Below are 57,671 nucleotides of genomic sequence, written 5' to 3'. Positions count from 1 at the left end.
TTTACAATTGCTGTAGTTTGCGTTGTTTCGTTTTCGTTTTCGGTTTGGCTCATGATGTATGCCTTATTGCGCTGTTTTGATGCTGGGCTTGTTGTTTTGCTCATCCCAGATTAAGCGTGGATCGAAACTAAGTGCCGAGACCATGGTCAGGATTACTACGCCGCAGAAATATATGGTAGCTGAACCCGGCGCTACGTGGGCAAGTGGTGTAGAGAATGCGGACATCAGTATGATTACTACAAAGATATCTATCATAGACCAGCGTCCAATTGATTCAGTAATGCGATATAGAATGGTTAAACGGCGAGGGGACATCAGCGGGTGATAGGCTGCAGAATAGAGCAGTATCAGCATAGAAATGATTTTAAGCACAGGAATGGCCATACTGGCACTGAATATCACGACGGCGATAAATACATCTCCATCACTCCACATGTATTCGATACCATCAAGAATGGTGCTGGCAAGATTGGTACCTGGAGAACGAGTGATCATCATTGGTAATAAATTGGCCGGAATATAAAAAATAATGGCAGCCAATAAAAAGGACATGCTGATACTGAGGCTGAGAGGTTTGCGCCGGCTCAGATAAGAGCCACACACACCGCAGACATTTTGGGTATCTGGTTGTTCAAACAAGCAGTAATTGCAATTAATGGTGTGGTCGCTGTAGATTTGTCTGGTAGGATCGTTTCCGGTAAGTCTCTGTATCTGATAAAAAATCCAATGTTCAGGTACGCCTTGAGAAGTGCGAATCAGTAGAATAGCTAAAACCATCATAAACCAGAATGCCAACCCAAAATGCATTTGTGCCATGGCACTGATTTTAATGTATGACACCAGTGTGGCTATATAAAACACGTCTATCATAATCCAATGACGCAGGCGTACTAGTGTTCTTGTGGCGTACAGCATACCAGGTAGAACTTGCTGATAACGCAGTCCGGTATATACGTATAGGCACAGCAGTAGAAACAGAACTGGTGAACCAAAAGTGAGAAAAAACATTACTTCTGCCAGTATTGAATAGTCCTGCTGGGCTAAAGTACCCATTATATAGGGAATGGTAAGGTCAACATGAATGCCAAGCATGTCGATAGTCATGTACAGTTGTGTATATACAATTGTCATGATGATTAGTGAGGCGATGGCAAATGCTATTGGAGTATCAAGAGGGTGGGTTTCTATGCGAACCAGTCGCTGCTGGCAGCGCGGACATTCGGCAGATTCACCAGGTATTAGAGCAGGAATGGTTAATGACAAGCCGCAGCAAGGACAGCCAACATGATGTGCGGGCAAGCTGCCGACAGGCAGGTCTGTAGTTTGATGTTGCGCTGGTTGTATTAAACGATAGCTCAAGATATTCGATTTCAGTAAAGAAAACAGCTGTACAAAAAATAACTTAACAGAGGGTTGGGATGCTCTGTTAAGTTAAATATACGTAATTTGAAGCGCTTGTGCAATTGACTTATAGTGCAGCCAGTACAGCATCACCCATTTGGCTACATGAAACACGCTGGCAACCTTCTTCATAGATGTCACCAGTACGTAGCCCTTGTGCCAATACTTTGCCTACTGCTTGTTCGATTCTAAATGCGGCTTGCTCATTATTTAGGCTGTAACGCATCAGCATGGCTAGTGAAAGTATGGTGGCAAGTGGATTGGCCAAATTTTTGCCAGCAATATCGGGTGCAGAACCATGTGACGGTTCATACATGCCTTTACCTGTTTCGTTGAGCGATGCTGAAGGGAGCATACCTATGGAACCAGACAGCATAGAAGCTTGATCGGAAAGAATGTCACCAAATATGTTACCCGTTACAATAACGTCAAATTGCTTAGGTGCTTTTACAAGTTGCATGGCTGCATTGTCGACATACATGTGGCTAAGGCTGACATCAGGGTAATCTTTATTCATATCGGTCATGATTTCACGCCACAACTCGGTAGTTTCCAATACATTGGCCTTATCTACTGAACAAAGTTTTTTATTGCGTTTTTGTGCTGCCTCAAAGGCAATCTTACCGATACGGCGAATTTCACTTTCGCTGTAACGCATGGTGTTAATACCTTCGCGTTCGCCATTTGGCAAGGTATGAATGCCGCGTGGTTCGCCAAAATAGATATCGCCGGTTAGTTCACGCACAATCAAAATATTTAGACCAGATACTACTTCTGGTTTTAGGGTAGAAGCATTGGCCAGCTCAGGATAGAGTATGGCTGGACGTAGATTGCCAAATAAGTTGAGATCTTTTCGGATGGCAAGTAGTCCGCGTTCGGGACGCAGTGGGCGTTCAAGGCTGTCGTACTGTGGACCACCGACTGCACCAAGCAACACTGCGTCTGCAGCGCGGCAGATTTTTTGAGTAAATTCTGGATAAGGATGGCCGTATTCATCATAGGCAGCTCCCCCTAATGGAGCATATTGATAATCTACATCTAGTCCTTCTGCAATCAGTTTGTCTAAAACACGGACGGCCTGAGCAATAATTTCCGGACCGATTCCATCCCCCGGAAGAATAGCAAGGTGTTTACTCATTTTATTCTTTCTGAATGTTGTCTGACTGCCACTGATTGGCACTCAGTAATAATTTATTTTTAGTGTAAGAAAACGAAACAGGTTTCAATGGGGTCAGGACTGATACAGCCATGGTTGCTGTTGTTTGTGGCTGCTTTCATAGGCTTTTATAGCATCCGCATGTTGCAAGGTCAGACCGATTTCATCCAGACCATTGAGAAGACAATGTTTGCGGTGTTCGGTGATCTCGAAATAGTAATGATGACCGCTGGGTGTGGTAACGGTTTGTTCGGGCAGATTGATGCTGAGCTGATAGCCTTCATGAGAAGTAACTTCATGAAAAAGTTGATCCACTACTTCTTCGGGCAAAATTATAGGTAATAGACCGTTTTTATAGCAGTTGTTGAAAAAAATATCTGCAAAAGATGGTGCAATGATGGCACGAAAACCGTAATCATCTAGAGCCCATGGTGCGTGTTCGCGGCTTGAACCACAACCAAAATTCTTACGGGTCAGCAGAATGTGTGCACCCTGATAACGTGGCTGATTGAGTACAAAATCCGGATTCAAGGGACGTTTGCTGTTGTCCATACCCGGTTCACCGTGATCAAGATAACGCCACTCATCAAAAGCATTTGGGCCGAAACCACTGCGTTTGATTGATTTTAAAAATTGTTTAGGAATAATGGCATCTGTGTCTACATTAGCGCGGTCAAGCGGTGCTACCAGAGCCGTAAGAGTTGTAAAAGATTTCATGCGGGTGATTCAGTATGTGTGTAGTTAATGATTGAATTTAGTGCAAGCCCTGTCGGGCTTGCATGCAGTTACATTTCTGAGCGTACGTTGTCTGAAGCATTACTTACTGCCTGACCACCGGCAGAAATATCACGACCAACGCCGGAAACTGTATGACAACCAGCCAGAAAACCAACAATGGCAACGCTTAAGAGCATCAGTTTTTTCATGGTTTTATCCTTGTAATATTATCGACTAGCTGCGTTGGACAGATGCTGACCCCCAGCACGGACGTCTTGTCCTACGCCATGAATTGTGTGACAACCAGAGAGTACAGCCATAACCATTGCAGCAATTAACAACATTTTTTTCATGCTTTACTCCTTCAACAAAGATAATAATTAACACATTCAATCAGAACTACATGCTTATCATGCACTTGCTGGCTTAAAACTGCAAGTTATTCACTTTATATGTGTCGCACATCAGTAAAATGGCCAGTGACTGCTGCAGCTGCTGCCATGGCAGGGCTGACCAGATGAGTGCGACCGCCGTTCCCTTGACGGCCCTCAAAGTTACGATTGGAAGTTGAAGCACAACGTTCATGTGGCTGTAATCGATCTGCATTCATAGCCAAGCACATTGAGCAGCCTGGTTCACGCCACTCAAAACCTGCGGCTGTAAAAATTTTATCCAGCCCTTCTGCTTCAGCTTGTTGTTTGACTCTTCCTGAGCCGGGTACTATTAATACCCGATTAACATTATCTGCCTTATGTCGTCCTTTCGCTACTTGGGCAGCAATGCGTAAATCTTCAATTCTTCCGTTGGTGCATGAACCAATAAATACAACATCAACTGGAATTTCATTGACTGGTGTACCGGCAGTTAAGCCCATATATTGCAGTGCCCGCTGCATACCCTCCCGTTTTACTGGATCCGTTTCTGCGTCAGGGTCGGGCACTTGTTGATTTACTGCAATTACCATTTCTGGTGAGGTTCCCCATGTAACCTGTGGTTCGATGTCCTCCGCATTAAAATGATATGTTTTATCAAAGCTGGCTCCAGCATCTGAGACCAGTGTTTTCCAGTAACTAACAGCCTGCTCCCATAATTCACGTTTAGGTGCGAAATGGCGATCTTTGATGTAATCGATTGTGGTTTGGTCAACTGCTACAAGGCCTGAACGGGCTCCTGCTTCGATGGCCATGTTGCAAAGGGTCATTCGACCTTCCATTGATAAATTGCGGATTGCTTCACCGCCGAATTCAATTGCATAACCAGTGCCTCCGGCAGTACCTATCTGGCCAATAATATATAAAGCAATATCTTTGGCGGTTATACAAGGTTTTAGCGTGCCGGTAATTTCAATCAGCATGGTTTTTGATTTTTTGGCAGTAATACACTGTGTGGCCATGACGTGTTCTACTTCTGATGTACCGATGCCATGAGCCAGCGCACCAAAAGCACCATGGGTGGACGTGTGTGAATCTCCGCAGACTACTGTCATACCTGGTAAAGTGGCGCCTTGTTCGGGGCCTACTACGTGCACGATACCCTGATTGATATTTTTGAATGGATAATATTTTTCTACACCAAAGTCGTGTATGTTTTTATCCAGTGTATTGACCTGAAGCTTGGAAATAGGATCGGTGATGCCTTTGTCCCAGTGGTCTGTAGGGGTGTTGTGATCAGCAGTAGCAACTATACTTTGTTCGCGCCACAATGGACGATGAGCCAGCTTCAGTCCTTCAAAAGCTTGCGGGCTGGTGACTTCATGTACTAGATGGCGGTCGATATAGAGTAAAACTGTGCCATCAGCCTGTTGTTGGACAATATGGCTATTCCACAGTTTTTCATACAGGGTTTGTGCTTTCATTGTACTAGCTTTGTTTTGTTATGTTTTATGTGTGAAGCATCTTAATACTGTTAAGAAGGATTTACAAGCATTTTGTCTAAAAATATAAAATATTCAGATTTGAATGTAATTAAATGAATATTTTTGGACTTATTGTCTATTTTTTGCGAGTGTAGATGGCCTGAATGTCTGTGTGAAAACGATTATAGTTGCTGTTTTCTGTTAATCTGGCGTTTGTTGTTATAATAATGACCACTATATGCACTAAGTAATGCAGCATATATATGTAGAAAGGACTGAAATATGAGTTTACCTGATGTGGCCGCAGCGCATCGCTTGGAATTGCAGAATTTTGAACGGGCAATTTTAGCCAAACAGACGCAGATTGAATCATGGTTTCGTACCCAATGGCGACATCACCACGCTCCTTTTTACGGTTCGGTGGATATTCGTAACAGCGGATATAAACTTGCCAGTATTGATATGAATCTGTTTCCGGGTGGTTTTAATAACCTGAATCCTGTTTTTTTGCCTTTGGCTTCTGTAGCGGCACAGGATGCAGTGGAACGTGCCTGTGCAGAAGCACAGTCTGTATTGCTGATACCTGAAAACCATACGCGCAATACTTTTTATCTGCAAAATGTTTATGCACTCTATTCTATATTGCGTCATGTGGGATTAAATGTGCGAATTGGTACAATTAATCCCGAAATTACTCAGATTACCACACTAGAAACGGCGCTTGGTGACCACATTACACTCGAGCCTGTATTGCGGCAGGGTAATCGATTACAGCTAGCAGATGGTTTCACTCCTTGTATGATTTTGCTAAACAATGATTTGTCAGGAGGCGTACCAGATATTCTTCAGGGGCTGGAACAGAAACTATTGCCACCATTAAAAGCGGGCTGGACCACGAGGCGAAAAAGTACTCATTTTCATGCATATAATCAGGTGGCAGCAGAGTTTGCCAAACTGGCAGGCATAGATGAGTGGACGATTAATCCATATTATGAAGTATGTAGTGGTTTAGATTTTGCCAGCCACGAAGGTGAAAACCGTCTGGCAGATACTGTGGAACGTCTCTTACAACGTATTCAGAATAAATATGATGAACTGGGCATTCAGGACAAACCTTTTGTGATTGTTAAAGCCGACGCCGGTACTTATGGTATGGGGGTGATGAGTGTTCATTCGGCAGATGAGGTGCGTGGCCTCAATCGTAAAAAACGCAATAAAATGGCTAAAATCAAAGAAGGTCTGGAAGTCAGTGAAGTGATTGTGCAGGAAGGTATTTATACTTACGAAACACTGCATGGTGCTACCGCAGAACCTGTGGTTTATATGATGGATCGGTTTGTAATCGGTGGCTTTTACCGTGTGCATGAGGGACGCGGACCAGACGAAAATCTGAATGCTATGGGGATGCATTTTGTGCCATTGCACTGCAATATTGTCTCACCTGAAACTGAGATTACGGAAGAAGATGCTGCTAGCAAACGCGAATTTCAGCCATGGGAACAATTGGGTATCGTGCAGACAGAGAATGTTAGTCAGGCCAGTGATTGTGAAAGTGTCCGTCTTTATGTGTATGGTGTGCTGGCCAGATTATCGTTGCTGGCTGCAGCTATAGAGCTGGAAAATATGCCTGAGCTAGCGGTTTGATTTACTTCTATCATTCAGACTTTCTCACTGCAACGTTATTTAGAGTAAGCAGAAAATTTTGTTTCAAAATAATATTAATTTCATAAAGTACGATTCATAATGAAAAAAACGCGCGTTTTAACTGGTGTTACACCCAGCGGCATACCGCATCTGGGTAATTATGTGGGTGCTATTCGTCCGGCTATTCAGGCGAGCCAGAATCCAGATGTGGAATCTTTCCTTTTTTTATCTGATTATCATGCTTTAATTAAATGTCATGATCCGGAAAAAGTTCACGAATCAACCAAAGCTGTGGCTGCAACATGGCTGGCCTGTGGTCTTGATCCTGAGCGTACAACTTTTTACCGTCAGACTGATATTCCCGAAGTAATGGAACTGAACTGGATTCTGACCTGCAATACAGCTAAGGGACTAATGAACCGTGCCCATGCGTATAAAGCAGCCGTACAGGAAAATGCTGAAAAAGGGCAGGAGGACCTAGATCACGGCATTGAAATGGGGCTTTTCTGTTATCCGATGCTCATGAGTGCAGATATTCTGATATTTAATGCCGATAAGGTACCGGTAGGGCGTGATCAGATTCAGCATCTGGAAATGGCGCGTGATATAGCAGGCCGTTTCAATCATCGTTTCAAGCCTTTGTTTACTTTGCCCGAAGCTCAAATAGATGACAATGTGGAAACATTGGTTGGTCTGGATGGCCGAAAAATGAGCAAAAGTTACGGTAATACCATTCCATTATTTGAACCGGAAAAGAAATTGCAGAAAGCGGTAAATAAGATTGTTACCAATCTGAAAGAACCGGGCGAACCGAAACAGCCAGATGAAAGCCCCCTGTTTGATATTTATAAAGCTTTCTCTACACCGACAGAAACGAGCAGCTTTACTCAGATGCTTGCTGAAGGTCTGGCTTGGGGCGAAGCTAAAAAAATGCTAGCAACAAAAATCAATGAAGAGCTGGCTGAAAAGCGTGAGCGATTTACTCAGCTGATGGCAGAGCCCTCATTGATTGAGGATATTTTGCAGGCAGGTGCGGTAAAAGCGCGTGCACAGGCAAAACCGCTGCTAGAGGAAGTACGTGAAGCAGTAGGCATTCGTTCATTAAAATAAAGTACTGGTTTAACCGGCTGGAAGTAGATTTTGAGCCGGTTAAATTATCTGTAGGTAAATATAATGAAAATCCTGTTTATAGCCGACCCAATGGCTGGCTTCAAAACTTATAAAGACACCACTTATGCCATGATGCGGGAAATGGCTGCACGAGGCTGGACATTGTTTCACACATTAGCCAGTCAGTTAAGTGTGCAGCAAGGATATGTTGTGGCAGAGGCTAGCGAATTTGGCTTTACCGAAGCCAGAGATGATCATGACCACTGCTGGTTTAGTCCTTTGTCTCAACAGCAATATCGGCTAAACATTTTTGATGCAGTGATCATGCGTACTGACCCGCCGTTTGATATGCAGTATTTATATGCGACTCAACTGCTGACTTTAGCCGCCAAACAAGGTGCCCGTGTTTATAACAGCGGGCAGGCTATGCGCGATTTCAATGAAAAACTAGCTATTTTAGATTTTACAGAGTTTACTGCTCCGACTTTGGTCACTACCCGTGCAGCAGATGTGCGTGCTTTTTTGCATGAGTACCACGATATCATTATTAAGCCGCTGGATGGTATGGGGGGGATGGGGATTTTCCGCTTGCAGCAGAATGACCCTAATATCAGCAGTATTCTGGAAATGCTGATGCGTTTAGACAGCCGTACAATCATGGTACAGCGTTATATTCCTGAAATTGTTCATGGCGATAAACGCATATTAATTATTGGTGGGCGAGTTGTTCCCTATGCATTGGCACGTATTCCACAGCAGGGCGAGACACGAGGCAATCTGGCTGCAGGTGGCCATGGCGTGGCGCAGCCATTGAGTGAACGAGATAGGCAAATTGCTGAAACGTTGGCTCCGGAACTGGTACGCAGAGGTATTCTGCTGGCTGGACTGGATGTGATTGGTGATTATCTGACGGAAATCAATGTTACCAGTCCGACTGGTTTTCAAGAAATTAGCAAGCAAACTGACTGTGATGTGGCTGCTATATTTGCCGATGCCGTTGAAGAAGCTGCACGTTTATATGGTTCCCCGCTTTAATAAATCTTGTGCAGCCATATCCGATTTTAAAAGGACAATAATATTATCATGCCGGAAAATAATAAGCAGTATGCCAATACTATTAAAGGTAAAACCGGTATACGCCGCATATTCAACGCCTATGGTTACTCTCTGGCTGGTTTGAAAGCGGCTTGCAGCGAATCGGCTTTTCGTCAGCTGTTGTGGTTAAATGGAATTTTGATTGTGCTGGTTTTTGTATTGGATTTTGGCATCCTGACGCGTATGGTTTTAATTATGGCTTCGTTTTTAAGCTGGATTGTAGAGCTCTTTAATACGGCTATTGAAGCAGCTGTGGACCATACTTCGTTGGCAAAACATCCGCTGGCCAAACGGGCTAAAGATACAGCATCGGCTGCTCAATTATTAACCATGTTACTACTGGCAATTTTATGGGTGCTGGCGCTGTGGCGAGATTATCTGGTTAACTGGTTTTAAACCATAGTCACATTGCTGCCATTATATACGAGCGCTGCCAGATTAAGAATTTCTAAAAATTCTTCAGACATATTGACAATCCGATATCTGTTTATCGGTAAGGATATATTATGCATTTTCTGATGATTTTATTACCGGTTTTCGGAATTTTTGTTACTGGATTCATCGGTCAGAAAATCCTTAAATTCGATATAGCCGGATTATCGAAAATGTCTTTGTATATTCTTTCTCCCTTTCTGGCCTTCAAAACGTTTTACAGCCATCAGCTTACTTCTGCTTATGCTTATTATGCTTTCTATGTATTGATTTTGTGTATCGGACTGATTGCGCTGGTGTATTTGTGGTCGAAAATTTGTCATTACCGCAATCAGGATAATTGCGCCCTGATTTTGGCATCATGTTTTATGAATAATGGAAACTACGGTACACCGGTGATTCTGGTATTTTTCGGGAGTGCCGGTTTTGATATCGCTGTGATTCTGATGGTACTGCAACAGTTTGTTATGAGTACATTAGGCACTTATTTTGCAGCAAAAGGCAGCAATGATATTGAAGGCATCAGCCAGCGCACGGTTTTGAAAAAAGTCTTACGCATGCCGATTGTACATGGTGCTTTGTTGGGTTTGATATTTCAGATACTACATATTCCACTCAGTAAAGAAATACTGCTGGCTGTAGGAATGATAGGAGATTCTTCCATTCCAGTTATTATGCTTATTTTGGGTATGCAGCTGGCTACATTACATATTAAGCAGATTGAACTGCCCAAAATAAGCTTTGCGTTGATACTCCGATTGATAGTATCGCCTTTGTGGGCTGTGCTGCTGGTGTACTTTATGCCGCTAGACCTGATGGCGAAAAAAATATTAATTGTTCTTGCTGCCATGCCGACAGCAGCCAATACCACATTGATGTCTGTACAGTTCAACACCAAACCACAACTAGTTTCTTCTGCTACTTTTTTCAGTACGGTATTAAGCTTGATTACCTTGCCGATAGTGCTGATGCTGGTGCAGCCGCCGGTTATGAATCTGTAAGCAATTGAGTAGCGAGAGATGCAATTAAATGTATATTCGATATACGCTTATCTGAATCAATTACAAACCTATTGTTGGTTTTCTGGATCTTAATGTTTTCTGATGTTACTTTATGTAACAAGAGTTATTACTCGCTTTATAATGTTCTTCTATTTGAAATGAATTATAACAATATGCAATACAATTCATTTCAGGATAAAAGACATGGGTATTAACAGACAATTTAGTTGCAAAAGTATTGTATATCTATTGATTACGGTAGTTGGCTGGGGAATTATGTATCCCGCATCCAAACATGCCGTATCTTCAGGTATTGATGGCTATTATCTTACTTTCATTCGTTATGTTTTGGGGGCAGTGCTTGTCAGTGTGATTTTAATCATTCTAGAAGGTAAAAAAAGTTATCAAACTGAAGGTAAAACCTTGTTACTCTGGTTTTTTGGAAGTATCGGCTTTGCAGGACTAAATTTTCTCACGTTTATTGGAATAGGTTATTCTTCAGCAGAACATGCAACGATTATATTAGCTCTGATGCCTTTATTATCGCTTGCGCTAACATGCATTATTCATCGTAGCTTCCCCGATTCTAAAACTAGTTTCTGCATGCTATTAGCTTTTACTGGTATTGTTTTGGTAATTACTAATGGTAATTTTAGTCATTTGAGGGCTTCATCTAGCTTTATCGGCGATTTGCTACTATTGGCGGCCACTATCTGCTGGGTAATATATACCTATTTTGCCAATATTATGATTTCAGTATATGGCTGGAGTGCTTTACGTGTTACTGCGTTAAGCTCTTCCTTAGGAACATTGAGTATAATATTCATTACTATAGCGGCAACATTATTAGGTTATGCCAGTTATCCAAATTTTCAGGCAATGGCAGCCAGTAAATTTGATATTTTTATTTTGGTTATAACTACTTTAGTGATTATCAGCTGGAATGCAGGCATTAAAGCGCTAGGCACAATCAATGGAGTTTTATTTGTTAATTTGGTACCCGTTATATCGTACATTATTGGCCTTTTGCAAGGGCATCATGTTTCGTATATTGAAGTTTTGGGAATGGTAATTACGCTTATAGCATTAATAATGAATAATCTCTATATGCGTAAAAATCAAGCAGATATTTAGTTGTTGAAATGAAAAAACATTTTCAGGGTATGAATTTAGCTAGTCTTGAACTGTTTCTCGTAGCAGCTGAAAATGAAAATTTCTCAGCTGCTGCTGAGTATTTGAGTATTACACCTGCTGCTGTAAGCCGCTCTATTAAAAGGCTTGAAGAAAGAATTGGTATTGAATTATTCAATAGAAATACACGTAAAATCAAATTAACACCAGAGGGGAAAATTTATTATAAAAAATGCTCTGAAATTTTAGAATCATTAATCAGTATTGAACGAGAGCTTAAAGAACAAAAAGAGTCTGTAGCTGGAAGACTGAAAATCAGTGTTCCAGAAAGTTTTTTTAACTATAAAATGGCGCCATATTTAAATAAATTTTGTGAACAATATCCAAATCTGAAGCTAGATTTTCATGTAACTAATCGAAATATTGATTTTGTGGCTGAAACTTATGATTTATCAGTGAGGTTGATTCAGCCTGAGACCAAACTTGAGCCCTTTTTAATTAAAAAAAAATTGCATGATGCTACATCGGGTCTGTTTGCTAGTCCTGAATATTTGTCTAACAACAGCATGATACAATCGCCTTCAGATATTAAAAATCATCAGTGTATCAATTTCAGCATAAGCGAAAATAACAAAAAATTCTTATGGAATTTTGTAAATAATCATTCAAAAAGGGATTTTCATTATTCGAACCAGATACAAGTGTTTGACAGCATTCTTGCGACAAAGGTTCTTGCGTTGAATGGTTGTGGAATTGTACATTTATTTAAATTTGCGGTGCAGAATGAGTTGCAGAGTAATAAATTGGTAGAAATCTTACCTGAATATTCTATTAATCATACATGGCAATTTTGTTTTCTTTACCCAGAGTCAAATAGGAATTTAGCAAAACTTAGAGTTTTTATCGATTACTTCATTGAAAAAATTAAATAATCAAGCAAAAATATTTAGTATATATGCTGATATTTATAAAAAATAATAGGCTGATAGTATTCAGTATTTCAATAATCAGATGATTTTCATTTTTTTAATACTATTTCTTATATCAGAATATATATTATTAGCGGTTTATACTGAATCTGATTCAAAAGATGTAGTATAAAAAATCACCATTTAAGTTATTTTTAAATCATAGAAATGTAAAGATTTTTGATTTTATTGATGTTCAGAACTTATCGTTATCAAGATAAATCGGTATCATAGTCGCCTATCTGCTGGAATAATAAACTGGGCGGCTTATGACAAAGTTAAAATTTACCAAAATGCATGGCTTAGGTAATGATTTCATGGTTATTGATGGTATCAACCAGAAATTTAACCCGAGTACAGCACCAATTGCCGCATGGGCACAACGGCATACCGGAGTTGGATTTGACCAGCTTCTTCTGATTGAGGCACCACGACAAGCAGAAGCTGATTTTCGCTATCGGATTTTCAATGCAGATGGTTCTGAAGTGGAACAGTGTGGAAATGGCGCACGGTGTTTTGCCCGCTTTGTTTACGATAAAGGGCTAACCAGCAAAAAGCAGATTGTGGTAGAAACATCTGGCGGCGTGATTATGCCCCGTTTAAACGATGATGGTTTGGTAACAGTAGACATGGGTGTGCCGTTGTTGGCTCCGGAGCAAATTCCGTTTACCGCTATTGATGAGGATGATGCTCGTAGTATCAGCCATCAGCTTGTAATCGGCAATGAGACTGTTAGTGTTACCTGTATCAATATGGGCAATCCGCATGCGGTGATAGTGGTGAAAGATATTGAGCAAGCACCTGTACACCGGCTGGGAGCAGCTATTGAAAACCACAAACAGTTTCCTCAACGCGTTAATGTCGGCTTTATGCAGATTGTGGCACCACGCAGGATTCGTCTGCGTGTTTTTGAGCGAGGTGTTGGAGAAACTCAGGCCTGTGGTACGGGTGCCTGTGCTGCAGTTGTAGCCGGAATTAGTTTGGGATTACTGGGCGATGATGAACCGGTAGAAGTTAATTTGACTGGGGGGCAGTTATTAATCAGTTGGCAGCAGCAACCTGATGCTCATGTATGGATGACAGGGCCTACCCAGAGTGTTTTTGATGGAGAGATTGATTATTTATGAGTATCAAAGAAGCAGATGTACGTGCGTTTTTACATGCTCAGCCAGAGTGGCTGTACGAACATGCAGCAGAGTTTAACCTGCGACCTATTGAAAGCAAGATAATGTCTTTCCAGCAGGGCCGGATGCAGTTTATGCAGCGTAAAACGGAAAAAATGGCTTCACAATTGGTACAGATGTTGGGAGAAGCGGATGCTAATCATACTTTGATGGCTAAGTTCATGGCTTTCGACCGACGCCTGCTCTTGGTAAATACAGTCGCTCAATGGCAAAGGGCAATTCACGATGGCTTGAAAAACGAATTTGTATTACCTGATTTTGCCTTGAAAATTGTTACCGAAGCACCTAAAAGTGTGCGTATACCTGCTTCTTTAATAGCAGATGATAAGGTTAAAGCTGTAGCAAAAAAACTGAATAAGCCCATATGTGGTAACTTACCTATGGTTGTTTTACGGGAATTATTACCTGTACAGCCCCGTCTGGAAAGCTTTTTACAACTGCCATTGCGCTGGCAGGAACAGACGCTAGCAATTTTGATAGTCGGCCATGAGGATGAAGCTCATTTCACATCGGATATGGCTACTGAATGGGTAAACTATATGGCAGAAAATATGGCCGTGGTACTGGCACGTCTGCTAAAACTGGTACGCTGATGACTACATTAATCATTTATGCGGTTGTAATGATTTATGCAGTCCTGTTTGTGTGGCAATGTTGTAAATATCAATTTTATGGCTGGCTGGCTGCTGCGTTAACCATTTGGGTGATTTTGGCAGCTATGAGTAGTGTGGTATTGCCGGGTATTGCTGGTTTGTTTAAACCGTTAAATTTATTTCTGATGCCAGTTTATGTGCTGTTGGGTTCGGTGTTTATGCTTCATCAGCGCAATAGACTCAAAAGCAACGGTTATTTATCTAATCTGCTTTATAGTAGTTGGTTACAGTTTGGAGCGCTGGCTATCTGTTTGACGCTTATTTTATGTCTAATCAGAAATACAATTTTATTAGTTCCTTTAATGGTTAGTGTTTTACAGATGCTTACTTGGCAACCTTTATACTGGATAGGAACTCAATGGTTATTGATGTTGATGCTATTTTCACGTACAGAAAATAAACAAAAAACGGTATGGCGCATGCAGACATTGTTGCTCTTTTGTTTATTTACTCAACTGATATATCTAATGTTAAGTTTTAGAGGAAAATTGTAGTTGGAGTTTGCTATTGTTTTTGAGCCAGATATCAACTTTGCCCCCTTTTTAAGAATCAGATAATAAAAAAGCCAGACTGGAAAGTCTGGCTTTTTTAATTTGATGTGCTTAGTGAGAAGCAGCTTCAGCAGAAGCGCCAGAAGCAACAGCAGGAGCTGAAACTTCAGAAGCTGGAGCTGGTTCAGAAGCCGGAGCTGGTTCAGAAGCTACAGGAGCTGAAACTTCTGATGCAGCAGAAGCAGCAGGAGCTGATTCATCTTTATTACAAGCAGCCAAGAACAAAGACATCAGGGCAGCAGCAGCTAACAGAGATTTTTTCATGATTATGTACCTTAATCTGTATCAAAAAGTATTACTTTAGTGATGGAAGTCCAGTTTTTGCACACTATATCATTTCTTCAATAAATAGCTACAGTGCGCATAACTTGTGCAAATCGAATTATGCCCCGCCTTGCAAACTAATGCAATCTGCCAAAGGTGTATTTTTGTTAAACAGCTACAGAAGCTTGTTGAGAATGGCGCGTTAGAATCTAGTCTAGTGCAGGATATACTTACTAGATAAGCAATAAGATTAAGGTATGGGTATAGTTATAAGATATTGATAAAATTTAATAAAAGTAAATAATATTCAGCAATAATGTTACAGTTTAATGATTACCCAATAAAATTACTGCAAATTAGAGAAGTTGTTTTTTTACAACAAATTTACATATTTATGGTTTATATACCTTGGATTCTGCTTGGTTTAGCTGCTGACACTGTGGATGATTTTCATGCAATCTTGCCACAATTAAGTTAATAGGGAATGTTGATAGAGCAGCTGACGTACTTTAGGTTTATCCTAATTACAGTCTTCAATCTGATTATCAATTTCTGAGTCTATTAACAATGAAGTAATACCAATTAATCGCAATGAAAAGGTGTTAATTTTCATATTCAGAAATCAACAAAGATTGTTGTTTGGTTTTTTAGTATTGGTTGTGTAGCCAATTTTTCAGTTTGAGAAAATCAAAGCGATTCTTTGCATGAACCCTTGCTTTGAAATGATGTGCTCAGAATATAGACTATTACTACGGTTATTCTACTGAAACATAGCTGTTGAAAAGTTAGTGTTGATAAAACCTGTTTGGGATAGATATTGTACATTTATTGAAATACAGTTTATTGTATTTTAAGAAGTAATTTTTCAGCTTATATTCAAATATTTTAAGTAATGGTTTATTTCTTGGTTTGGCTAGTGTGAAATGGAAATCAGAACAGGTTTAGTCCCTTAGTCACTGTCTGAAGCTATTGTTCGATATAATGACAAGTTTTGAGTATTCAGCATGCATTTACAGGCATGGCTACTGAATTTTGAGTAATTTTGTTTCTATGCAGGAAAACTTATCATGACAGATACCCTTGAACGCGAGAGCATGCAATATGATGTTGTTATTGTGGGGGCCGGTCCGTCAGGTTTATCTGCTGCCATACGTTTAAAACAATTGGCCGCTAAACAACAGCGCGAGATTAGTGTATGCGTTGTTGATAAAGGTTCTGAAGTTGGAGCGCATATTATTTCGGGTGCTGTGATTGACCCTCGTTCATTATCTGAGCTGATTGAAAATTGGCAGGATAAAGACGCTCCGTTATCGTGTACAGTGAAACAAGACAGTTTGCTGTTTTTAACCGAAAAAAAAGCTTACCGTCTGCCAACGCCAGCCAGTTTTAATAATCAAGGCAATTACATCATTAGTCTGGGCGTGTTTTGTCGTTGGCTGGCGCAGCAGGCGGAAGAATTGGGCGTAGAAATATATCCTGGTTTTGCCGCTACAGAAATACTTTATCATCCTGATGGTTCGGTACGGGGAATTGCCACCGGCGATATGGGCGTTCAACGCGATGGTACTCCTGGTGACCAATATCAGCAGGGTATGGCATTGTTGGCACAACAGACTATTTTTGCTGAAGGTTGCCGCGGTTCGCTTACTAAAGTACTGATGCAGCAATTTGATTTAAGACGAGACTGCCAGCATCAAACTTATGGAATCGGAATTAAAGAATTATGGGAAATCGCACCGGAAAAATCCAAACCCGGAACTGTGATTCATACTATAGGCTGGCCATTGGATCAGAAAACCTATGGCGGTTCTTTTTTGTATCATTTGAATGATAATAAAGTAGCAGTTGGTTTTGTGATTGGTCTGGATTATCAGAACCCTTATCTGTCTCCGTATGCAGAAATGCAGCGCTACAAAACGCATCCGGCCATTCGAGCTACATTAGAGGGTGGTAAACGTATTGCTTATGGTGCAAGAGCGCTGAGTGAAGGTGGCTTGCAAAGTTTGCCCAAACTAACGTTTCCTGGTGGTGTTCTGGTTGGTGATACTGCTGGTTTTCTGAATGTGCCGCGAATTAAAGGTATTCATGCCGCTATGAAATCCGGTATGCTCGCAGCAGAGGCCGTTGCTGAGATATTAAGCGAAAAAGCTAGCGAAAGCAGTAATGCAGAGGCAGTAAATTATACAAGTTTATTCAGAAACAGTTGGTTATTTAGTGAGTTGAATAAAATCCGCAATGTACGTCCTGCATTCAAATGGGGTCTGTTGGGAGGCCTAGTTTATGGTGCACTAGAAGAATATGTGTTCAAGGGTAAGGCACCATGGACTCTAAGGCATCAGCGGGCGGATTATGCGTCTTTACGACCAGCACAAGATTGCCAGAAGATTGATTATCCTAAACCGGATGGCAAACTCACATTTGATCGTATGAGCAGTGTATTTTTGGCTGGTATCAGCCATGCTGAAAACCAACCTGTACATCTTAGGCTACACAATCCAGAATTGGCCATTAGTGTTAATTATCAAAAATTTGCTAGTCCAGAAACGCGTTATTGTCCTGCTGGGGTGTATGAAATTATAGAAGAAGCAGGAGAACCACAATTGCAGATTAATGCGCAGAATTGTGTACACTGTAAAACCTGCGATATTAAAGATCCTGAGCAGAATATTGACTGGATGTGTCCCGAAGGCGGTAGCGGACCAAATTATGCCGATATGTGACTGCCGGCATGAAAAACATCAGAGTTGAGCATATACAGACCAGCCATCTGCTGCTGGTCTGTTTTATGATTTAATGTTCGCGTTCATGAAAAAACGCGTAAGTGGCATCATGAAATAATTCTACTTGCGGATTTTCTTCATACTGCAATTCAGCAATTTCGTTATCAAAAGCTGTTCGAATAGATTCTGTAGCTAGTTCTGCTAAATCTGCGGGCAAGGCTCTCAATAAACCTTTCAGTGCAGTGGCTAGCACACGGTTTTGCATGAGTAGGGCTTCGTTATTTTCTTCGAGAAATTCAATTCGTTGTTCTAAGGTACTCATTATTTGATTCCTAATTAAATTGGACAAAATATACATTATTTTAGCATTTTAACCTACAAAAGTTGTTATAATTACCTATATATGGCACAGTGAAAATTCATGTGAAGCGAGCCAGAATACATCAGACGATAAGAAGTGAGGGCATGGTGAAAAACCAGTATGAACAACAAAATCAATTTGTTTTTACTTTGAGTGAAGATAATCCGCCTGCACAGCAATCTATGACTAATACAGATAGTGAGTCGGCTGAAGCCAAACCTGATTGGGTACGTAATCTTGAACAACTGCGCCAGAATAAAAAGAAGCATGATAATCATGCTGTTCATCATGATGTGAACAAGAGTATTAAGCCGACAGTGGTTGTACATCAAACCAGAAGACACGAGCACGCTTTTAATACTTCTGCTGTAGTAACAGGTACAGTACCTCACAACCGGCAGCCTGCTACAGCTAAACCAAAAAAACCTAATCCTTCCCAGTATAATCAGATTGATGAGGTAGTATTGGATCCGATACAGCGAGAACGTGTTTATCGTGCCTACCTGCAGCAATGGCAGCAGCAGAGTACGTTGGAGGCTCAGCAACAAGAATCTGCTTTGAATGATACAGCATTACTGATTCAGGAAGACTGGCTGGCTGCCCAAAGCTGTTTGCAAAGTGCTCCGATTGATGAAACTTTGCCATCTGGCTGTACTGTTCAACTAAAAGGAAATCAGGCAACGATTGTGCAGGCTGAGACTTCTGAGTCTGATGTTACTGATGTCAATACGGACTTTAGTGAAAATGGCCAGCCAGTAATTCATGTACATATGCATGTAATCGAGCCGCGAGGTACAGCAAATCGTGCTGTTACCTGCATTTCAGAACAGGCTCTATTGCAGCAGCTTAGTGAAAAATTACGCCCTCATCTAGCCGATGTATTATCTGGTATGGTCAGGGTAGCGGTACAGAAACATACTGCTGGGCTGGTAACAACGCTACAGCGTGAGCTATTGGCGGAAGTGCCTTCGGCAGTGGATGACGTGCTGAAATATAACTTGACACAAGTTATGAACAATTTTAAGAAAAGACAACGTTAAAATTTAATGTCAGTATTTTAGCTTTGCTATTTGCTTCTGTAAAAGAGTAGTAGCTGAAGTTGCTAACATATCTATTGATTATTAGAAATAAAGAATTTTTCTAACATAGCATAGTAGAAAGAAATTGTGTTTTGAATGAAATTATGCTTATTGCGATTATTTTTAATTAACAGAAGCATAAAATTTAATGAGATAGTAACGCATAAAAAGTACGGCTACTAAATAAGCTTTATATGTATGATTAAGTATAAATTCTTAAGATTCTAAGATTTCAGGCATGTTTTGTTAATGATGGTGAATCAAAGGTAGGTATGTTATACTGCGCGCCATTCTGAAAAAATTTATCCGTCAGCCAGTATAGCTCAGTTGGTAGAGCAGCGCACTCGTAACGCGAAGGTCGTAGGTTCGATTCCTATTACTGGCACCACAATAATTCATTATATCAATTATCTTGTGACAAATCTGCGTCACTTATTCCAACTTAAATTCCCTTAATTGTTTCGTCATTCTTTGAATTAAGCATTTTATATTTATCGCAACCATTAACTTGATGATAAATATACTGAATGTATTCTAATCACAGGCAAATAAATCACAAGTATTTATTATTAAAACAAAAATTTGTGCTAATAGTAAGCTTACTACTGAACCTGAAAGTTGTATTTGCATACATCTGAAAAGCTATTACTCATTTGGTTCAGTTTTTCTAAAATGAAAAATATTTAAACCAATTATAATCTGTCGCAATAGTACTAGGTAACCGTTATGAAATTGGTTTATTTGTGCGAGCATAGCGTTGCGCCAGTACAGCGCAAATCATCAATTGTAGCTGGTGAAAAATCATCAATGGTAAGAGCATTATACCTACCATATTGGCAGGAAACAGAACGTTAGCCATAGGTACGCCATTGGCCAAGCTTTTTTTGGAGCCGCAAAACACAATTGTAATTTCATCGGCTCGTTTAAAACCTAGTAACCGTGCTACCAGTGTATTGATCGTAATCACCAGAAATAGAATCACTAGGCTCAGCATCACAATCATACCAATTGAACCCAGATTTACTTTGTGCCATAAGCCTTCAACCACTGCATCACTGAAAGCCACATACACAACCAGCAGAATGGAACTACGGTCTGTGCGGTTAATCCAGACTTTGTGCTGATGAATCCAATTGGCTAATAAAGGGCGTGCAAGGTGTCCGATTACAAAAGGTAGCATTAACTGCATCAAAATGGATTCTATCGCTGCTGCGGTATCAACGCTGTTGCCACTGGTTGGCATCATCAGTCCTACCAGAACAGGTGATAGAAAAACACCGAGGATACTTGAGGCAGAAGCACTGCAAACAGCAGCAGCCACATTTCCGCCAGCAACGGAGGTAAAGGCAATTGCGGATTGCACCGTGGCGGGTAGGGCGCATAAATATAGAAAGCCAAGATAAAGTTCGGGAGAAAGCCAGTTTGGTACCAGTATTCTTAGACATAGACCAATTAGCGGAAACAGGATAAATGTGCTGCAAAAGACCAATAGATGCAACCGCCAATGTTTGATTCCTTCAGTGACAGCCTGTCGAGACAGCTTGGCACCATGCATAAAAAAAAGTAGTGCAATAGCGATGGTAGTTAGATAGCTAAAAAAAGTTTTGACGCTGCCCTGACACGGAAGAATAGTAGCAGTACCGACAACCAATAGCATAGCCAGTAAAAACGGGTCTATATAGAATTTTTTAAGCAAATTGTTCATGGCAGCTCAGCGTTTGCGTACGTAATTACAAAAGGCAATATTTTAACGAAAAGTCCTCTTCACAAACAGCTGCTAGCTGAGTTAAAAAGCATTAATCCGATTCCATAATTGCTTTTAATTACCTTTAAGACAATCACCAAATGTTCAAGGCAACCAATTTAGAAAGAGATTTAAAACTTATGATAGACAACATAATTGATAAAATAAATAAATTATCAACAATGGTTTAATTTTGATGTGGATGAACAAAAACGCCAGCCTGTATATGACTGGCGCGCTATATTATTGCTGAGGTCAGAAAAAAGAATTGAGTCCGAGAAATATCAAAACCGACAGAATTGCTGCAGAAGGAAGGGTAATAACCCAGGCAAGTGCTATTGGTTTCATCAGCTTCCAGTTGGCATTGTGGTTAACCAGTCCAATTCCAAGTACGGCACCGACTAAAATATGTGTACTGGATACCGGTAAGCCCATTAGCGTAGCCAGCATTACAATGGCTGCTGAAGATAGTTCGGCGGTAAATCCTGAAGCCGGATGCATTTTAGCAAGATTGGTGCCCACAGTTTGAATTACTTCTTTGCCGATAAACCAAAGGCCAACAATCAGGGCAACACCAAAAGTAATCATCACAGGTGCTGGAATCATGGCATTGGCATCCATAGCAATATCACCAGTTCTAATTATGTCCATAATGGCTGCAAACGGGCCTACTGCATTGGATATATCATTGGCTCCATGACTGAAAGCAAAACCAGCAGCTGTAAATACTTGCATCCAACTGAACATTAAAAAAGTGGATTTGCTTAAATCTTTACGCTTCAGTGTTTTGGCATAAATAAATGTTGCCATCCAGATCAGGGCACCAATCATGATGATTAGCAAAAAATTGGTTACTACGGACAAGCCCAGATGCAGATTGGTTAATCCCTTGAATAACAGCATAGCTGTAATCATCATGCCACCGCAGGCAGAAATCAGAGGCACCCAGCTATGTAGAGCTTTAAACGCATCTATACTGTTTTTACGGCTTTCTATATCAGCTAGCTTTTTATAATAATCCGATTCTAGTTCATCTACGCTGTAGTCTGGATCACTATAATTTTCCGCATCGCGTGCAATGGCAGAAGAAATTTTGATTTTTTCTGTCTCACTCAGTTGTTCAAACCACGCTTTGTGCTTTTCCTTGTACGCTTTTTTTTCTTGTTTGATTTCTTTCAGAGCTATGTTCATACGCTCATTGTAATCAAGTACATGCTTTTTAATTTGGCTGAAAAGAATGAATGACAATGCTCCGCCAAGCACAGGAGAAATCACCCATGATAGACCGATTTCGCCCATTTTGTTCCACTGGATTAAATCTAGTGCACTGCTGTTACCGGTGACCAGATAGCCCAGACACAGTCCGGCACCAACCAGACCGCCAATCAGAGAGTGGGTAGTTGAAACCGGAAGTCCTTTTTTCGAAGCAATCAGTAACCAGATGGCTGCTGCCAGCAATGCAGCTAGCATTACATTTATACATTGTGACGGTGTCAAATGCATGGCACCAAGGTCTATAATACCGTGTCTGATGGTTTTAGTTACTTCGCCACCGGCAATGACGGCACCGGAAACTTCAAACACTGCAGCTATACCCAGAGCTTGTGGTATTGTAAGGGTGCCGGCACCTACGCTGGTGCCAAAAGAATTGGCTACATCATTGCCACCGATATTGAAAGCCATAAAGGCACCAAAGAGGGTAGCTACAATGAATAATAGCGGCGCATGATGATTGGTATAGCCTAGTCCCCAGTAAATGAAATAGGCAATGGTGCCAAGTAGCAATGCAGCAAAAGCGTAATTAACCCGTGTAATCAAGGGCGAACGTGCAAAAGATGTGTCTGCGGCCATAATGTATTTTAAAGTGGAAAATTCAGAGCCGGCACGTAAACAAGCTATCCGACGTGTGCCATGCTACGTAAAAAAGTGCCATTATAAAGATTTTTGTTTCAAAAGGAGTAAATTATGTTTACGAATCCGTTTTTACCCATTGCCGCTCCGCTTAAATTTTATGCAGTCGTTCCTTCTGCAGACTGGGTAGCCCGAATGGTGGATGCAGGCGCTAATACCGTGCAGCTACGCAATAAAAGCCAGATTGGTTCGTCATTGTACCGTGAAATTGAACGCAGTGTGGCCTATGCAAAGGATTCACCTACACAATTATTTATCAACGATTATTGGTGGGAGGCGGTAGATTGTGGTGCCTACGGTGTACATCTTGGACAGGAAGATTTGGAAAGTGCTGATTTGGTGATGATACAGAGTGCCGGTTTACGGTTAGGAGTGAGCACTCATTCTTCTGAAGAGCTTGCTCTTGCACTTTCAGTAAAGCCAAGCTATGTAGCCTGTGGGGCAATATTTCCTACCAAAACTAAGACAATGCCTACACAGCCTCAGGGATTAGATAAACTTAGACAATACGTGCTTCAAGCCGGAAGTACTCCGACGGTAGCCATTGGTGGCATCGATCTGAGTAATGCGCCTGATGTTCTGGCCACAGGTGTTAGTTCTCTGGCAGTAGTGCGAGCAGTAACAGATGCGGCTGAACCAGAAAAGGTGGTAAAAGCTTTTCAGGCTCTTTGGAAAGAATAAATAGCGGTACAATTTTTGTCAGTCTTACCCAATTGAAGAGAAAGATTATTATGAATAAATTGATTATGAAGCAGTATAAATAGTAGTGATAACGTAATCAGCTATACTTGTGAAGCTCAATTATAAACCTGCTTATCCTTTGCCGGCGCTCTTATTATGTCAAAACCATTTCTTAGCGAACCTGAAACATCTATCACAGAAACAGGTGTATTACTGCTGAATCTTGGTACGCCCGAAGCACCAACACCTCAGGCTGTACGTCCCTATCTGCGTGAGTTTTTATCAGATCAGCGTGTGGTTGAGTTGCCACGTTTTTTATGGCAGCTCCTATTACGTGGCATTATCCTGCCTTTAAGGTCAAGGAAAAGTGCTCATGCTTATCAAACCATTTGGCAAGACAATGGTTCTCCGCTTCTAATTGGTACACGGTCGCTCACTCAAGCATTGTCTAAAGCTTTACCTGAAAGTGTGATTACCCGTTTTGCTATGACTTATGGTCAGCCAAGTGTGGTGGATGTGGTGCAGGAAATGAAGAAGCAAGGTGTAGCAAATCTGCTGGTAGTACCCTTGTATCCACAATATGCAAGTTCAAGTAGTGGTGCGGCACTTGATCAGCTATGGCGTGTTTTACTTAAACAGCGTGTGCAGATGGCGGTACGAAGTATCACTAGTTTTTGTGCAGATACCAATTATATAAAGACCTTGGCAGCTCATATCCATACGCACTGGAAACAGTATGGACGCGGGGAATGTTTGTTGTTGAGTTTTCATGGTATTCCATTAGCTCAGCAACAGGCAGGTGATGTTTATATTGAGCATTGCCGCACCACTACCCAGCATCTGGTTAGTGAGCTCGGATTGAAAGATAATGAATACCGACTGGCATTTCAGAGCCGGTTTGGTTATGCGCCATGGGTTGGTCCCAGTACTCAGGATTTATTCAACCAGCTACCACAGGCTGGAATAAAAAAACTTGATGTAGTATGTCCCGGATTTGTTACAGATTGTCTGGAAACACTAGAAGAGATTAATATTAGGGGTAAAGCTGATTTTCTGGCTCATGGGGGTGAACAATTTCATTATATTCCATGTATGAGCAGTGAAGATGAATGGGTAAAAATACTAATACCTTTAATCAATCAGAATCTGCAAGGCTGGCTGTAAGTGTCAGGTATCCAATAAAAAGCCATAGAATTTGATTCTATGGCTTTTTATTTATTTAAACTGCTTCGTTCTGCATCATAATTCGTGCGATCAAAGCCTTGTCTTTACCATGCATTTGTGGAATTTTCACTTCGAAACCATTTCCAGCAGCCACTTCTATCGGATACCCTTTACGTGTCATTTGTTCTAGCCGAATAATTTGATTACCGCTGGGGTGAATAATTTCCAACTGATCACCTACACTGAATTTATTTTTCACTTCAACGGTTGCCCAACCATCAGAGTCAATAGCCGTTACCTTGCCAACATATTGGCTTTGTTTGGATAAAGAGTGGCCGGATAAATAATTCTGATATTCCTGAGTTTGATGACGTTCCAAAAATCCAGTGGTATAACCACGATTTGCCAGCCCTTCAAGTTCGGCCAGCAGTGAGTAATCAAAAGGTTTTCCAGCAACTGCATCATCAATGGCACGCCGATATACTTGTGCAGCACGGGCTACATAATAAACCGATTTGGTGCGGCCTTCTACTTTCAGTGAATCCACACCGATCTCAGCTAGTTTCGCAACTTGCTCCACTGCACGTAAATCTTTGGAATTCATGATATAGGTACCGTGCTCATCTTCCATAATCGGCATCATATCACCGGGTCGATTAGCCTCTTCGATTAAATATACTTTATTAGCTAAGGGGTGGCGTTGCTGCTCATTCGGGCCCAACAGGCTATCATCTGCCAGAGATTGAGCTTGCTTGAAATCAAAATCGCGTAATAGCTGGGCGTCACCGCTGTCACTATCCGACGTATTATGTACTTTATAATCCCAGCGGCAGGCATTAGTGCAGGTACCCTGATTGGGATCACGATGGTTAAAGTATCCGGATAACAGACAGCGGCCGGAATAGGCAATGCACAAAGCACCGTGCACAAATACTTCTAGCTCAATATCTGGACATTGCTGCCGGATTTCAGCAATCTCATTGATACTTAGCTCACGTGATAAAATAATACGTTCAATACCGATGCTTTGCCAAAACTGTACACCCCAAGCATTAGTCGTATTGGCCTGTACGGACAGATGCACCGGTATTTCCGGCCATTTTTCGCGCACTTTCATAATCAGCCCAGGGTCGGCCATAATCAGTGCGTCTGGCTGCATGGCAATAATTGGTTCCATATCAGCCAGATACGTTTTCAGTTTGGCATTGTGTGGCAGAATATTACTGGCCAGAAAAAATTTCTTGCCACGAGCATGTGCTTCAGAAATTCCCTGCTCCAGTACTGGAAGATGGGCAAATTCATTATTGCGTGCACGTAGAGAATAGCGTGGCGTACCCGCATAGACTGCATCTGCGCCGTAATCAAACGCAGCACGCATCCGTTCCAGACCGCCAGCAGGTAATAATAATTCCGGTGCTTTCATGGGTGTGCAAACTTTCCTGATAGTTTTGAATGCTTTCAGGCAGCCGGCTGAAAAAAACCGGCTGCCTGAAAGTAAAATATCTATTTTTAAAGGAATTATCCGCTTTTTGGCGAATATGGTCAATTGTCATGCCATATCGGGCTATAATAATCAGCAAATCTATCCAATGTAACAACTACTCATGTCTGATAATCGTATCAATCATCAACCAGCTTTTTTGCTTTCATCACGTCCGTGGAGTGAAAGCAGTCTTCAAATAGAAATATTTTCACGAGACTATGGCAGAGTGGTGATGTTGGCTCGCAGTGCACGACGGCGCCAAAGTGAACTGCGCGGCGTGTTGGTACCATTTGTACCTTTGCAGATTTCTTGGTATGGCAATAATGAACTGAAAACTCTTCATCGTGCAGAATGGGTAGGTGGGTGGCCTCAGCCACAAAATCAAGCTTTGTTCAGTGCAATGTATGTGAATGAGTTAGTTTTGAAACTTACAGCACGCGAGGATTCTTTACCATCTATTTATCATGCCATGTACGCCGTTTTGCAAAGTATCTGCGGTGGTGAGCATCTGGCAGCTTTACGTTATTTTGAGTGGAGCCTTCTGCATACTTTAGGTGTGGCTCCGGATATCTCGCAGGACAATCTAGAACAAGCAATTGTCTGTCATGAACGTTACTGGTTGCGTGCTGAGCACGCACCGGTATTATTGATGCAGGCACAGCAGCTATCTGCTCAAGAGAAAGGCATTGTGGTCCATGGACATACTCTTAATGCGCTAAGCAACCAGTCTCTGGCATCACAGCCAGAATGGCATCCGGAAGCTCTTCGGCTGACTCGCATGCTACTTGATTTCCGCCTACCAGACGGTATCCTCAGTAGACAGATATTGAAACAGCTGCAGCAATTAACAAGTTAATAATCTTATTATTTAAGCATCTGATTGAATAAATTATTGCAGTTTATTGTACTAGTAACGGGTCTTTGAGAATTTGGAATGAATTGCTAGAATTTTAATAAGCAAAGAATTGGATTTTCTTTTTTAACATCTTTATTGATTCGAAAGCATATTATCTGAATTTTTATTTTGATACTGTGAGAATCTGATACTGATATTTACTCTATTTGTATAAAAAAATACAGCCCTTCTAGGCTGTATTTTTAATTTTGGTCGGAGTGAAAGGATTCGAACCTTCGACCCCTTGCACCCCATGCAAGTGCGCTACCAGACTGCGCCACACTCCGACTCTGTAAAGGAGGCGATTATAAAAGTAATCGTTTTACTTGGCAAGTACGCTATTCAGGTTGTCCATTATCTTCTCAATGTGCTGCCGTGTTTCTAGAGCATCAATGGCCGGATTACCTTCAGCATCCACCTGATTACGTGTAAATGGATCGATATAGGGAGTAAAGCTATCGCGCAATTGTCGAATTTTAATTACATCAGCACGGGTATAATGCTGGCCGCCATAGCCAATCACTACGCCGTGAATCTGCTGCCATGCAGTAAACTGCTCCTTACTAATGTCAGCAAGCTGGCACAGCTCTTCTAGGGTAAAGTACCGCTGTGCTGGAATGGGTAACAGTTGCTTAGGCTTGTTTTCCATTATAGTGATCAACCATGCCTTTCAATTTTTGTGATGCATGGAATGTTACCACGCGTCTAGCAGAAATAGGGACTTCTTCGCCGGTTTTGGGATTACGGCCAGGGCGCTGCGGTTTATCGCGCAGCTGGAAGTTACCAAAACCAGAGATTTTGATTTGTTCGCCTTGTTCTAGGGTACTGCGAATTTCTTCAAAAAACAATTCTACTATTTCTTTGGCATCGTGTTTGCTCATGCCGGCTACTTTTTCTACCAAAATATCTGCAAGTTCAGCTTTTGTCAGCGTCATATTAAAGTTTCTTTCATTAAAGAGGGCGATATTATCCACAAATTGATTTGTGTTATCAAGTAAGTAAAATTTTAATCGTTTAGGATGTCTGGGTAAAATTCTAAACGCGTAATTTTGCGTCAATTGTACCTGCTGTATCTATGAGTTTTGTTATTACTGAGTCTACTTCTTCATCGGTCAGTGTTTGCTCAGGGCTTTGCAGAATAATTTTTACAGCCAGACTTTTCATGTTTTCAGGGACACCTTTACCTCGATAAACGTCAAAAATAGCGATTTCCTGTATGGAAGAATGTTTAACACTGGTCAGAGTGTTAAGTAACTGTTCAGCAGTTATATGCTCTGGGAGGATAAAAGCCAGATCACGTCGTACGGGCTGAAATTTGGATACTGGTTGGTAAGTAATTCTGTCTTGCGATAATACAGCACTTAGATTTAGCTCAAATAGAATCGGTGATTGAGGTAAATCGTATTTTTGTGTCCAGCGTGGGTGCAGCTCTCCGATAACACCGACTACTTTATCAGCAAAGATGATTTCTGCGGTTCTGCCCGGATGCAGTGCTGGATGTTCTGCTGCGCGATATTCAACAGTATCAGCACTGATTAAGCCGGCAATATCGTTTTTTACATCATAGAAATCTACGCTACGTGTGGTTGCAGCCCACTGTTCTGGCAGGGCAGAACCATAAGCAAGACCAGCAATTTTTTTGGTCTGGACATATGCTTCATTCTGTTTGTGAAACACGCGTGCCACTTCGAATAATCTTACCCGGTTTTGTTTACGGTTTAGATTATTGTGCAGAATTTCTATCAAGCCACCAAACAAGGTAGAGCGCATGACACTTAGCTGACTGGCAATCGGGTTTTGCAGGCGAATCGGATTAGTATTGCCGGCTAAATCTTGTTCCCATGCTTCTTCTACAAAGGCGTAGCTGACAACTTCCTGATAGCCGTTATTGGCAAGCTGGTGGTAGACACTGAATAATGGTTTCTGTGTTTCCGGCAGGGCTACCATGTTCAGTTTGCCATTGGTATGGTTGTCTGGAATATTGTCATATCCGAAAACGCGGCCGATTTCTTCAATAAGATCTGCTTCAATTTCAATATCAAAGCGAAAGCTGGGCGATGTAACTGTGAAACCGTCTTCGCATATTTGTGGATTCAGGCCTAGGTGTTGCAGAATAATTCCTATATTTTCTGCAGAAATATTTACTCCCAGTACTTTGGCTACTCTGTTGGTGCGTACTCGGACTTTTTTGGTGTCAGGCAGATTTCCTGTTGCTTCAGTGATATTACCAATATCACCTCCGCAGATTTCTTGTATCAGGGCTGTAGCACGTTCGATGGCTTGTTGCTGTAAATTGAAATCCACACCTCGCTCAAAACGAAATGATGAGTCTGAACCAAAACCATACTGTCGCGCTTTGCCGGCAATGATGTCTGGAGTAAACCATGCACTTTCGATGACTACATTATGGGTATCGTTAGTAACTGAGCTTTCTACACCACCCATCAGCCCAGCAATGCTCAAGACCTGTTTTTCATCAGCTACTACAAGTGTATTACTGCAGAGGGTGACAGTTTTATCATTAAGACAAGTAATGGTTTCGCCATCATAAGCACGACGGATATTCAGCTTACCAGTAATTTTATCAGCATCAAACATGTGCATTGGCTGCCCAAGCTCTAGCATGACATAGTTGCCGATATCAACTAAAGCGTTGATACTTCGTAAACCACTGCGTTCCAGTCGTTGTTTTAGCCATACCGGTGTAGCTGATTGTGAATTAACGCCGCGGATAACTCGGGTAAGAAAGCGGCCACAGTCTTGTGGTGCTTCGATGCTGGCTGGTTGGCTGGCTTCGATGTTTGCTTGGACAGGCACAATTTCAATCGGATGTAACTTAGACTGAGTTAATGCACCTACTTCACGTGCTATTCCTTTTATACTGAGGCAGTCTGCACGGTTAGGTGTGATTTTGAGGGTGAGCAGATGATCATCTAATTCCAGATAGTTGCGGATGTTTTCACCGATAGGTGCATCTGCAGGCAGAATCAGCAGACCATTAACTTCATCTGGCAGACCTAATTCTTTTGCTGAGCACAGCATTCCATTGGATACCTGACCGCGCATTTTGGTGGGTTTGATTTTAAAATCGCCTGGCAAAATGGCGTCTGGTAACGCGCAAGGTACTTTGATTCCTGGCTGTACATTGGGAGCACCACATACAATTTGTATCAGTTCGCCTGTGCCGGCATCTACTTGTGTGATATTGAGCCGGTCTGCATCAGGATGTTTAATGACTGATTTTACTTCAGCAATTACTACACCTGTGAAGGTGGGAGCAGCCAGTCTGGTTTCTTCTACTTCAAGTCCGGCCATGGTGAGTAAATGTGCCAGCTGGTCTGCTGACAGGTCTGGATTGACCCATGAATATAACCATTGTTGAGAAAATTGCATAATGCTTCCAGTATGTATTCTGTTGCAGTTTCATCCAAAAGTGTTGGGTTTGCTAGTCTGCAGTTGTTACAGGATTGTTTAATCTGTAATTTATGTAACTTCGCTTTTGGAATTCGTATTAGGTTAAGATGAATTATTCTAGTTTGTTATAGGGTGAATAATTTTTTAACCATAAAAATTCATCAGTCATTCACTAGTGAGATGATTACGCTTTGATGTTAATCTTATATCAGTGGTAATGAATGTTGTTTTGTTTCGGCTATGCCTGAATTGAATAATTCAGGGATTGGCTTAAAACAAGTTCATTACTTTTAACAGACACTTTGTAGTTAATCCTGAAACTGTTTCAGAAAATTCAGGTCATTGTCGAAAAAAAGGCGCAAATCATTAATTCCGTAGCGCAGCATGGCAAATCTGTCCAGACCAATGCCAAAGGCAAAACCTGTATATTTTTCAGCATCTATATTGACGTTTTTTAATACATTTGGATGCACCATGCCGCATCCGCCGACTTCGAGCCAACCTCGCTCACCCATGATATCAATTTCAGCTGAAGGCTCGGTAAATGGGAAAAATGAAGGGCGGAAACGTACCTGTAAATCATCACGTTCAAAAAAGCGACGGATAAAATCGGTAAATACCGCTTTAAGGTCGGCCATGGTTACACCTTCCTCAATCCACAAGCCTTCTGCCTGATGAAACATTGGTGAGTGAGTGGCATCTGAGTCTACCCGATATACGCGTCCTGGAGCAATAATGCGAATCGGCGGCTCTTTTTTGTCCAGCATGTAGCGTATCTGAATAGGAGATGTATGGGTACGTAGTACGTTGCCATTTTCGACATAGAATGTGTCTTGCATGGCGCGAGCAGGATGGTTTGGTGGAATATTCAATGCCTGAAAATTATGAAAATCATCTTCGATTTCCGGCCCATCGGCTACGGTGAATCCCATGCTGTGAAACAGTTCTACAATCCGCTGTAAGGTTAAGGTTACAGGATGTAAACCACCTATATTTTCGCCGCGACCGGGCAGAGTCACATCCAGTGCTTCGGCCGCCAGCTGTTGTTGCAGTTTGGCTTCGTTCAGTGCATCACGTTGCTGGTTATAGGCAGACTGAAACTGATTTTTGCACTCATTTATGTGCGCACCGGTGGTTTTGCGTTCTTCCGGTGTCATTTTTCCTAGTGTTTTTAGTAGGGCGTTGAGTTCACCTGTCTTGCCCAGATAACGGGCTTTTACCAATTCTAATGCAGGTAAATCAGTAGCTGATTGAACAGCAGCGATGCCTTCGGCAACGATGCGGTTGGCGTTTTCCATAACAAGATTCTTTACTTAAATATAAACCGAAGAGATGTGTAATGCTTTGTCTTGCTTTTAAAAATGCTGGAATTGTAAATAATACCGAATCTGAAGCGGACAAAACGAGGTATATAACACACTATAATATATTTTTTGCTAAAAGCTTATTTTAACGCGAAATTCATGAGGTAAACAATGTTAAGCTATCAGATTAAATATAATTAAAAAGTTTGATAAAACAGGAATGAAAAAAAAGGAAACCGAAGTTTCCTTTTTTCCAGAATCTGCTTATCAGGCTAAAGCAGCTTTTGCCTGTGCGGCCAGCTGAGCAAACGCAACTTGATCAAATACGGCCAGATCAGCCAGTACTTTGCGGTCGATAACAATAGCCGCCTTTTTCAGACCATTCATGAATTTGCTGTAAGACAAACCGTTCTGACGTGCTGCGGCATTGATACGTACAATCCATAACTGGCGGAATTGACGTTTGCGTTGACGACGGTCACGATAGGCGTACTGACCGGCTTTCATTACTGCCTGTTTGGCAATACGATAGACGTTTTTACGACGGCCGCGGTAGCCTTTGGCTAACGCTAAAACTTTTTTATGACGTGCACGAGCGGTAACACCACGTTTTACGCGAGGCATAGTTCAAACTCCTTAAGCGTAGGGTAACATTTTGTGGATAGAAGCCATATCGCGTTCATTCACCAAAGAGGTGCCACGCAATTGGCGTTTGTTTTTAGTGGTTTTTTTCGTCAGGATGTGACGTTTGAACGCATGAGCGCGTTTTACACCACCGTTACCCAATACTTTAAAGCGTTTTTTTGCGCTAGATTTGGATTTCATTTTCGGCATGGGAAAACTCCATTGTTGTTTGATCAGGCGAGGGGTGGCTGTATACAGCACTTTGACCCGCACACCACGGTTTTTGCCGCCTGAATATTGCTTTGCGCACAGCGGCGATGCACAAGGACGAGGATTATAATATATCTGCGTCGTTAAGACAATATCGCTGTGGTATGCTTCTGCCGACACAGTCCTGTTGTGATTATTTAGGTTGCTTGAGTCAATATATGAAAAACCTCATTTCAGGTGAGTAAAATGAGGTTTTTATAAGACAGGCTGAGTTTAATAATTATTTCTTTTTCGGTGCGATTATCATCACCATTTGGCGACCTTCCATTTTTGGAAACTGCTCAACAGTGCCGATTTCAATCAAATCAGCTTGAATGCGTTTGAGTAGTTCTGCTCCTAAATGTTGATGAGCCATTTCACGTCCACGAAAGCGCAGCGTGACTTTTACTTTATCGCCATCTGTTAAAAAGCGAACAATGTTGCGCATTTTAATCTGATAGTCACCTTCATCAGTACCAGGGCGGAATTTGATTTCTTTTACCTGCACCTGTTTTTGTTTTTTGCGCTGTTCGTCGCGTTTTTTGGATTGTTCGTATTTGTATTTACCAAAATCCATTAATTTGCAGACGGGTGGTTTGGCGGTAGGGGCAATTTCCACCAGATCCACATCGTTCTCTTCAGCCAATTTCATGGCCTGCTGAGTAGATACTACACCCAACTGTTCGCCAGTTGGACCAATCAAACGCACTTCTTTAATGGTGATTTCACCGTTGATGCGTGCTTCGCGTTCTTGAGCGATGGTCGTACTCCTTATTCACGTTTAATGAAGAGACAAGGCTTCTTGTTTCAGCTGGCTAATGAATGTTTCAATATCCATCTGACCCAAATCTTCGCCGCCGCGTTTGCGTACGGCAACCTTGTTGTCCTGTTTTTCTTTCTCGCCTATAACCAGTTGATAGGGAAGGCGTTGCGTACTGTTATCTCGGATTTTGTATCCAATTTTCTCATTACGCAAGTCTAAATGCACGCGGAAGCCTTCTGCGGTTAATCGCGTGGCAAGTTGTTGACAATATTCTGTCTGTGCTTCAGTGATATTCATAATCACCATTTGTACCGGTGCTAACCAAAGCGGAAATGCGCCGGCATGATGTTCAATCAGAATACCAATAAAACGTTCTAATGAACCTAAAATGGCTCGATGTAGCATTACTGGTCGGGCGCGGCCGTTTTCTTCGGTGACATATTCAGCACCAAGACGTTCTGGTAATACAAAATCCAGCTGGATAGTGCCACATTGCCACGAACGGCCTAATGCGTCTTTAATGTGATATTCTACTTTCGGGCCGTAGAATGCGCCTTCACCGGGTAATTCTTCCCATGTAACACCACAGGCAGTCAGAGCTTCGCGTAAACCCTGCTCCGCTTTGTCCCATATGGCATCAGAACCGGCACGTTTTTCAGGCCGCAGGGATAATTTAACCGATACATCATTGAATTCAAACTGGCGGTAAATGCGCATGACCAGTTCGTTGAATGCTTTGGCTTCACTGACTATCTGGTCTTCGGTACAGAAAATATGAGCGTCGTCTTGTGTAAAGCCACGTACGCGCATCAGGCCGTGTAGGGCGCCAGAAGGTTCATTTCGGTGACAAGAACCGAATTCGGCCAGACGCAAGGGAAGGTCGCGATAAGAGCGTAAACCCTGATTGAAAATTTGGATATGACCAGGACAGTTCATGGGTTTTACTGCGTAAACACGTTTTTCCGATTCGGTAATAAACATGTTTTCTTTGTAATTATCCCAGTGACCGGATTTTTCCCAAAGGCTTCGATCCATAATCATTGGGGTTTTGATTTCCTGATAGCCAGCAGCTGCTAGTTCACGACGCAGGTGTTGTTCGATTATCTGCCATAATGACCAGCCCTTTGGATGCCAGAATACCATACCCGGTGCTTCGTCCTGCAAATGGAATAAATCCATTTGTTTGGCCAGTTTGCGGTGGTCACGTTTTTCTGCTTCTTCAATACGCTGGATGTAGGCGTTCAAATCTTCCTTGGTAGCCCATGCGGTGCCGTAAATACGCTGTAACTGTTCGTTTTTAGCATCACCACGCCAATAGGCGCCTGAAAGTTTTGTGAGTTTGAAGTTTTTAAGAAAGCGGGTGTTGGGAACATGCGGGCCGCGACACATGTCTACATATTCCTGATGATAATATAGACCCATGGCTTTTTCATCAGGCATGTCTTCAATCAGGCGCAGTTTGTAATCTTCGTGCCGCTGAGTGAATACTTTGATAACTTCATCCCGCGGTGTAACTTTTTTGATTACATCATAATTCTGTGCAATCAGTTCTTTCATGCGGGCTTCAATTGCTGCAATATCTTCGGGCGTAAAGGGACGTTCGTACCAGATGTCGTAATAAAACCCATCTTCGATTACAGGGCCGATAACCATTTTGGCTTCAGGGTACAGTTGCTTTACAGCATGGCCAACCAGATGAGCACAGGAGTGACGAATAATTTCGACACCTTCTTTATCTTTGGCAGTAATGATGCTGACTTGAGCATCTTCTGTTACTTGATCACATGTATCTACCAATTTACCATTAATTTTACCGGCAATGGCGGCTTTGGCTAAGCCTGTACCTATGGAAGCGGCAATGTCGGCAATGCTTAATGGCGCTTCAAACTGACGAACTGAGCCGTCTGGCAAGGTAATGTTTAACATGCATACTCCACAAACAACAGACCGGTCTCGTTTGTTACGAATGAGAATATCAGATGGCCGCTTTTGTTTATATTTATAAATTAATGGGATAATTTAATGCGTCAGTTCTGATGAACTTTCGCTTCAGTTAAGGAATTTATTTTAACGATTTGGTTTTTGCTTGGCAATGCTTGCCCGGCGAAATGTGTAGGTTTGGGCTATAATGGGAAATTCTGTCATATTTTTTGATATTAAATAAGTTATATGCTGAAATTTACTTTACAGCGTACGGATGGTTTTGCGCGCCGTGGTACGCTTGAATTGAATCATGGTACGGTGGAGACGCCGGTTTTTATGCCGGTGGGAACTTATGGTTCAGTAAAGGCAATGTCACCACGTACTCTAGAGGAAATTAAGGCGCAGATTATTCTGGGTAATACGTTTCATCTTTGGCTGCGACCGGGTTTGGATGTTATCCGTGATTTTGGTGGTCTGCATGATTTTATAGGTTGGAAGCGGCCGATATTGACGGATTCAGGTGGTTTTCAAGTGTTTTCGCTGGCGCAAATGCGGAAGCTAACAGAAGAAGGGTGTACCTTCCGCAGTCCTATTAACGGCGACAAGCTGTTTTTATCACCTGAAATATCCATGCAGATTCAGACGGTGCTGAATTCTGATATTGTGATGCAGCTGGATGAGTGCCCTGATGGAAATGTGGATGCAGGAGAAGCAGAAAAATCTTTGCAGATGAGTTTGCGCTGGGCGGAGCGTAGTAAAAACGAATTCGAACGTCTGAATAATCCGAATGCTTTGTTTGGTATTGTGCAAGGCGGAATGTATGAAGACCTGCGTGAGCAGTCGCTTGCTGGTTTGGAAGAAATCGGTTTTCCCGGTCTCTCTGTAGGTGGTCTTTCGGTGGGAGAGCCAAAACCTGAAATGTATCGTATTTTACGTGCTATTGGACCTAAACTTCCGGCGAATAAACCGCACTATCTGATGGGTGTGGGTACACCTGAAGATTTAGTATATGGTGTGGCGTATGGTATTGATATGTTTGATTGTGTGATGCCAACGCGAAATGCGCGTAATGGATGGCTGTTTACACGTTTTGGAGATGTGAAAATCCGTAATGCTATCTATCGCCATGACCAGCGCCCGCTGGATGAAAGCTGCGATTGTTACACTTGCCAGCATTTCAGTCGTGCTTATCTGCATCATTTGCAGCGTGTGGGTGAGATTCTGGGTGCTCAATTAAATACTATTCATAATTTACGCTATTATCAGATTCTGACTGCAGAAATGCGTCTGGCTATTGAAGCGGGTAAATTTAGTGAATTTCAAATGCGTTTTCATGCTGATCGTGCCCGAGGTGTTTTGTAGGTTTGTGTCTGTCGGGAGTGGTGCTGTTTTGTAAGTGTATATAATTTGTTGCTGATAGTTGAAGTTTGTCAGCAATGTTTTGTGTTTTTATAGAATATAGTGGAGAAAGTTGTATGGGTGAAAAAGCCTGGTCGGGCCGTTTTCATGAGCCGGTTAGTGAGCTGGTAAAGCAGTACACTGCATCGATTACTTTTGATCAGCGTCTTGCTCAATGTGATATTGAGGGTTCTCTGGCACATGCGCAGATGTTGCAGCAGGCTGGTGTGCTTAGTGCGGAAGATTTGAACGCAATTCAGCAGGGTATGCGGGAAATTCTACATGAAATTGCTGCCGGTAAAATCAACTGGTCAGTTGATTTGGAAGATGTTCATATGAATGTGGAACATCTGCTTACGCAGAAAGTCGGTGATGCCGGTAAACGTCTACATACCGGTCGAAGTCGCAATGATCAGGTAGCGACGGATATCCGTTTATGGTTGCGTGAGGAAATTGACCGCATTGTGTTGCTTATCAATGATTTGCAGTCTGCGCTTGTTGATTTGGCTGAAAAAAATGCAGAGGTGGTGATGCCTGGCTTTACGCATATGCAGGTGGCTCAGCCTGTGAGCTTTGGTCATCATATGCTGGCGTATGTGGAGATGCTGGGACGAGACTGCGAGCGAATGCAAGATTGCCGTCATCGAGTAAACCGGATGCCTCTGGGTGCGGCCGCTCTGGCAGGGACAACTTTTCCGATAAATCGGGAAGTGACAGCGCGATTACTGGGCTTTGAGGCTATATGTCAAAATTCTTTGGATGCGGTATCAGATCGGGATTTTGCTATTGAGTTTACTGCAGCCGCATCGATTCTTATGATGCATCTTTCGAGGCTGAGTGAGGAACTGATTTATTGGATGAGTCCGCGCTTCGGCTTTATTGATATTGCCGACCGTTTCTGTACAGGGTCGAGCATTATGCCGCAAAAGAAAAATCCGGATGTACCGGAACTGGTACGCGGAAAAAGTGCGCGGGTGGTCGGACATTTGATGGGGCTGATCACCTTGATGAAATCGCAGCCATTGGCTTATAACAAGGACAATCAAGAAGACAAGGAACCTCTTTTTGATACGGTAGATACGTTGGTTGACACACTGAGGATTTATGCCGATATGATGCGTGGTGTGAGTGTGAAGCCTAAAAATCTTCGAGCAGCGGTTTTACAGGGGTTTGCTACGGCAACTGATCTAGCTGATTATTTGGTGAAAAAGGGTTTACCATTTCGTGACAGTCATGAGGTGGTGGCACGTGCTGTACGTCTTGCTGAAGAACAGCAAAAAGAATTAAGCGAATTACCTCTGGAAGTGCTGCAGTCTTTCTCTGGTTTGATTGAGGAAGATGTTTATCAGGTATTATCGCCGGAAGGCAGTTTGAATGCTCGTAATCATATAGGTGGTACGGCACCTGAGCAGGTTCGGACACAGGTGGCTCGCTGGCGTAAGTGTTTACAGAGTAGTTAGTTCTAATTGTATGGGCTGATATGTCTTATTGAAAAAAACAGGCAGATTTTTCTGTCTGTTTTTTTATATCCGGAAAAAAAATTATACTATTTTTATGTCATATTTTTATGATTATGAGCAATTGTCGGTTTTTAATCTATCGTGATTGATGAGTGCCATTTTATGATGTATGCGAAAATCAGAAATAAGGGGACAAGGTGTGTATTGATGTCATTGTTTAATGTAGTCAGAAGTTATAAGTAAAATGATGTTTCAGGTAATTTGCTGTTTATTAGGTATTTATTAAATATAATTACAGATAGGTTTGTTTGTAATTGATTATATGGTGATAAATCATATTTGATTTTAGCCATACATGAAATTTATGATTTGCTGGTATAGTTTGCGTATATCATTTACAATAATTAACGTATTTAAATTTTTTTTGAATTTTGTTTTCAAGGGAAAACTATGCAATTACAAATGACTAAATTAATTTTGGCGCTTACAGTGGGCGGATTGTTATCTGCATGTGGGTCTTCTAAGATAGAACAATCTCCTGATAAGATGGTTCGCGCTGGTATGCAGCGGATGATGAAGGAGGACAATCAGTACAATTTTTCGGGCACGCTTAAACTAGATGTACCAAATCAGGTTAATGCAGATATAGCTGATAAAAATTCTGATGTAATTGAACATAAAGCAAGTGATGCCTTTGACGTGGATTTAGATTCGAATTCGGATGAAGAAGCAGAAGTTGCAGATGAAAGAGATTTCTATAAGAAGCAAATGAAGTCGTTAAATAGGGTACTAAATTTATTGAGTAAATCTTTTACCATTCCTTTCACCGGTGCAGTGGATATGCCGAAAGGACGTATAGAAGTTATTCCGGAATTGCGCTATGAAAACAAAAATGCTTTAGTTTCTTATAAATTTCCAACCTATATTGATTTTAATAATTTAGCAGTGTATGTGGATGCCTCTGCGATAACTAATATCTCAGATATTATGAATGAGCAATCAAATCCTACTCGAGTAGTGGGGGACAGATATTTGCAAGTAGCCGTACCACAAGAACGACTGGTGCATTTACCGGTTGAAGATTTGCTTAAAAGCCTACCTAAATCTGTAGATGATGGTTATGCTGCTATTGATGCAAATGCATTTACAAAGGTTGATGTAGATGAATTCGGTAAAAATCTGGAAGCTAAATATCAGGTTAGGCTGAATTCAAACTATGCAATGAGTTTGAAGTATGATATAGCTATGCTGAAAAGCATTTCTGAAAGTTTGAAGCAGGCTGCTGCTAAAGCCGGATCGGATAGTAAATATCAACCACAGGATTATGCGGTTTTACAAAATGTTGTTGATGGTTTGACGGTTATCTATACTGGTGATGATAATGGCAGGTCTGGTGTACCAGCTGCTTATTTTATTCAGCAGTTGAAAAATAACTCTTCACCGATTATATATAATTTTTATCTGGATTCTAAGGGACGTATTACTGGGATGAGAACTGAAATGGAAATCCCTTTGGAAAAAGTTAAAGAATTTAAGCAAGCAATTAAAATGGACTATCGGATCAAGTTTGACTATACCGGAAGTCCGAAATTTACGATGCAGCCTACGCCGCAGAATTCTGTGAATATTGGATCTAGCTTAGGTTTATTTTAATATTATTTGGTGTTTGTATTATTAGTTCGAATACAGTGTGGCCAGTATGCAATGCGTGCTGGCTATTTTATTGGATGATGCATTATGTGTCCGTTTGGGATCAGCATGAAAAAAAGTTAGAGTAAGTAGGTTAAATAAAAGAATTTGAAAGTTAGCTTCTAATCACTTTTTGATGTCATTATGATGTATTAAATGAACTGATTCCGGCTCTTTCAGATTAGGCAACTAGTCGACTGGTTGGTAAGATATTTATATAAAATAAAATTTTCACTTGAATATAAATTGTTTTAGCCACGTGGGTGGTGTTCATGTACCAGTTGTTTCAGGCGTTCATTGGCAACGTGAGTATAGATTTGGGTGGTCCCTATGTCTGCATGTCCCAGCAGAAGCTGAACGACGCGCAAATCGGCTCCGTGGTTAACCAGATGTGTGGCAAAGGCATGGCGTAATCCATGCGGACTAAGGTGATGAATACCGGCAGCGCTTGCATATTTGGTTACAATCATCCAAGCAAGCTGGCGGCTGATGGCGGTTTTTTTCTGGCTGACAAATACGGCATCACATGCTTTTCCTTTAAGTAAGGCAGGTCTGGCATGTGTAAAGTAGTTTTGTAACCAGTCTGTGGCTTCTTCGCCAAGAGGTACCATGCGTTGCTTGTTGCCTTTACCGATGGTGCTAAGCAAGCCGTTTTGTAAATCAATTTCGTTTATGTGCAGGTTGACAGCTTCGCTGACACGTAATCCGGTGGCGTACATTAGTTCGAGTAAAGCTTTATCGCGCAAACCATGTATAGAATCAGTATCTGGAGCTGCAAGCAAGGCATCTATCTGGCTTTCAGATATGATATCGGGCAGATGCTGACCTTTTTTCGGCATCTGAAGTTGCTCTGTGGGTAAATCCTGCCGCCGATTGTATTCTTGCATCCAACTAAACAGTCGTTTGCATGCTGACAAGGCGCGGGCTTGTGATGATGGCTTTTCTGTATCTACAAATAGAGCAGTGGCCAGTGATAACGTGTCTACGTTAAACCAGTTCAGTTGCTGTGCATGTAAGCGTTGGGCTATTTTGCTTAGATCGCGTCGGTAGCTTTCCAAAGTGTTAAAAGCCAGTTGTTCGCTCAGCCATAAATGCTCTAGTAATGATTCAATTGGTTCGAGCAATTCTGCTGGTAAGGCTTGGGTTAACATGTGGCATTTTCATGGGTAAGCAACCAGCGTTTGATACCCAGTTCGAAACTATCGTTGCTCAGACTGAATCCACCTAGACCAGTAGCTGAAATTACTCGGTGACAGGGAATAATAATAGGTAAAGGATTTTTGCCACAAGCTTGCCCCACAGCTCTGGGGGCGCTGCCCAATTGGCGCGCTATGTCGCCGTAGGTGACTACCTGCCCATAAGGTATGGAGGCGATAACCTGCCAGACACGCTGTTGAAATTCAGTACCTGCGGATAAGGGTGGGAGGTTGAAATTGTGCAGGGTGCCGGCAAAGTAAGCGTCAAGCTGTTGTGCCCAGAAACCGGTTAATTCGGGCATTTTTTCTGTTGTGTCTTTTTGCCAGCGTATGCCTTGTATGTGATTCAGCGGGTGGCAATCTACAATTAGCGAGCAGCAAGGGGCATTGTAGAGGTAACTAGACATGATTTTGTAGGGTGTCTAAAACGATCTGAGCATGGCCGGCAGCTTTGACTTTGCGCCATTCCTGCACAATATTGCCATTTTTATCTAGAATGAAGGTGCTTCTTTCTATACCGAATACTTTTTTGCCATACATGTTTTTTTCTTTGAGTACGTCAAACTGTCGGCACACCTTTTCTTCGCAATCGGATAACAAGGTGACGTTGAGTTGATATTTGCAGATGAAATTGTGATGACTTTTTTCTGTATCGCGGGATATGCCCACTACGCTGTAACCAAGTTGTTTGAATTGAGGTAGTAAGGCGCTGAATTCCTGTGCCTCAGTTGTACAGCCCGGGGTGTTGTCTTTGGGATAAAAATAGACAACGGCGGGTAGGTGTTCAGCGATGCTGAAGCTGTTGTCTTCAGCGTCCGGCAGAGTGAAAAGCATTGATTCTGACATATTATATTTTCCTTTGTATGGATATTTATGCTGTTAATTTAGTCACGGATAAAAGCGGTAATCAGTGGTTTATCGCCAATCAGGCGGCTGCAATGTCCGTGAATATTTGTATCAAATGAGACGCCTGTTGGTAAGGTATCTGCCGAATAGAAATATTCACCAGGTCCAAAGCGGCGGGTTGTACCATCACGCAAGCCGATTTCCATAATGCCCTGTAGTACAAATAGCCATTGCGGTTTGCTGGTACAGTGAAAGTCGCTGGCAAAGCCAACTGGGCTTTGCCGTAATTGTAGACCTTCCGCATTCATCCATGTGGATAAGCGGCTTTTTTCATTGCCTTCGCTTAATTCGATTTTTTCTTCTTTAAAACGGGCAAAGCCGTATTTGTCGGTAAAGAGAATAATTTTGTTTAGTGTGGTCATGTTTATTTGTTGAATAATGGCTAAAAAATTAGTGCAGGGTATTGTACCACTGCACTGATGGAAAATTTAATCAGTCAGGCTGGTTTATCAGCCTATTACGCCAAGGCTGTCGTCTTTGGATGGGGTTTGGTTGTGTTTTGGTATCAGCCACAGGGTTGCTATGATGTCTAACAGATAGATGGACGCTAGTAAGCACAAGGCGGCATAGAAAGACCATTCTTTTACAAAAAAACCTATAACAAGTGGTCCAAAACCGCCAACTCCGCGACCAAGGTTGAAGAGGACGTTCTGAGCTGTAGCGCGCACATGCGGTGGGAAATTATCGGATATGAGGGCACCATAACCACCAATCATGCCATTAACAAATAGTCCCATGATGGCCCCACAGATTAGCAGGGCGGTAGGATCCTGTAATTGGGCATACTGCGCCACCATAATAAAGGCACCTATTTGGTAAATCAGAAAAATTTTCCAGCGTGCAAAATGGTCGGCGAGAAATCCAAATAGCCAGATGCCGATAATCATTCCGATTACGGTGACTGCTGTCCAATTACCGGATGCAGTGAGGCTGAAGCCCAGTTTGTTGGCCAGATAGCTGGGCATCCATATCATTAAACCGTAGTAGCCGAAATTTTGTACTGCACAGAGAATGAAGATGCCAAGGCTGGTTTTGGCCGTCTGACGGTCTTTGATCAGTAAACACAGGCGATTTGAAAAAGACAGCTCACCTTTTGCTTTGTGTTCACGGGTAAACTGCTCTGGTTCGCTGGTATCGTGACGGATGAAGTAGGAGGCCACAGCAGGAAACAATCCGACTAGGAACATACCGCGCCAGCCAATAATGTTGAGCAAGAATGGGGTAATGAATGCGGCAGCCAGTACGCCGAGCTGCCAGCCTATGCCGACAAATGCTGAGGCACGATTGCGCTTTGCTGCTGGCCAGACTTCTGCAATCATGGCCATGCCGATACCGAATTCACCGCCTAGGCCCATGCCAGCTAGTGCTCGGTATATCAGCAGATCATAGTAGCCCTGTGCAATGGCGCATAGGCCAGTGAATACGGCAAACATAAGAATGGTCAGTGAGAGCATGCGCACACGGCCGAATCGGTCGCTTAGGTGACCAAATACAATGCCGCCAACAACTGAGCCAATTAGGGTCCATGTGACAAGAGAACCGGCCTGAGAAGCGTTGAGACCAAGGTCTGTGCTAATGGCGCTGAGCATAAAACCCAGTATCAATAGGTCGAAACCATCCATGGCGTAGCCACTAATGGCGGCGACCATGGCTTTAGCGGGAGTTAATTTTTTTCTTGATTGATTCATAGGGGCTTAATGTCGGGAATCTAAAATGTTAATAATAGGTTTTACTGTGGTTGCAAGCTGTGTAAATTCGCCGGTCTGTGCCAGCGTTGGTGTAGTTGGATAATATTCACGGTCAAAAGCTGTATCGCCACCATGTGGCAGTTTTTGTCCTTGTTGCAACGCTACGAAGTTAAATAACTGAGTGTCTGCCAAATGAGAGGGTATGACGTTCTGCAAGGCGGAAAACATGGATTCAATCCGTCCGGGAAATGTTTTATCCCACTGTTGCAGCATATCTTTAATTACCTGTCTTTGCAGATTGGGCTGAGAGCCACAAAGATTGCATGGAATAATGGGGAAATTCTGGATTTGTGCAAAGCGAATGAGGTCTTTTTCTTTAACATAAGCCAGAGGACGGATGATGATGTGCTCGCCATTATCTGATAACAGTTTGGGAGGCATGGCTTTAAGCTTGCCACCATAGAACATATTAAGAAACAGGGTTTCCAAAATGTCGTCGCGATGGTGACCTAAAGCGATTTTGGTACAGCCATTTTCTTTTGCTACTCGGTACAGAATGCCGCGCCGTAAACGGCTACACAGCCCGCAGGTGGTTTTACCTTCATTGATCACGCGTTTGACAACACTATATGTATCTTCTTCAATGATTTTAAACGGGACATTCAGACTGCTCAGATAATTCGGCAAAATATGCGCTGGAAAGCCTGGTTGCTTCTGATCCAGATTAACGGCCAGAATCTCAAACCGTACAGGAGCGGATTTTTGTAATCGCAGCAGGATATCCAGCAATGCATAGCTATCCTTGCCACCAGAGAGGCAAACCATGATTTTGTCGCCGTCTGCAATCATCTGAAAATCATTGATAGCAGCACCAACCTGATGACGGAGCCGTTTGACCAGCTTGTTATTTTCGTATTCGTGTTTTGGTGTATGGGACATGGATGCAGCAATAATTTAAACAAATAGCTGCCATTGTACAATAATTAAAGGCCGACTGATGTGACTCGGCCGGCCGTTTGTAAACTTTACAAGAATTAAATAGATGTTTTAATTTCTTTGGGATGGTTCTTTATCAAGCTCAAATACTTGATGTAGCACGCGCGTAGCTAGCTCCAGATATTTTTCATCAATTAACACGGATACTTTGATTTCAGAAGTAGAAATCATTTGGATATTGATGTTTTCTTTAGCTAATGTGCGGAACATGGTGGAGGCAATGCCTACATGTGAACGCATGCCCATGCCAACTATGGAAACTTTGCATACGGTATCATCGCCGCAAACTTCGCGGGCACCGATAGTTTTCTGCACTTCATGCAGAATATCCAATGTATTTTGATAGTCGCTACGTGGTACGGTGAAAGAAAAATCTGTGGTACCAGCAGAACCTACATTCTGGATAATCATGTCTACTTCAATATTGGCATCGGCTACGGCACCGAGTATCTGTGAAGCCATTCCCGGTGTATCCGGCACACCACGCACATTAATTCGTGCCTGATTTTTATCAAAAGCAATACCGGATACTGCCGCATGTTCCATCATATCTTGATCCTCTTCAAACGTTATTAAAGTACCTTTGCCACTGTTTTCCAAACTGCTTAAGACGCGCAGCCGCACTTTGTATTTGCCGGCAAATTCTACCGAACGGATTTGCAAAACCTTGCTCCCCAAACTAGCCAGTTCTAGCATTTCTTCAAATGAAATGGTTTCTAGACGCCGTGCTTCTGGTACCACCCGCGGGTCGGTTGTGTAGACGCCGTCTACATCGGTATATATCTGGCATTCGTCTGCTTTCAATGCTGCGGCCAGCGCCACAGCTGAGGTATCAGAACCGCCTCTGCCTAGCGTAGTGATGTCGTTGTTAGCGTTTACACCCTGAAAGCCTGCTATGATGACAACCTTACCTGCATTCAGATCGCTACGAATGCGAATTTCGTCAATTGCATCGATTCTGGCTTTGGTGTGAGCGCAATCGGTTTTTACCGCTACCTGCCAGCCGGTATAGCTTTTGGCATCTACTCCAATGCTGTGTAAAGCCATGGCTAGAAGGCCGATCGTAACCTGCTCTCCGGTTGAAAGTACAACATCCATTTCGCGTGGATTGGGTTTTTCCTGTATTTCATGAGCCAGTGCAACTAAACGATTGGTTTCGCCACTCATTGCGGAAACCACTACGACAACATCATCACCATTGGCTTTGGCCTGTGCTACCCGACGCGCTACGTTTTTAATGCGTTCTACTGAACCTACTGAGGTACCGCCGTATTTCTGTACGATTAACGCCATAATACTGCTTGCTTTCTGAGTTGTTTTATTGTCAAAAAAGGAGAGACTGTGTAAACACTATCTGCTTATTTATCCAGTCAGGGCGTTCTTTGTAGCATTTTTATCATGTAAAAACAAGCCGCTGAATCAGTATTTTGTCAGATTCAAGCGGCTTGTTTTAAATTATCTTTAAATTTAGATAATAGTTAGTTGTATTTGTTTGAATTAATTGGCTTTTAATGCTTGCTGCTGAGCAGCAAGAATAGAACGGATGCCTTTTTGTGCCAGACTGATTAATTGATTCAACTGCTGGATACTAAATGTGGCACCCTCTGCGGTACCCTGAATTTCCACTAATTGCTCTGATGCAGTCATAACAATGTTGATGTCAGCATCGCAGTTTGAATCTTCTGGATAATCCAGGTCAAGTAACAATGTGTTGTTAAACATGCCAACAGAAATAGCGGCAACTGCTTCACGGATTGGGTTTTCATTGACGATACCTTGGGTAAGCAATTTGTTTACAGCCAGAGACATCGCGACGAAAGCACCACTTATGCTAGCGGTCCGGGTACCTCCATCAGCCTGAATTACATCACAATCAATCAGTATTTGGCGGCTTCCCAATTTTTTCATGTCCATCACGGCGCGTAGAGAACGGCCAATCAGGCGCTGGATTTCTTGTGTTCGACCCGTCTGTTTACCAGCTACAGCTTCGCGACGCATGCGGCCGTTGGCAGAGGCGGGCAGCATGCCATATTCTGCTGTTACCCAGCCACGTCCGCTTTCTTTCAAAAAAGGAGGTACATTTTCATCGATGGTGGCTGTGCAGATAACTTTGGTATTACCGCAGCTGATAAGTACGGAACCATCAGCATGAGGCAAAAAATGTGGAACAATCGTCAGTTGGCGCGGTTCATCGTTTGCACGGTTGGTGCGGTTAGGTACTGTATTGGTTTTCATGCTGGCTGGAGAGGAAAGGGTAGTAAAGTAAACATTATATTACTTGTATGCTGTTCATCATACTAATTAGGTCTTTTAAGAATTAAGCGGATTTCGTTATACTTGATTTAATTGCCAGTTTGAATAATACCAGGCAGGAAAAAACGGTTTAAGGAAAATAATATGTTATACAGTATGACTGGCTATGCAAACGGTTCAGGACAATTTGGTAGTCGCCAAATCAACATTGAGCTTAGGGCTGTAAATCATCGTTATCTAGACATTCAGTTTAAAGTACCAGAGGAATTACGTCCTTTTGAAGGACAGATGCGTGAATTAATCAGCGCGGAAGTGGCTCGTGGGAAACTGGAATGCCGCATACAGATTCAGACATTACCTAATCAGAATACAGAAAGTCTGCCTATCAATCTTCAATTGGTAGAGCAGCTGGCTGCATTTAATCATCAGTTGCGTCGCCAGCATAAGGATTTGGGTAAGTTAACAGTGGCGGATATTCTTCATTTCCCTGGTGTGCTTATGGCCACTTCAGAGGATGATGATGTCTTATTAAATGGTGTGCAGACATTGCTCAAGCAAGTATTATCCGAACTTAAGGCTGCACGGGCTCGAGAAGGAGAGAAACTGCAACAGCATCTGTTGAACAGGCTAAATGATATGAGCGATATTGTGGCCGCAATACAGCAGCTGTTTCCTCAATTATTGCAGGATTATATGAATAAGTCCGAAACACGCTTACGCGAAGCTGTGGCACAGGTAGATGCAGAACGTCTGAAACAGGAATTTGTACTGTTTATGCAAAAAGCTGATGTGGATGAAGAGCTGAATCGGCTAAATACACATATCGCTGAAACAAGACGTCTTCTGCAGGAGCATAATGGTAGTGTAGGTAAGCGTCTAGACTTTCTGATGCAGGAACTAAACCGTGAAGCGAACACGCTGGGCAGTAAAGCCATTGCCATTGAATGTACTCAGGCTTCAGTAGGGTTGAAAGTATTGATCGAGCAAATGCGTGAACAGGTACAGAATGTAGAATAATTGCTATAGCATTTTAAAATTAAAACCAGAAATATTTTATTCATATACATGCATTTCTGGTTTTATGTTATTAAGTTTTTATTTGAAGATGCTGTTAGAAAGACAAATTAACCATTCGATTAGCAGCCTCAATGCATTCTTCTACACTGGAAACCAATGCAATGCGGATATAACCGGCACCAGCGTTGCCATAAGGAGTATTGCGTGCAAGATAGCGACCCGGTAATACTCTGATTGCTGCTTTTTGCCATAATTTTTGAGTAAAGGCTAAATCATCGCAGTCGGGTACTGATAGCCACAAATAAAAAGAGGCATCAGGTTTGTGGATAGCGAATTTGCGCTGTAAAATTGGTAGGACTTTATCGAATTTTTCTCGGTACAATTGTCGGTTTTCGATTACATGCTGTTCATCATTCCATGCAGCGATACTGGCGTACTGTACTGGTAGGCTCATGGCACTACCATGATAGGTACGGTATAGTAAAAAGCTGGACAAGAGTTTGCTGTCGCCAGCTACAAAGCCCGAACGCAATCCTGGTGCATTAGAGCGTTTGGATAGGCTGGTGAACATAATTAAATTATTAAATGTTCGTCCCGATAGTGTTGCAGCCTGCAAAGCTCCTAAGGGCTTATTGTTATCATCAAAGTAAATTTCTGAATAACATTCATCTGAAGCAATAACAAAGCCATATTTGTCTTGTAGTGCAAATAATTTCTGCCATTCTTCTAGATTCATGACGGCACCGCTTGGATTGCCTGGTGAACAAACGAATACCAACTGCACTTTCGACCATGTGTTGCTATCAATTTCCTCCCATTGGGGCATGAAGTGCGGTGCCCGACAATTGACATATTCTACTCGTGCGCCAGCCAGTAAAGCAGCTCCTTCATATATCTGATAAAACGGATTAGGGCTAATTACGACAGGTTTATACTCGCTGCTTGTATCTATAATGGTCTGGGTAAAAGCAAATAATGCCTCTCTACTACCTAAAACTGGCAGCACTTCACTTTCAGCATTGACACTTAAACCATCATATCGGCGGTTTAGCCACTGGGCGCAGGCTTCTTTTAATTCAGGTATCCCCGCCGTAAGGGGATATACAGCAAATCCGTCCAGATGTTGCTGCAATGCGTCCGTAAGCACTGCAGGGGTGGGATGCTTTGGTTCACCAATATGTAAGAATATAGGTTTTAGATTGGCTGGCGGTTCTAATCCATCCGTTAATTTACGCAGGCGGGCAAAAGGATAGGGTTGTAATAATTCTAGTTTTGGATTCATAGTGGTATATGCATCAAATTTTCTATACTTTGATACTACCACCAATCTGTTTACCGCAGCAGTAAGTTGTAATTTTTATTACTGCGCTTATATCAGTTGCTGGCAGACTTAAGCGTATTAAGTGTGTATAAAACTAATGAATAAATAAAAAGCCACATATTAAGTGGCTTAATGAACAAAATGAACACTCAGGCAGATTTTTGTTCAGCCTGTATATGTCCGGTTAATAAATAGTCAATGGTTTCTTTAACCGTACGCATAGCATTGCCAAAAGGTAAAGGATCTTTACCGCGGAAAAACAAACCTTTGTCAGTTTCACCGCGCCAAGCTGCAGCCAACTTTAAGTCAATACAAAATTGGCCGACTTTTTCCAGTCCATCACGTAGTCCACATACAGATAAACAATTAATACCTTGTGTACAGCGTCGTGGATCGGCTTTGGCATTGGCCTGCAAAACACTTTCTCGTTTCAAGTAGCTGTCTAGAAATTTAGTTTTGACACCGCGCGCTGGTAAACCGGCGACAGACATGAACTCAACAATTTGTTCACCTTCAGCACCAGCCAGTGTTTTTTTGAAATTGATATGTGCATCACCTTCCTGCGTAACGGCAAAGGCTGTACCTATTTGGACTGCGGCGGCACCCCATTCTTTCAGGGCAGTGGAGATTTTCTGAAAGTTGGCCATTCCACCAGCGATGATTAAAGGAATTTTTTCCCGCTCTAAATCCAGTTTTTTAAATAATTCAAATGTTTCGGTTAAAACTCGTTTGAACTCAAAGCGTTCATCATTGACTCCGGCTACTGTAGCAGCTCCAAGATGACCGGCTGCATGTGCTGGGTGCTCAATTACAATTGCATCCGGAAGCCGGTTTTTTTTCATCCAGCGTTTGAGGACAATGGCGATACCACGGGATTCGGACAAAATCGGCAAAAGAGCAACGTCAGGAAAATTTTCGGTCATATCAGGTAAATCTAATGGCAAGCCTGCACCCATTACGATTGCATGAGCACCGGATTCACAGGCTTGCTGTACCATTGCCTGATGGTCTTTTACCGCTTTCATGACATTTACGGCAATCATGCCACGTCCTTCTGACTGTGCCAAGGCAGCTTTAATTTCTCGGTCTAGAGCAATCCGGTTGAGGGTATCGTATTTTTCCTGAGTGGGATTTTCTTTAGATTGTTCCAGTAAATCGGGATGAAGATGACGCAAATCTACACTTGCAATGGTACCAACACCATTTTCACGTGCTACGGCACTGGCCAGTTTGGACGCGGAAATACCTACGCCCATCCCTCCCTGTACTATCGGAATGAGATGATGATTGCGAATAATAAGTGGTGCAAAGTCCTGCATGCTGCTTCCTGTCTCTTGATGCCCGATGAGTGTCATTACTACTAAAGTGTTATAATTGCGGCTGAAAAAGCGGCCAGGCGTCTGTTTCTCAGCTGGTTTTTACAAATTAGTGTATCTACTCTATTCTTGCACAAAGCCACTGTCAAGAAAATAAAAGTCGGCAAGGACGTTTAAATCAGGCTTTGTAAGCTCTTCTGTGGGTTTTGTACGACAAGGTTAGGTATTGTAATGATAATCAGTTAAGCCTTTTTGCTTAGAGAAATTATTACCAACTCATGTTATATTTCCGTAGTAGGGATGAATCAGTTAATCACACAGGGTATCAATGAATGATGGCATGTAATGCACAGCGGCGTGCCGTTTTAGGCGTGCTGATTCTGTTTCTTTCGGCCTGTGGTACCGGAAAACGAAAAGGAGTTCAGATTGCCAGTCAGCACCATCTGGCTCCTATCCGGATTACTAAAATCAGCCACCGGGCAGGCAGCCAGGAATTAATGCTGCAAAGCCTGAGTCTGATAGGCACCCCGTACCGATATGGTGGTAGTACCCGTGATAATGGTTTTGATTGTAGTGGTATGGTGCAATATGTTTACCAGCAAGCTTTGCAAGTAAGGCTACCTCGTACTGCTCGAGATATAGCCGCAGTTTCTGCTCCAATTCGTACGCGCGATCTGCAGGTCGGGGATTTGGTTTTTTTCAATACTTCGGGTCAGACGTATTCTCATATGGGGTTGTATATCGGTAACGGTGAATTTATTCATGCTCCTTCCAGTAACGGTGTGATTCGTACGGCCAGACTGGATCAACCCTATTTCAGCCAGCGTTTTACAGGTGCACGAACGCTGTTTGCCCGTTAATCAAAAAAAGAATGAACTTTCTTTTTGAAACTGAGTAAATAAAATAAACAGGACAACAACATGAGTGAGCAAGATTTAGTATTGGTACTTAATTGCGGCAGTTCTTCCGTGAAAGCTGCAGTAATGGATGTGGCCGAAAAAGAAGTTTTAATGAGCTGTCTGGCTGAAAAAGTAGGCAATACTGATGCTTTCATTACTTTCAAAATAAATGGTGAAAAACACAAACACGCTTTGACAGGTAGTCATGACCATGTAGCTGCTGTTATGGCTTTGCTGGAACAGCTGAAAGATTTAGGACTATACGATCGCGTAAAAGCGATTGGTCACCGTGTGGTTCATGGTGGTGAACGTTTTACGCAGTCTACAGTGATTACTCCTGAAGTAATGCGAGATATCGAAGCCTGTATTGTGTTGGCTCCATTACACAATCCGGCTCATATTCTTGGTATTCAGGCTGCTCAGCAGGCATTTCCGGACTTACCGCAGGTAGCGGTGTTTGATACTGCATTTCATCAGACTATGCCTCCGCATGCCTATCACTATGCTGTTCCATCTACCTTATATACTCGTTATGGTGTGCGCCGTTATGGTGCTCATGGAACCAGCTATCGCTATGTGGCACAGGAAACCGCTGCTTTTTTAAAGCGTGATATCAATGAAATGAGTATGGTTATTGCTCATCTGGGCAATGGTGCATCCATTACAGCTGTGAAAAACGGCCGTTCACAGGATACCAGCATGGGTCTGACTCCGCTGGAAGGGCTCGTAATGGGTACCCGTTGTGGTGACATTGATCCAAGTATTTTTTCATTCTTAGCTGCTAATGCCAAAATGAGCATCGAACAGATTACTGAAATGCTGAACAAGGAAAGCGGATTGCTCGGTCTATCTAATCTGTCCAATGACTGCCGCATGCTGGAAGAAGCAGCCGCTAATGGACATAAAGGGGCAGAGCTGGCTTTGGATGTTTTTGCTTACCGCTTAGCTAAATATGTAGGCGGCATGATGGTTGCTTGTGGCAGTCTTGATGCGCTGGTCTTTACCGGAGGTATTGGTGAAAACTCTACCATGATGCGTGAAAAAGTAGTGAATTATCTGAATGTGTTCGGTCTTATTCTGGATCATGATGCCAATATGGAAGCTTGCTTTGGTACGCCAGGTGTAATCAGCACAGCAGATAGTAAAGCATCCGTGATGGTGATTCCAACCAATGAAGAGCTGATGATTGCTCAGGATACTGCTCGTCTAACTGGTATGCACCTATAACAATTTATATTTGTTTGGGATGGACACACATCTCAGTTTGTAAAGTAAAACTGGCTCTGTATTTTTACTTAGCCGGTTTTATTTTTAAATTATATGTTTGCTTATTCAAAATAAGTTTTTCGGAAAAATAAAAAGGAATCCCTTGGAGGATTCCTTTTATTGAATATTAAATCGGTTTTAAAGATTTAGATTTAATTTCCCCAGTATGATGAAATGATTGCCTGCTGATTGAATAGCATCTTTTGTTCATCTATTGATGGGATGTTTTGCGAATCAGAACTAAAGGATGACATGGCATTCACTAATTGCTGAATTTGTGAGGCAAATATTTCTTTACCATCAGCTGTGGTGATGCTGTATTGGCGACAGTAATCAGTGAGATACCAGTTTTTAACTGTCACCTGATCTGTAGTGCCTAGATGGCTGATAATTAAATCATTGCCGTTATGACTAAACCACAATTCATTACTTTTATAGTCTTTGAAAGCCAGAATATCACCTTGTTGGGAATTTGCAGCCATATCGCTGACTACATCTTGTCCGTGGCCGGCATTGAAAACATACATATCTCTTTCAAAATTGCCACCATAGAGATAATCATTACCTGCACCTCCATTCAGTATATCGTAGCCTTCTTCACCAAAGAGTGAATCATTCCCGCCACCGCCTAGAAGGATATCATTGCCACTACCGCCAATAATATTGTCATCACCTTCTTCTCCGTAAATTGTGTCATTACCTTCATTCCCATAGAGAATATCGTTGCCTTTACCTCCGTAAATAACATCATTGCCTTTTCGGCCATTGATGATGTCGTTGCTGTCCCATCCATTGAGCACATCATCTGCATTGGTACCTTCAATTATGAATGTCATTTTAGCAATATCATCGACGGTGAATGTTTTATCTTCGAAAATAAAGTTGAATGCACGGGTATAGGGGTTTTCGCGGTCGAAAAAATCAGTCAGAGTAACAGAATCATTACTTCCATAAGCCTTAATAATTAAATTATTTCCTGTGCGGCTAAATACAGCATTCGAAGATAATGCTTTTTCAAATTTTATATCGTTAAACTGGCATTTTTCTGTAGATTGGCTTTTGTCATATATAGTATCCTGTCCATGACCAGCCTGGAAGATATACAGGTCTTTGCCTTCTTCACCTGAAAGAATGTCATTGCCAGTACCGCCAATTAGTACATCATAGCCATTGCCACCTATCAGGATATCGTTACCGCTACCGCCGACAAGAATATCGTCACCATTACCGCCATCAAGGTAATCATCTCCATCACCACCATTCAGAATATCGTTGCCATCTTCTCCATAGAGTTTGTCATTACCGGCATCACCATTCAGTATGTCGTTACCACTTCCCCCATAAAGGATATCATTTCCCGCTTTACCGTTGATGATGTCGTTACCTTCCCACCCATGTAATACATCATCACCGTCGGTACCGTTTGTCGAAATGTTTATATTATTGATGATATCTGCTGGCAAAGTTATGTCGGCAAAAACAAAATTGTAAGCACGATAGCCGGTATTACTTTGGCTAAAAAAATTGCTTAAAGTAACAGAATCATTGCCACCATAAGCTCTAATGATAAGATCATTGCCTGAGCGGCTAAAAATCACATTTTGAATATAGGCATTTTCAAATACAACATCGTTGTATTGCTCTTTATCCGTACTTGAACCTAAATCATTGATGATATCCTGACCATGGCCGGCCTGAAAGATATATCGGTCTTTTTCCCAGTCTCCACCACTTAGAATGTCATTTCCTGCTCCACCGTTCAAAATGTCATAACCATGTCCTCCTATTAAGATATCATTGCCATTTCCACCTATAAGTATGTCGTTACCATTGCCACCATCAAGATAATCGTCACCGGCTCCACCGCTTAAATAGTCGTTACCATTTTCTCCATAAAGTTTATCGTTTCCATCGTCTCCATTAAGAATATCGTTGCCATTACCGCCATAAATAATATCATTTCCCAATCCGCCGTTAATGATATCGTTGCTGTCCCATCCCTTAAGTATATCGTCTCCACTGGTGCCATCGATTGTAAATGTCATAGCAGCAATATCATTGATGCTTAATGTTTTATCAGAAAAGACAAAATTAAACGAGCGGCTGTATTGATTATCTGAATTAAAGAAATCTGTGAAGGTAACAGAATCCTTATCACCATAGGCTTTAATAATCAGATTATTACCTGAGCGGCTGAATTTGGCATCTGCAAAACAAGCATTTTCGAAAATAACATCGTTAAACTGGGTTTTGTCAGTGTCTGTACTATTATCCTGAATGGTATCTTGTCCATGACCGGCCTGGAAAATATAGAAATCCTTACCATTTCCTCCATCCAGAAAATCATTACCGCTGCCACCATTAAGCACATCTTGTCCGTTTCCACCATACAGATGATCATTTCCATCGCCACCATTAAGAGTGTCGTTATCTTCTTCGCCATACAGCCAGTCATCACCGGCATCTCCATAGAGTATATCGTCACCCTTTCCGCCGTAAATCGTGTCATTTCCCAGCCAGCCACTGATAATGTCTTTACTGTCCCAGCCTGTAATGATGTCATCAATCCAAGTACCGTTTATCACAAAAGTCATTTGGGCAATGTCTTTAACAGTAAGTGTTTTGTCTTCGAATATAAAATTAAAGGCACGCTTTTGCGGACTATCGGGGCAGAAATAATCGGTTAAAGTCACTGAATCATTGCCACCATAAGCTTCAATAATTAAATTATTTCCTGAGCGGCTGAATAGGGCATTTTTTACGTAAGCCTTTTCAAATTTAACATCATTAATACTGCTTACATCTGTTTGGCTGCTTTTATCGTTAATTACATCCTGCCCATGGCCGGCTTGAAAAATATAGAGGTCTTTGCCATCTCCTCCAGCCAGTATATCGTTACCTGTACCTCCGATAAGAACATTGTAGCCATCATCACTTCCTATCAAGATATCGTTACCATTTCCACCAACCAGCATGTTGTCTCCATGCTCACCTTCCAGATAGTCGTCACCATCACCACCATTGAGGATATCGTTGCCATAGCCACCGTATAGATGATCATTTCCAGAGTCACCGTTCAGGGTATCATTGCCGTTGCCACCATAGATGGTGTCGTTACCAGCTCCACCATTAATAATGTCGTTGCTTTCCCAACCATAAAGTACATCATCATTATTGGTGCCATTAAGCATAAAAGTCATGGCGGCTATGTCATTCCTGCTTAAAGTTTTGTCGGCAAAGACAAAGTTGAATGCGCGGCTGTAAGCGTTATTGGGGTTGAAGTAATCAGGCAATATTACATAATCTGCCGGTCCGTAAGCTTTGATGATTAAATCGTTACCAGAACGGCTGAATGTGGCATTGCTTGCACAGGCTCGAGTAAAAATTAGATCATTGTATTGTGCTTTGTCATATTCGTTGCCTTTGTCTCTAATGATACTTTGCCCGTGACCTGGCTGAAAAAAATAGCGATCTTTAGTCCAGTCGTTCCCAGTTTGGATATTATTAACAGTTTTATTCATTCTTATGCTCATTTTGTAGGTTGAAAAATGTTATATAAAAATATTTTATAAAAGTTTTTTAGCTTTGATTTTACCTTTTAATTTTAATTCCTTTGAATTATTGATTTAAATTGATTGCTAAACTGAGTAATATCTTCTAAGTGGCGTGAGATATTACTGCAAAGAATAATTTTTCATATGTTTAGAATTTTGCTTCTATTATAAATAATAAACTTATGTATATATTCGATAAATTAACATAGTTAACATAAGTTTTGCAATTGTGATTTCCTCTATTGCATAGTGATTTTATTAACTAAATATTTTTCTGCTCATGGTATTTATAAATTATTTAAAAAAAATATTGATAGTAATTGAAATTTATATTGATAAATGAAGAAGGTAAGATGAACTTTTGCCGTAAAGCAGATTAATGTGTTTTGGTTTGGTCATTAATGCCATAGCTTTCAATGAAAATCAAATGTTTGCTCAGAATGTTATGCATTTGAAACTAAATTCATATAGATAATTTCTTTCATGAAAGTAAATATTTATATGAATTTTTGAATCGATTTTCCATATTTATAAAAGGAATCCTTATAAAGGATTCCTTTTTGGTAATCAAACTTAACAATTTAAATCACAGATTAACTTCCCCAATATGAAGAAATTATTGCCTGCTGATTAAATTGAATTTTTTGTTCATCTGAAGATAAGACATTATTTTGATCTGATGTGAAATTGGCCATTGCTGTGACTAATTGCTGAACTTGTGAACCAAATATTTTTTTGCCATCAGATGTATTTATACAATATTGTCTTGAATTAAAATTACTATACCAATCTTTAATAGTTACTTGATCTGAAGAACGAACATGATTAATTACTAAATCATTACCACTTTGTTTAAGCCATAATTCGTTGCTTTTATAATCTACAAAATTAAGAATATCTCCTTCTTGTAGATTATTGGCTTTATCCATAACAATATCTTGACCATGGCCAGCTTCAAACACATATTGGTCTTTTTCAAAATCACCGCCGATAAGGGTGTCATTACCCGTACCGCCAATGAGGATATCGTAGCCATAACCACCTTTAAGGATGTCGTCACCGTCACCGCCGTAAAGGGTATCGTTACCTTCATCACCCATAAGGGTGTCGTTACCATCGCCACCGTAAAGGATATCATTACCTTCTTTACCATATAAGGTGTCATTACCTTTACCACCGCTGATAACATCATTACTCCACCAACCGGTGATAGTATTATCATTGTCATCACCATT

53 protein-coding genes and 2 tRNA genes (1 of these 55 cut by a window edge) are annotated in these 57,671 nt (G+C 41.8%); 22 read left to right on the top strand and 33 right to left on the bottom strand.

Annotated elements, in window-relative coordinates; all coding sequences use genetic code 11:
• The 7 genes from pqiB to leuC all read right to left on the bottom strand — a co-directional run.
• Positions 1-53, bottom strand: partial view of an intermembrane transport protein PqiB gene (gene pqiB / locus ACQP6D_RS06060; protein WP_427857693.1) — the beginning only. The gene continues 1,591 nt to the left of window position 1, outside the view; 53 of the gene's 1,644 nt are visible here — the first part of the coding sequence; it begins with the start codon at positions 51-53; the stop codon falls past the left edge of the window.
• Between the two features lie 10 nt (positions 54-63).
• Entirely contained in the window at positions 64-1,359 is a 1,296-nt protein-coding gene (locus ACQP6D_RS06055) for a PqiA/YebS family transporter subunit (RefSeq protein WP_427857692.1), read from the bottom strand.
• Positions 1,360-1,468: 109 nt separating this feature from the next.
• Positions 1,469-2,539 carry a 3-isopropylmalate dehydrogenase gene (gene leuB, locus ACQP6D_RS06050; protein ID WP_427857691.1) on the bottom strand — a complete coding sequence of 357 codons (1,071 nt, stop codon included), beginning with the start codon at positions 2,537-2,539 and terminating at the stop codon, positions 1,469-1,471.
• A gap of 93 nt (positions 2,540-2,632) precedes the next feature.
• Positions 2,633-3,274 (bottom strand): 3-isopropylmalate dehydratase small subunit, encoded by a 642-nt coding sequence (leuD, locus tag ACQP6D_RS06045; RefSeq protein WP_100157110.1) that lies wholly within the window; start codon positions 3,272-3,274, stop codon positions 2,633-2,635.
• 68 nt (positions 3,275-3,342) lie between these two features.
• A complete protein-coding gene (locus tag ACQP6D_RS06040) occupies positions 3,343-3,483 on the bottom strand; it encodes an entericidin A/B family lipoprotein (protein WP_100141290.1) in 141 nt (46 codons plus the stop codon).
• Positions 3,484-3,501: 18 nt separating this feature from the next.
• Entirely contained in the window at positions 3,502-3,627 is a 126-nt protein-coding gene (locus ACQP6D_RS06035) for an entericidin A/B family lipoprotein (RefSeq protein ID WP_100141289.1), read from the bottom strand.
• A 95-nt stretch (positions 3,628-3,722) separates the two neighbouring features.
• Positions 3,723-5,129, bottom strand: a complete 1,407-nt coding sequence (gene leuC / locus ACQP6D_RS06030) for a 3-isopropylmalate dehydratase large subunit (protein WP_267391113.1) — start codon at positions 5,127-5,129, stop codon at positions 3,723-3,725.
• Positions 5,130-5,411: 282 nt separating this feature from the next.
• Here leuC and gshA point away from each other — a divergent pair, with 282 nt between their 5' ends.
• The 10 genes from gshA (at position 5,412) to ACQP6D_RS05980 (ending at position 14,841) form a co-directional block, all read left to right on the top strand.
• Complete coding sequence (gshA, locus tag ACQP6D_RS06025) at positions 5,412-6,773, top strand: glutamate--cysteine ligase (RefSeq protein WP_367644492.1); 1,362 nt, start codon at positions 5,412-5,414, stop codon at positions 6,771-6,773.
• Positions 6,774-6,872: 99 nt separating this feature from the next.
• The gene (gene trpS, locus ACQP6D_RS06020) at positions 6,873-7,883 is read left to right on the top strand and encodes a tryptophan--tRNA ligase (protein ID WP_100152044.1); all 1,011 of its coding nucleotides are present in this window, start codon (positions 6,873-6,875) and stop codon (positions 7,881-7,883) included.
• 63 nt (positions 7,884-7,946) lie between these two features.
• On the top strand, positions 7,947-8,918 hold the full coding sequence (gene gshB, locus ACQP6D_RS06015; protein WP_370470210.1) for a glutathione synthase: 972 nt from the start codon (positions 7,947-7,949) through the stop codon (positions 8,916-8,918).
• Positions 8,919-8,966: 48 nt separating this feature from the next.
• Positions 8,967-9,374 (top strand): diacylglycerol kinase, encoded by a 408-nt coding sequence (locus tag ACQP6D_RS06010; protein ID WP_100141284.1) that lies wholly within the window; start codon positions 8,967-8,969, stop codon positions 9,372-9,374.
• A 110-nt stretch (positions 9,375-9,484) separates the two neighbouring features.
• Positions 9,485-10,411 (top strand): AEC family transporter, encoded by a 927-nt coding sequence (locus ACQP6D_RS06005; protein ID WP_427857690.1) that lies wholly within the window; start codon positions 9,485-9,487, stop codon positions 10,409-10,411.
• A gap of 204 nt (positions 10,412-10,615) precedes the next feature.
• Complete coding sequence (locus ACQP6D_RS06000) at positions 10,616-11,545, top strand: DMT family transporter (protein ID WP_427857689.1); 930 nt, start codon at positions 10,616-10,618, stop codon at positions 11,543-11,545.
• Positions 11,546-11,553: 8 nt separating this feature from the next.
• Positions 11,554-12,474: a LysR family transcriptional regulator gene (locus ACQP6D_RS05995; RefSeq protein ID WP_427857688.1), complete on the top strand. Its 921-nt coding sequence runs from the start codon at positions 11,554-11,556 to the stop codon at positions 12,472-12,474.
• A 305-nt stretch (positions 12,475-12,779) separates the two neighbouring features.
• Positions 12,780-13,637, top strand: coding sequence for a diaminopimelate epimerase (gene dapF, locus ACQP6D_RS05990; RefSeq protein WP_427857687.1), 858 nt, complete (start codon positions 12,780-12,782; stop codon positions 13,635-13,637).
• The gene (locus ACQP6D_RS05985) at positions 13,634-14,287 is read left to right on the top strand and encodes a DUF484 family protein (protein WP_427857686.1); all 654 of its coding nucleotides are present in this window, start codon (positions 13,634-13,636) and stop codon (positions 14,285-14,287) included. The genes dapF and ACQP6D_RS05985 overlap by 4 nt, the downstream gene beginning before the upstream one ends.
• Positions 14,287-14,841, top strand: a complete 555-nt coding sequence (locus ACQP6D_RS05980; protein WP_267391121.1) for a hypothetical protein — start codon at positions 14,287-14,289, stop codon at positions 14,839-14,841. Before ACQP6D_RS05985 ends, ACQP6D_RS05980 begins: the two co-directional genes overlap by 1 nt.
• Positions 14,842-14,949: 108 nt before the next feature.
• On the opposite strand, the gene ACQP6D_RS05975 is transcribed toward ACQP6D_RS05980, so the two are convergent.
• Positions 14,950-15,162, bottom strand: a complete 213-nt coding sequence (locus ACQP6D_RS05975) for a hypothetical protein (protein WP_100141277.1) — start codon at positions 15,160-15,162, stop codon at positions 14,950-14,952.
• Positions 15,163-16,229: 1,067 nt separating this feature from the next.
• Between ACQP6D_RS05975 and ACQP6D_RS05970 the strand changes: the two genes are divergently transcribed.
• On the top strand, positions 16,230-17,882 hold the full coding sequence (locus ACQP6D_RS05970) for an electron transfer flavoprotein-ubiquinone oxidoreductase (protein WP_427857685.1): 1,653 nt from the start codon (positions 16,230-16,232) through the stop codon (positions 17,880-17,882).
• Positions 17,883-17,952: 70 nt separating this feature from the next.
• On the opposite strand, the gene ACQP6D_RS05965 is transcribed toward ACQP6D_RS05970, so the two are convergent.
• Positions 17,953-18,204 (bottom strand): NGO1151 family protein, encoded by a 252-nt coding sequence (locus tag ACQP6D_RS05965; protein ID WP_100141275.1) that lies wholly within the window; start codon positions 18,202-18,204, stop codon positions 17,953-17,955.
• A 143-nt stretch (positions 18,205-18,347) separates the two neighbouring features.
• Between ACQP6D_RS05965 and ACQP6D_RS05960 the strand changes: the two genes are divergently transcribed.
• A complete protein-coding gene (locus ACQP6D_RS05960) occupies positions 18,348-19,283 on the top strand; it encodes a hypothetical protein (protein WP_427857684.1) in 936 nt (311 codons plus the stop codon).
• Between the two features lie 351 nt (positions 19,284-19,634).
• Positions 19,635-19,710 (top strand) — tRNA-Thr (locus ACQP6D_RS05955).
• 336 nt (positions 19,711-20,046) lie between these two features.
• Here ACQP6D_RS05955 and ACQP6D_RS05950 read toward each other — a convergent pair.
• Together ACQP6D_RS05950 and ACQP6D_RS05945 are read right to left on the bottom strand one after the other, a co-directional pair.
• Positions 20,047-21,027, bottom strand: a complete 981-nt coding sequence (locus ACQP6D_RS05950) for a bile acid:sodium symporter family protein (protein WP_100141273.1) — start codon at positions 21,025-21,027, stop codon at positions 20,047-20,049.
• Positions 21,028-21,321: 294 nt separating this feature from the next.
• Complete coding sequence (locus tag ACQP6D_RS05945) at positions 21,322-22,917, bottom strand: inorganic phosphate transporter (protein WP_100156744.1); 1,596 nt, start codon at positions 22,915-22,917, stop codon at positions 21,322-21,324.
• Positions 22,918-23,031: 114 nt separating this feature from the next.
• On the opposite strand from ACQP6D_RS05945, the gene thiE reads away from it, so the two are divergent.
• Complete coding sequence (thiE, locus tag ACQP6D_RS05940; protein WP_267408780.1) at positions 23,032-23,658, top strand: thiamine phosphate synthase; 627 nt, start codon at positions 23,032-23,034, stop codon at positions 23,656-23,658.
• Positions 23,659-23,814: 156 nt separating this feature from the next.
• Complete coding sequence (hemH, locus tag ACQP6D_RS05935; RefSeq protein WP_427857683.1) at positions 23,815-24,822, top strand: ferrochelatase; 1,008 nt, start codon at positions 23,815-23,817, stop codon at positions 24,820-24,822.
• Between the two features lie 55 nt (positions 24,823-24,877).
• On the opposite strand, the gene yegQ is transcribed toward hemH, so the two are convergent.
• A complete protein-coding gene (yegQ, locus tag ACQP6D_RS05930) occupies positions 24,878-26,245 on the bottom strand; it encodes a tRNA 5-hydroxyuridine modification protein YegQ (protein WP_427857682.1) in 1,368 nt (455 codons plus the stop codon).
• 181 nt (positions 26,246-26,426) lie between these two features.
• Here yegQ and recO point away from each other — a divergent pair, with 181 nt between their 5' ends.
• Complete coding sequence (gene recO, locus ACQP6D_RS05925; RefSeq protein WP_427857681.1) at positions 26,427-27,161, top strand: DNA repair protein RecO; 735 nt, start codon at positions 26,427-26,429, stop codon at positions 27,159-27,161.
• 249 nt (positions 27,162-27,410) lie between these two features.
• Here recO and ACQP6D_RS05920 read toward each other — a convergent pair.
• From ACQP6D_RS05920 to thrS, 9 genes are all read right to left on the bottom strand, one after another.
• Positions 27,411-27,487, bottom strand: a tRNA-Pro gene (locus tag ACQP6D_RS05920).
• A gap of 35 nt (positions 27,488-27,522) precedes the next feature.
• On the bottom strand, positions 27,523-27,849 hold the full coding sequence (locus ACQP6D_RS05915) for a hypothetical protein (RefSeq protein ID WP_100141267.1): 327 nt from the start codon (positions 27,847-27,849) through the stop codon (positions 27,523-27,525).
• A complete protein-coding gene (locus ACQP6D_RS05910) occupies positions 27,833-28,135 on the bottom strand; it encodes an integration host factor subunit alpha (RefSeq protein ID WP_100141266.1) in 303 nt (100 codons plus the stop codon). Before ACQP6D_RS05910 ends, ACQP6D_RS05915 begins: the two co-directional genes overlap by 17 nt.
• Before the next feature lie 100 nt (positions 28,136-28,235).
• A complete protein-coding gene (pheT, locus tag ACQP6D_RS05905; RefSeq protein WP_427857680.1) occupies positions 28,236-30,593 on the bottom strand; it encodes a phenylalanine--tRNA ligase subunit beta in 2,358 nt (785 codons plus the stop codon).
• Between the two features lie 329 nt (positions 30,594-30,922).
• Entirely contained in the window at positions 30,923-31,912 is a 990-nt protein-coding gene (gene pheS / locus ACQP6D_RS05900) for a phenylalanine--tRNA ligase subunit alpha (protein WP_100141264.1), read from the bottom strand.
• 273 nt (positions 31,913-32,185) lie between these two features.
• Positions 32,186-32,542 carry a 50S ribosomal protein L20 gene (gene rplT / locus ACQP6D_RS05895; RefSeq protein WP_427857679.1) on the bottom strand — a complete coding sequence of 119 codons (357 nt, stop codon included), beginning with the start codon at positions 32,540-32,542 and terminating at the stop codon, positions 32,186-32,188.
• A gap of 12 nt (positions 32,543-32,554) precedes the next feature.
• Complete coding sequence (gene rpmI / locus ACQP6D_RS05890; RefSeq protein ID WP_037405875.1) at positions 32,555-32,752, bottom strand: 50S ribosomal protein L35; 198 nt, start codon at positions 32,750-32,752, stop codon at positions 32,555-32,557.
• A gap of 280 nt (positions 32,753-33,032) precedes the next feature.
• Positions 33,033-33,551: a translation initiation factor IF-3 gene (gene infC / locus ACQP6D_RS05885; protein WP_100141263.1), complete on the bottom strand. Its 519-nt coding sequence runs from the start codon at positions 33,549-33,551 to the stop codon at positions 33,033-33,035.
• A gap of 21 nt (positions 33,552-33,572) precedes the next feature.
• Entirely contained in the window at positions 33,573-35,480 is a 1,908-nt protein-coding gene (gene thrS, locus ACQP6D_RS05880; RefSeq protein WP_267403286.1) for a threonine--tRNA ligase, read from the bottom strand.
• 243 nt (positions 35,481-35,723) lie between these two features.
• On the opposite strand from thrS, the gene tgt reads away from it, so the two are divergent.
• The 3 genes from tgt (at position 35,724) to ACQP6D_RS05865 (ending at position 39,988) form a co-directional block, all read left to right on the top strand.
• Positions 35,724-36,839 carry a tRNA guanosine(34) transglycosylase Tgt gene (gene tgt / locus ACQP6D_RS05875; RefSeq protein WP_267403287.1) on the top strand — a complete coding sequence of 372 codons (1,116 nt, stop codon included), beginning with the start codon at positions 35,724-35,726 and terminating at the stop codon, positions 36,837-36,839.
• Between the two features lie 113 nt (positions 36,840-36,952).
• Entirely contained in the window at positions 36,953-38,335 is a 1,383-nt protein-coding gene (argH, locus tag ACQP6D_RS05870; RefSeq protein WP_427857678.1) for an argininosuccinate lyase, read from the top strand.
• 450 nt (positions 38,336-38,785) lie between these two features.
• A complete protein-coding gene (locus tag ACQP6D_RS05865; RefSeq protein ID WP_427857677.1) occupies positions 38,786-39,988 on the top strand; it encodes a hypothetical protein in 1,203 nt (400 codons plus the stop codon).
• Positions 39,989-40,275: 287 nt separating this feature from the next.
• Here ACQP6D_RS05865 and xerD read toward each other — a convergent pair whose 3' ends face one another.
• The 8 genes from xerD to rph all read right to left on the bottom strand — a co-directional run bounded on the left by xerD (position 40,276) and on the right by rph (position 47,045).
• A complete protein-coding gene (gene xerD / locus ACQP6D_RS05860; protein ID WP_370388135.1) occupies positions 40,276-41,175 on the bottom strand; it encodes a site-specific tyrosine recombinase XerD in 900 nt (299 codons plus the stop codon).
• Positions 41,169-41,627 (bottom strand): methylated-DNA--[protein]-cysteine S-methyltransferase, encoded by a 459-nt coding sequence (locus ACQP6D_RS05855; protein WP_427857676.1) that lies wholly within the window; start codon positions 41,625-41,627, stop codon positions 41,169-41,171. Before ACQP6D_RS05855 ends, xerD begins: the two co-directional genes overlap by 7 nt.
• On the bottom strand, positions 41,620-42,066 hold the full coding sequence (locus ACQP6D_RS05850; RefSeq protein WP_427857675.1) for a peroxiredoxin: 447 nt from the start codon (positions 42,064-42,066) through the stop codon (positions 41,620-41,622). Before ACQP6D_RS05850 ends, ACQP6D_RS05855 begins: the two co-directional genes overlap by 8 nt.
• A 38-nt stretch (positions 42,067-42,104) precedes the next feature.
• Positions 42,105-42,488 (bottom strand): hypothetical protein, encoded by a 384-nt coding sequence (locus tag ACQP6D_RS05845; protein ID WP_427857674.1) that lies wholly within the window; start codon positions 42,486-42,488, stop codon positions 42,105-42,107.
• 87 nt (positions 42,489-42,575) lie between these two features.
• Positions 42,576-43,814 carry an MFS transporter gene (locus ACQP6D_RS05840; RefSeq protein ID WP_427857673.1) on the bottom strand — a complete coding sequence of 413 codons (1,239 nt, stop codon included), beginning with the start codon at positions 43,812-43,814 and terminating at the stop codon, positions 42,576-42,578.
• 6 nt (positions 43,815-43,820) lie between these two features.
• On the bottom strand, positions 43,821-44,753 hold the full coding sequence (gene ttcA, locus ACQP6D_RS05835) for a tRNA 2-thiocytidine(32) synthetase TtcA (RefSeq protein ID WP_370387367.1): 933 nt from the start codon (positions 44,751-44,753) through the stop codon (positions 43,821-43,823).
• A 108-nt stretch (positions 44,754-44,861) separates the two neighbouring features.
• Positions 44,862-46,103 carry an aspartate kinase gene (locus ACQP6D_RS05830; RefSeq protein ID WP_370387004.1) on the bottom strand — a complete coding sequence of 414 codons (1,242 nt, stop codon included), beginning with the start codon at positions 46,101-46,103 and terminating at the stop codon, positions 44,862-44,864.
• A gap of 204 nt (positions 46,104-46,307) precedes the next feature.
• Positions 46,308-47,045: a ribonuclease PH gene (rph, locus tag ACQP6D_RS05825; RefSeq protein WP_427857672.1), complete on the bottom strand. Its 738-nt coding sequence runs from the start codon at positions 47,043-47,045 to the stop codon at positions 46,308-46,310.
• Positions 47,046-47,207: 162 nt separating this feature from the next.
• On the opposite strand from rph, the gene ACQP6D_RS05820 reads away from it, so the two are divergent.
• Entirely contained in the window at positions 47,208-48,080 is an 873-nt protein-coding gene (locus ACQP6D_RS05820) for a YicC/YloC family endoribonuclease (protein WP_370388129.1), read from the top strand.
• A 94-nt stretch (positions 48,081-48,174) separates the two neighbouring features.
• Here the strand turns inward: ACQP6D_RS05820 and dapC are convergent, their stop codons facing one another.
• Together dapC and ACQP6D_RS05810 are read right to left on the bottom strand one after the other, a co-directional pair.
• The gene (gene dapC / locus ACQP6D_RS05815; protein ID WP_427857671.1) at positions 48,175-49,362 is read right to left on the bottom strand and encodes a succinyldiaminopimelate transaminase; all 1,188 of its coding nucleotides are present in this window, start codon (positions 49,360-49,362) and stop codon (positions 48,175-48,177) included.
• A gap of 188 nt (positions 49,363-49,550) precedes the next feature.
• Positions 49,551-50,720, bottom strand: coding sequence for an NAD(P)H-dependent flavin oxidoreductase (locus tag ACQP6D_RS05810; RefSeq protein WP_100141249.1), 1,170 nt, complete (start codon positions 50,718-50,720; stop codon positions 49,551-49,553).
• Between the two features lie 329 nt (positions 50,721-51,049).
• On the opposite strand from ACQP6D_RS05810, the gene ACQP6D_RS05805 reads away from it, so the two are divergent.
• Complete coding sequence (locus ACQP6D_RS05805; RefSeq protein WP_427857670.1) at positions 51,050-51,577, top strand: C40 family peptidase; 528 nt, start codon at positions 51,050-51,052, stop codon at positions 51,575-51,577.
• 60 nt (positions 51,578-51,637) lie between these two features.
• On the top strand, positions 51,638-52,843 hold the full coding sequence (locus ACQP6D_RS05800; protein WP_267391909.1) for an acetate kinase: 1,206 nt from the start codon (positions 51,638-51,640) through the stop codon (positions 52,841-52,843).
• Between the two features lie 191 nt (positions 52,844-53,034).
• Here ACQP6D_RS05800 and ACQP6D_RS05795 read toward each other — a convergent pair whose 3' ends face one another.
• Entirely contained in the window at positions 53,035-56,403 is a 3,369-nt protein-coding gene (locus ACQP6D_RS05795) for a calcium-binding protein (protein WP_427857669.1), read from the bottom strand.
• A gap of 626 nt (positions 56,404-57,029) precedes the next feature.
• Positions 57,030-57,671 (bottom strand): calcium-binding protein (locus ACQP6D_RS05790; RefSeq protein ID WP_427857668.1); only part of this gene is annotated, 642 nt, incomplete at its 5' end.

The organism is Snodgrassella sp. CS2 (genome assembly GCF_050310315.1).
Classification (GTDB): domain Bacteria; phylum Pseudomonadota; class Gammaproteobacteria; order Burkholderiales; family Neisseriaceae; genus Snodgrassella; species Snodgrassella alvi_E.
Note: the sequence above shows the minus strand (reverse complement) of the source record. Positions and strands in the feature narration are given on the sequence as shown.

Coding starts and splice junctions, on each gene's coding strand:
- leuB (WP_427857691.1), bottom strand. CDS start 2,539: ATGAGTAAACACCTTGCTATTCTTCCGGGGGATGGAATCGGTCCGGAA.
- leuD (WP_100157110.1), bottom strand. CDS start 3,274: ATGAAATCTTTTACAACTCTTACGGCTCTGGTAGCACCGCTTGACCGC.
- ACQP6D_RS06040 (WP_100141290.1), bottom strand. CDS start 3,483: ATGAAAAAACTGATGCTCTTAAGCGTTGCCATTGTTGGTTTTCTGGCT.
- ACQP6D_RS06035 (WP_100141289.1), bottom strand. CDS start 3,627: ATGAAAAAAATGTTGTTAATTGCTGCAATGGTTATGGCTGTACTCTCT.
- leuC (WP_267391113.1), bottom strand. CDS start 5,129: ATGAAAGCACAAACCCTGTATGAAAAACTGTGGAATAGCCATATTGTC.
- gshA (WP_367644492.1), top strand. CDS start 5,412: ATGAGTTTACCTGATGTGGCCGCAGCGCATCGCTTGGAATTGCAGAAT.
- trpS (WP_100152044.1), top strand. CDS start 6,873: ATGAAAAAAACGCGCGTTTTAACTGGTGTTACACCCAGCGGCATACCG.
- gshB (WP_370470210.1), top strand. CDS start 7,947: ATGAAAATCCTGTTTATAGCCGACCCAATGGCTGGCTTCAAAACTTAT.
- ACQP6D_RS06010 (WP_100141284.1), top strand. CDS start 8,967: ATGCCGGAAAATAATAAGCAGTATGCCAATACTATTAAAGGTAAAACC.
- ACQP6D_RS06005 (WP_427857690.1), top strand. CDS start 9,485: ATGCATTTTCTGATGATTTTATTACCGGTTTTCGGAATTTTTGTTACT.
- ACQP6D_RS06000 (WP_427857689.1), top strand. CDS start 10,616: ATGGGTATTAACAGACAATTTAGTTGCAAAAGTATTGTATATCTATTG.
- ACQP6D_RS05995 (WP_427857688.1), top strand. CDS start 11,554: ATGAAAAAACATTTTCAGGGTATGAATTTAGCTAGTCTTGAACTGTTT.
- dapF (WP_427857687.1), top strand. CDS start 12,780: ATGACAAAGTTAAAATTTACCAAAATGCATGGCTTAGGTAATGATTTC.
- ACQP6D_RS05985 (WP_427857686.1), top strand. CDS start 13,634: ATGAGTATCAAAGAAGCAGATGTACGTGCGTTTTTACATGCTCAGCCA.
- ACQP6D_RS05980 (WP_267391121.1), top strand. CDS start 14,287: ATGACTACATTAATCATTTATGCGGTTGTAATGATTTATGCAGTCCTG.
- ACQP6D_RS05975 (WP_100141277.1), bottom strand. CDS start 15,162: ATGAAAAAATCTCTGTTAGCTGCTGCTGCCCTGATGTCTTTGTTCTTG.
- ACQP6D_RS05970 (WP_427857685.1), top strand. CDS start 16,230: ATGACAGATACCCTTGAACGCGAGAGCATGCAATATGATGTTGTTATT.
- ACQP6D_RS05965 (WP_100141275.1), bottom strand. CDS start 18,204: ATGAGTACCTTAGAACAACGAATTGAATTTCTCGAAGAAAATAACGAA.
- ACQP6D_RS05960 (WP_427857684.1), top strand. CDS start 18,348: ATGGTGAAAAACCAGTATGAACAACAAAATCAATTTGTTTTTACTTTG.
- ACQP6D_RS05950 (WP_100141273.1), bottom strand. CDS start 21,027: ATGAACAATTTGCTTAAAAAATTCTATATAGACCCGTTTTTACTGGCT.
- ACQP6D_RS05945 (WP_100156744.1), bottom strand. CDS start 22,917: ATGGCCGCAGACACATCTTTTGCACGTTCGCCCTTGATTACACGGGTT.
- thiE (WP_267408780.1), top strand. CDS start 23,032: ATGTTTACGAATCCGTTTTTACCCATTGCCGCTCCGCTTAAATTTTAT.
- hemH (WP_427857683.1), top strand. CDS start 23,815: ATGTCAAAACCATTTCTTAGCGAACCTGAAACATCTATCACAGAAACA.
- yegQ (WP_427857682.1), bottom strand. CDS start 26,245: ATGAAAGCACCGGAATTATTATTACCTGCTGGCGGTCTGGAACGGATG.
- recO (WP_427857681.1), top strand. CDS start 26,427: ATGTCTGATAATCGTATCAATCATCAACCAGCTTTTTTGCTTTCATCA.
- ACQP6D_RS05915 (WP_100141267.1), bottom strand. CDS start 27,849: ATGGAAAACAAGCCTAAGCAACTGTTACCCATTCCAGCACAGCGGTAC.
- ACQP6D_RS05910 (WP_100141266.1), bottom strand. CDS start 28,135: ATGACGCTGACAAAAGCTGAACTTGCAGATATTTTGGTAGAAAAAGTA.
- pheT (WP_427857680.1), bottom strand. CDS start 30,593: ATGCAATTTTCTCAACAATGGTTATATTCATGGGTCAATCCAGACCTG.
- pheS (WP_100141264.1), bottom strand. CDS start 31,912: ATGGAAAACGCCAACCGCATCGTTGCCGAAGGCATCGCTGCTGTTCAA.
- rplT (WP_427857679.1), bottom strand. CDS start 32,542: ATGCCTCGCGTAAAACGTGGTGTTACCGCTCGTGCACGTCATAAAAAA.
- rpmI (WP_037405875.1), bottom strand. CDS start 32,752: ATGCCGAAAATGAAATCCAAATCTAGCGCAAAAAAACGCTTTAAAGTA.
- thrS (WP_267403286.1), bottom strand. CDS start 35,480: ATGTTAAACATTACCTTGCCAGACGGCTCAGTTCGTCAGTTTGAAGCG.
- tgt (WP_267403287.1), top strand. CDS start 35,724: ATGCTGAAATTTACTTTACAGCGTACGGATGGTTTTGCGCGCCGTGGT.
- argH (WP_427857678.1), top strand. CDS start 36,953: ATGGGTGAAAAAGCCTGGTCGGGCCGTTTTCATGAGCCGGTTAGTGAG.
- ACQP6D_RS05865 (WP_427857677.1), top strand. CDS start 38,786: ATGCAATTACAAATGACTAAATTAATTTTGGCGCTTACAGTGGGCGGA.
- xerD (WP_370388135.1), bottom strand. CDS start 41,175: ATGTTAACCCAAGCCTTACCAGCAGAATTGCTCGAACCAATTGAATCA.
- ACQP6D_RS05855 (WP_427857676.1), bottom strand. CDS start 41,627: ATGTCTAGTTACCTCTACAATGCCCCTTGCTGCTCGCTAATTGTAGAT.
- ACQP6D_RS05850 (WP_427857675.1), bottom strand. CDS start 42,066: ATGTCAGAATCAATGCTTTTCACTCTGCCGGACGCTGAAGACAACAGC.
- ACQP6D_RS05845 (WP_427857674.1), bottom strand. CDS start 42,488: ATGACCACACTAAACAAAATTATTCTCTTTACCGACAAATACGGCTTT.
- ACQP6D_RS05840 (WP_427857673.1), bottom strand. CDS start 43,814: ATGAATCAATCAAGAAAAAAATTAACTCCCGCTAAAGCCATGGTCGCC.
- ttcA (WP_370387367.1), bottom strand. CDS start 44,753: ATGTCCCATACACCAAAACACGAATACGAAAATAACAAGCTGGTCAAA.
- ACQP6D_RS05830 (WP_370387004.1), bottom strand. CDS start 46,103: ATGGCGTTAATCGTACAGAAATACGGCGGTACCTCAGTAGGTTCAGTA.
- rph (WP_427857672.1), bottom strand. CDS start 47,045: ATGAAAACCAATACAGTACCTAACCGCACCAACCGTGCAAACGATGAA.
- ACQP6D_RS05820 (WP_370388129.1), top strand. CDS start 47,208: ATGTTATACAGTATGACTGGCTATGCAAACGGTTCAGGACAATTTGGT.
- dapC (WP_427857671.1), bottom strand. CDS start 49,362: ATGAATCCAAAACTAGAATTATTACAACCCTATCCTTTTGCCCGCCTG.
- ACQP6D_RS05810 (WP_100141249.1), bottom strand. CDS start 50,720: ATGCAGGACTTTGCACCACTTATTATTCGCAATCATCATCTCATTCCG.
- ACQP6D_RS05805 (WP_427857670.1), top strand. CDS start 51,050: ATGATGGCATGTAATGCACAGCGGCGTGCCGTTTTAGGCGTGCTGATT.
- ACQP6D_RS05800 (WP_267391909.1), top strand. CDS start 51,638: ATGAGTGAGCAAGATTTAGTATTGGTACTTAATTGCGGCAGTTCTTCC.
- ACQP6D_RS05795 (WP_427857669.1), bottom strand. CDS start 56,403: ATGAATAAAACTGTTAATAATATCCAAACTGGGAACGACTGGACTAAA.